This is a genomic window from Streptomyces sp. NPDC090022, from assembly GCF_044748145.1.
In the GTDB taxonomy this organism is placed as follows: Bacteria; Actinomycetota; Actinomycetes; order Streptomycetales; family Streptomycetaceae; genus Streptomyces.
In genome coordinates this window covers 100,574-158,244 of sequence record NZ_JBIVFN010000005.1, presented here as the reverse complement: position 1 = coordinate 158,244, position 57,671 = coordinate 100,574, and the positions used below count along the sequence as shown (strand labels likewise).

45 protein-coding genes, 2 tRNA genes and 1 pseudogene (1 of these 48 cut by a window edge) are annotated in these 57,671 nt (G+C 72.2%); 7 read left to right on the top strand and 41 right to left on the bottom strand.

The window, feature by feature from the left end; genetic code table 11:
* On the bottom strand, positions 1 to 343 hold the start of the coding sequence (gene hrcA / locus ACIPXB_RS13685) for a heat-inducible transcriptional repressor HrcA (protein WP_401448590.1). Its footprint begins 674 nt before the window's first position; the window shows 343 of its 1,017 coding nt (coding positions 1-343); it begins with the start codon at positions 341 to 343; its stop codon lies beyond the left edge, outside the window.
* 153 nt (positions 344 to 496) lie between these two features.
* On the opposite strand from hrcA, the gene ACIPXB_RS13680 reads away from it, so the two are divergent.
* The gene (locus ACIPXB_RS13680; RefSeq protein WP_401448588.1) at positions 497 to 1,222 is read left to right on the top strand and encodes an MBL fold metallo-hydrolase; all 726 of its coding nucleotides are present in this window, start codon (positions 497 to 499) and stop codon (positions 1,220 to 1,222) included.
* Positions 1,223 to 1,250: 28 nt separating this feature from the next.
* Positions 1,251 to 2,048 carry a DUF3097 domain-containing protein gene (locus ACIPXB_RS13675; protein ID WP_401448586.1) on the top strand — a complete coding sequence of 266 codons (798 nt, stop codon included), beginning with the start codon at positions 1,251 to 1,253 and terminating at the stop codon, positions 2,046 to 2,048.
* A 155-nt stretch (positions 2,049 to 2,203) separates the two neighbouring features.
* On the opposite strand, the gene hemW is transcribed toward ACIPXB_RS13675, so the two are convergent.
* From hemW to lepA, 3 genes are all read right to left on the bottom strand, one after another.
* Positions 2,204 to 3,436 carry a radical SAM family heme chaperone HemW gene (gene hemW / locus ACIPXB_RS13670; protein WP_401448584.1) on the bottom strand — a complete coding sequence of 411 codons (1,233 nt, stop codon included), beginning with the start codon at positions 3,434 to 3,436 and terminating at the stop codon, positions 2,204 to 2,206.
* A gap of 46 nt (positions 3,437 to 3,482) precedes the next feature.
* The gene (locus tag ACIPXB_RS13665; protein WP_401448581.1) at positions 3,483 to 5,372 is read right to left on the bottom strand and encodes an AMP-dependent synthetase/ligase; all 1,890 of its coding nucleotides are present in this window, start codon (positions 5,370 to 5,372) and stop codon (positions 3,483 to 3,485) included.
* 291 nt (positions 5,373 to 5,663) lie between these two features.
* Positions 5,664 to 7,529, bottom strand: a complete 1,866-nt coding sequence (gene lepA, locus ACIPXB_RS13660; RefSeq protein WP_401448579.1) for a translation elongation factor 4 — start codon at positions 7,527 to 7,529, stop codon at positions 5,664 to 5,666.
* Between the two features lie 190 nt (positions 7,530 to 7,719).
* Between lepA and rpsT the strand changes: the two genes are divergently transcribed.
* Positions 7,720 to 7,986 (top strand): 30S ribosomal protein S20, encoded by a 267-nt coding sequence (gene rpsT, locus ACIPXB_RS13655; RefSeq protein WP_365131673.1) that lies wholly within the window; start codon positions 7,720 to 7,722, stop codon positions 7,984 to 7,986.
* 186 nt (positions 7,987 to 8,172) lie between these two features.
* Here rpsT and holA read toward each other — a convergent pair whose 3' ends face one another.
* The gene (gene holA, locus ACIPXB_RS13650; protein WP_401448576.1) at positions 8,173 to 9,171 is read right to left on the bottom strand and encodes a DNA polymerase III subunit delta; all 999 of its coding nucleotides are present in this window, start codon (positions 9,169 to 9,171) and stop codon (positions 8,173 to 8,175) included.
* A 61-nt stretch (positions 9,172 to 9,232) separates the two neighbouring features.
* Between holA and ACIPXB_RS13645 the strand changes: the two genes are divergently transcribed.
* Entirely contained in the window at positions 9,233 to 9,475 is a 243-nt protein-coding gene (locus ACIPXB_RS13645) for a hypothetical protein (protein ID WP_401448573.1), read from the top strand.
* 11 nt (positions 9,476 to 9,486) lie between these two features.
* Here the strand turns inward: ACIPXB_RS13645 and ACIPXB_RS13640 are convergent, their stop codons facing one another.
* The 14 genes and pseudogenes from ACIPXB_RS13640 to ACIPXB_RS13575 all read right to left on the bottom strand — a co-directional run bounded on the left by ACIPXB_RS13640 (position 9,487) and on the right by ACIPXB_RS13575 (position 24,317).
* A complete protein-coding gene (locus tag ACIPXB_RS13640; protein WP_401448571.1) occupies positions 9,487 to 10,365 on the bottom strand; it encodes a YceI family protein in 879 nt (292 codons plus the stop codon).
* 160 nt (positions 10,366 to 10,525) lie between these two features.
* A pseudogene (locus tag ACIPXB_RS13635) lies at positions 10,526 to 12,928 on the bottom strand (ComEC/Rec2 family competence protein); the annotation flags it as partial.
* A complete protein-coding gene (locus tag ACIPXB_RS13630) occupies positions 12,925 to 13,716 on the bottom strand; it encodes a helix-hairpin-helix domain-containing protein (protein WP_401448569.1) in 792 nt (263 codons plus the stop codon). The gene ACIPXB_RS13630 and the pseudogene ACIPXB_RS13635, both read right to left, overlap by 4 nt.
* 424 nt (positions 13,717 to 14,140) lie before the next feature.
* The gene (locus tag ACIPXB_RS13625; protein WP_401448567.1) at positions 14,141 to 14,986 is read right to left on the bottom strand and encodes a DegV family protein; all 846 of its coding nucleotides are present in this window, start codon (positions 14,984 to 14,986) and stop codon (positions 14,141 to 14,143) included.
* Between the two features lie 848 nt (positions 14,987 to 15,834).
* Positions 15,835 to 16,503 carry a hypothetical protein gene (locus ACIPXB_RS13620; RefSeq protein WP_401448565.1) on the bottom strand — a complete coding sequence of 223 codons (669 nt, stop codon included), beginning with the start codon at positions 16,501 to 16,503 and terminating at the stop codon, positions 15,835 to 15,837.
* Between the two features lie 153 nt (positions 16,504 to 16,656).
* The gene (leuS, locus tag ACIPXB_RS13615; protein ID WP_401448563.1) at positions 16,657 to 19,539 is read right to left on the bottom strand and encodes a leucine--tRNA ligase; all 2,883 of its coding nucleotides are present in this window, start codon (positions 19,537 to 19,539) and stop codon (positions 16,657 to 16,659) included.
* A 248-nt stretch (positions 19,540 to 19,787) separates the two neighbouring features.
* A tRNA-Ala gene (locus ACIPXB_RS13610) sits at positions 19,788 to 19,860 on the bottom strand.
* Between the two features lie 132 nt (positions 19,861 to 19,992).
* A complete protein-coding gene (locus ACIPXB_RS13605) occupies positions 19,993 to 20,226 on the bottom strand; it encodes a hypothetical protein (RefSeq protein WP_030229679.1) in 234 nt (77 codons plus the stop codon).
* A gap of 139 nt (positions 20,227 to 20,365) precedes the next feature.
* A tRNA-Ala gene (locus ACIPXB_RS13600) sits at positions 20,366 to 20,438 on the bottom strand.
* Positions 20,439 to 20,586: 148 nt separating this feature from the next.
* Positions 20,587 to 21,249 carry a histidine phosphatase family protein gene (locus tag ACIPXB_RS13595; RefSeq protein WP_401448913.1) on the bottom strand — a complete coding sequence of 221 codons (663 nt, stop codon included), beginning with the start codon at positions 21,247 to 21,249 and terminating at the stop codon, positions 20,587 to 20,589.
* Positions 21,246 to 21,692: a ribosome silencing factor gene (gene rsfS, locus ACIPXB_RS13590; protein ID WP_401448560.1), complete on the bottom strand. Its 447-nt coding sequence runs from the start codon at positions 21,690 to 21,692 to the stop codon at positions 21,246 to 21,248. Before rsfS ends, ACIPXB_RS13595 begins: the two co-directional genes overlap by 4 nt.
* Positions 21,693 to 21,801: 109 nt before the next feature.
* Complete coding sequence (locus ACIPXB_RS13585) at positions 21,802 to 23,430, bottom strand: LCP family protein (RefSeq protein WP_401448557.1); 1,629 nt, start codon at positions 23,428 to 23,430, stop codon at positions 21,802 to 21,804.
* Positions 23,431 to 23,457: 27 nt separating this feature from the next.
* Positions 23,458 to 24,075: a nicotinate-nucleotide adenylyltransferase gene (gene nadD, locus ACIPXB_RS13580; RefSeq protein ID WP_401448555.1), complete on the bottom strand. Its 618-nt coding sequence runs from the start codon at positions 24,073 to 24,075 to the stop codon at positions 23,458 to 23,460.
* 74 nt (positions 24,076 to 24,149) lie between these two features.
* Positions 24,150 to 24,317, bottom strand: a complete 168-nt coding sequence (locus ACIPXB_RS13575) for a hypothetical protein (RefSeq protein WP_401448553.1) — start codon at positions 24,315 to 24,317, stop codon at positions 24,150 to 24,152.
* Between the two features lie 143 nt (positions 24,318 to 24,460).
* Here ACIPXB_RS13575 and ACIPXB_RS13570 point away from each other — a divergent pair, with 143 nt between their 5' ends.
* On the top strand, positions 24,461 to 25,513 hold the full coding sequence (locus tag ACIPXB_RS13570; protein WP_401448551.1) for a M48 family metallopeptidase: 1,053 nt from the start codon (positions 24,461 to 24,463) through the stop codon (positions 25,511 to 25,513).
* A gap of 31 nt (positions 25,514 to 25,544) precedes the next feature.
* Here the strand turns inward: ACIPXB_RS13570 and ACIPXB_RS13565 are convergent, their stop codons facing one another.
* The 7 genes from ACIPXB_RS13565 to ACIPXB_RS13535 all read right to left on the bottom strand — a co-directional run bounded on the left by ACIPXB_RS13565 (position 25,545) and on the right by ACIPXB_RS13535 (position 32,117).
* Complete coding sequence (locus ACIPXB_RS13565; RefSeq protein ID WP_401448549.1) at positions 25,545 to 26,651, bottom strand: hypothetical protein; 1,107 nt, start codon at positions 26,649 to 26,651, stop codon at positions 25,545 to 25,547.
* 39 nt (positions 26,652 to 26,690) lie between these two features.
* On the bottom strand, positions 26,691 to 27,242 hold the full coding sequence (locus ACIPXB_RS13560; protein WP_401448547.1) for a hypothetical protein: 552 nt from the start codon (positions 27,240 to 27,242) through the stop codon (positions 26,691 to 26,693).
* Positions 27,243 to 27,319: 77 nt separating this feature from the next.
* Entirely contained in the window at positions 27,320 to 28,684 is a 1,365-nt protein-coding gene (locus ACIPXB_RS13555; protein WP_401448545.1) for a glutamate-5-semialdehyde dehydrogenase, read from the bottom strand.
* A 314-nt stretch (positions 28,685 to 28,998) separates the two neighbouring features.
* Entirely contained in the window at positions 28,999 to 29,397 is a 399-nt protein-coding gene (locus tag ACIPXB_RS13550; RefSeq protein ID WP_401448543.1) for a hypothetical protein, read from the bottom strand.
* A gap of 85 nt (positions 29,398 to 29,482) precedes the next feature.
* On the bottom strand, positions 29,483 to 30,610 hold the full coding sequence (gene proB, locus ACIPXB_RS13545) for a glutamate 5-kinase (protein WP_401448541.1): 1,128 nt from the start codon (positions 30,608 to 30,610) through the stop codon (positions 29,483 to 29,485).
* 92 nt (positions 30,611 to 30,702) lie between these two features.
* Entirely contained in the window at positions 30,703 to 31,143 is a 441-nt protein-coding gene (locus ACIPXB_RS13540) for a GtrA family protein (RefSeq protein ID WP_401448539.1), read from the bottom strand.
* Positions 31,140 to 32,117 carry a glycosyltransferase family 2 protein gene (locus tag ACIPXB_RS13535; RefSeq protein ID WP_401448537.1) on the bottom strand — a complete coding sequence of 326 codons (978 nt, stop codon included), beginning with the start codon at positions 32,115 to 32,117 and terminating at the stop codon, positions 31,140 to 31,142. Before ACIPXB_RS13535 ends, ACIPXB_RS13540 begins: the two co-directional genes overlap by 4 nt.
* A 157-nt stretch (positions 32,118 to 32,274) precedes the next feature.
* On the opposite strand from ACIPXB_RS13535, the gene ACIPXB_RS13530 reads away from it, so the two are divergent.
* Positions 32,275 to 35,148, top strand: a complete 2,874-nt coding sequence (locus ACIPXB_RS13530) for a CDP-glycerol glycerophosphotransferase family protein (protein WP_401448535.1) — start codon at positions 32,275 to 32,277, stop codon at positions 35,146 to 35,148.
* Complete coding sequence (locus ACIPXB_RS13525) at positions 35,145 to 36,299, top strand: glycosyltransferase (RefSeq protein WP_401448532.1); 1,155 nt, start codon at positions 35,145 to 35,147, stop codon at positions 36,297 to 36,299. The genes ACIPXB_RS13530 and ACIPXB_RS13525 overlap by 4 nt, the downstream gene beginning before the upstream one ends.
* A gap of 96 nt (positions 36,300 to 36,395) precedes the next feature.
* Here the strand turns inward: ACIPXB_RS13525 and galE are convergent, their stop codons facing one another.
* From galE to ACIPXB_RS13450, 15 genes are all read right to left on the bottom strand, one after another.
* Positions 36,396 to 37,391, bottom strand: a complete 996-nt coding sequence (gene galE / locus ACIPXB_RS13520; protein WP_401448531.1) for a UDP-glucose 4-epimerase GalE — start codon at positions 37,389 to 37,391, stop codon at positions 36,396 to 36,398.
* 24 nt (positions 37,392 to 37,415) lie between these two features.
* Entirely contained in the window at positions 37,416 to 39,026 is a 1,611-nt protein-coding gene (locus ACIPXB_RS13515) for a glycosyltransferase family 2 protein (protein WP_401448530.1), read from the bottom strand.
* 66 nt (positions 39,027 to 39,092) lie between these two features.
* Positions 39,093 to 40,538: a GTPase ObgE gene (gene obgE, locus ACIPXB_RS13510; protein WP_401448529.1), complete on the bottom strand. Its 1,446-nt coding sequence runs from the start codon at positions 40,536 to 40,538 to the stop codon at positions 39,093 to 39,095.
* 131 nt (positions 40,539 to 40,669) lie between these two features.
* Entirely contained in the window at positions 40,670 to 40,924 is a 255-nt protein-coding gene (gene rpmA, locus ACIPXB_RS13505) for a 50S ribosomal protein L27 (RefSeq protein WP_007264038.1), read from the bottom strand.
* A gap of 13 nt (positions 40,925 to 40,937) precedes the next feature.
* Positions 40,938 to 41,258: a 50S ribosomal protein L21 gene (gene rplU, locus ACIPXB_RS13500; protein ID WP_045947825.1), complete on the bottom strand. Its 321-nt coding sequence runs from the start codon at positions 41,256 to 41,258 to the stop codon at positions 40,938 to 40,940.
* A gap of 306 nt (positions 41,259 to 41,564) precedes the next feature.
* Positions 41,565 to 45,563: a ribonuclease E/G gene (locus ACIPXB_RS13495; protein WP_401448527.1), complete on the bottom strand. Its 3,999-nt coding sequence runs from the start codon at positions 45,561 to 45,563 to the stop codon at positions 41,565 to 41,567.
* A gap of 236 nt (positions 45,564 to 45,799) precedes the next feature.
* Positions 45,800 to 46,576 (bottom strand): TIGR03936 family radical SAM-associated protein, encoded by a 777-nt coding sequence (locus tag ACIPXB_RS13490; RefSeq protein WP_401448525.1) that lies wholly within the window; start codon positions 46,574 to 46,576, stop codon positions 45,800 to 45,802.
* A gap of 73 nt (positions 46,577 to 46,649) precedes the next feature.
* A complete protein-coding gene (locus ACIPXB_RS13485) occupies positions 46,650 to 47,678 on the bottom strand; it encodes a hypothetical protein (protein WP_401448523.1) in 1,029 nt (342 codons plus the stop codon).
* 59 nt (positions 47,679 to 47,737) lie between these two features.
* Positions 47,738 to 49,663 carry a TIGR03960 family B12-binding radical SAM protein gene (locus ACIPXB_RS13480; protein WP_401448521.1) on the bottom strand — a complete coding sequence of 642 codons (1,926 nt, stop codon included), beginning with the start codon at positions 49,661 to 49,663 and terminating at the stop codon, positions 47,738 to 47,740.
* A gap of 70 nt (positions 49,664 to 49,733) precedes the next feature.
* Entirely contained in the window at positions 49,734 to 51,257 is a 1,524-nt protein-coding gene (locus tag ACIPXB_RS13475) for a CHAD domain-containing protein (RefSeq protein WP_401448519.1), read from the bottom strand.
* A 73-nt stretch (positions 51,258 to 51,330) separates the two neighbouring features.
* Positions 51,331 to 52,530 (bottom strand): rod shape-determining protein RodA, encoded by a 1,200-nt coding sequence (gene rodA, locus ACIPXB_RS13470; protein WP_401448517.1) that lies wholly within the window; start codon positions 52,528 to 52,530, stop codon positions 51,331 to 51,333.
* A 7-nt stretch (positions 52,531 to 52,537) separates the two neighbouring features.
* Complete coding sequence (gene mrdA / locus ACIPXB_RS13465; RefSeq protein ID WP_401448515.1) at positions 52,538 to 54,715, bottom strand: penicillin-binding protein 2; 2,178 nt, start codon at positions 54,713 to 54,715, stop codon at positions 52,538 to 52,540.
* Between the two features lie 13 nt (positions 54,716 to 54,728).
* Positions 54,729 to 55,424 (bottom strand): rod shape-determining protein MreD, encoded by a 696-nt coding sequence (gene mreD, locus ACIPXB_RS13460; RefSeq protein ID WP_401448512.1) that lies wholly within the window; start codon positions 55,422 to 55,424, stop codon positions 54,729 to 54,731.
* Positions 55,425 to 55,427: 3 nt separating this feature from the next.
* A complete protein-coding gene (gene mreC, locus ACIPXB_RS13455) occupies positions 55,428 to 56,378 on the bottom strand; it encodes a rod shape-determining protein MreC (RefSeq protein ID WP_401448510.1) in 951 nt (316 codons plus the stop codon).
* Positions 56,379 to 56,516: 138 nt separating this feature from the next.
* Entirely contained in the window at positions 56,517 to 57,536 is a 1,020-nt protein-coding gene (locus ACIPXB_RS13450) for a rod shape-determining protein (protein WP_125647420.1), read from the bottom strand.
* Positions 57,537 to 57,671: the final 135 nt, after the last annotated feature.

Sequence of the window (57,671 nt, the reverse complement as noted above, 5' to 3'; positions counted from 1 at the left end):
GCGCCAGCAGCCGTACGGTGCGGCCGACGACGTCGTCGAGGTCGACCGCCCCGTCCAGGAAGTTGTGGATGGCCCGGCGCTCGGGCGTCGACAGCGGCTTGACGCCCGCCAGCCGGTCGACGAAGAGCCGGTAGCCCTTGTCCGTGGGGATCCGGCCGGCGCTGGTGTGCGGCTGGGCGATGTAGCCCTCGTCCTCCAGCACGGCCATGTCGTTGCGCACGGTGGCGGGCGAGACGCCGAGCTTGTGCCGCTCGGTGAGCGCCTTGGAGCCGACGGGCTCCTCCGTCCCGACGTAGTCCTGGACGATGGCGCGCAGCACTTCGAGTCTGCGTTCGCTGAGCATCGCGCGCACCTCCAGCTCGTTCGGTTCGGTTTCGGCCTGCGTCTGGCACTCGGTGCAGGTGAGTGCCAGAGATCCCCCGGTCAGTGTACGGCGGGCAGGCATACACCTAGCAAGGGCCGCCGCCCATCGCGCCGGTCACGGTAGCGTCGCGGTATGGACGTCGCTTGGGAAGAGGCCGGCTGGGAGCGGATCACCGCGCGGACCGGCCGGCGCCGCCTTCCGGTGTGGGATTGCACGGTGGGACTGGTGGTCGGGGACGAATCGGTCCTGCTGATCGACCCGGGTTCGTCGGTGCGCGAGGGGGCCGTGCTGCGGGCCCAGGCGGAACGGATCACCGGTCGGCGCGTGACCCATATCGCATTTACGCACGGCCATTTCGACCATGTGCTGGGCGGGGCGGCGTTCTCGGGGGCGGAGGTCTTCGGGGCGGTGGGGCTGGACACGCTGCTGCGGCGGGAGCGGGAGGCGCTGCGCGCGGACGCGGTCCGGCACGGCCTGCCGGAGGAGGACGCCACGGAGTCGGCCGACCTGCTGGTCCTGCCCCGCCACTCGGTGTCGGGCGAGTGGACGCTCGACCTGGGCGGCGTACAGGCGCTGCTGGCCAATGTCGGCCCCGGGCACACGCGCCACGACCTGGCGGTGTTCGTGCCCGACACGTCGGAAGTGGTCTTCTGCGGGGACCTGGTGGAGGAGTCGGGCGAACCGATGGCGGGCCCGGACGCGGTGCCGGCGCAGTGGCCGGCGGCCCTGGACCGGCTGCTGGCCCTGGGCGGCGAGGACGCGTTGTACGTGCCCGGTCACGGAGCGGTGGTCTCCGCGGACTTCGTGCGTGCGCAACGCGACACACTGGCCGCGCGTTTCGGCGTGTCACCTTCCTAGGGCGGCGGTTGTCCCTACTGTCGGGCGGATGCGCGAGTACTCACCGGACCTGACCCCGTCGTGGAAGCGTCCCCGGGCGGTGCCCGAGGTGCCGGCCGACCCCGATGTCGTGGTGGAGGAGGCCGGTACGGGCTTCTGCGGGGCGGTGGTGGCCTGCGAGGCCGGCACGGTGACCCTGGAGGACCGCTTCGGCAAGCGCCGGGTCTTCCCGCTGGAGCCGCGGGGCTTCCTGCTGGACGGCGCGGTGGTGACGCTGGTCCGCCCCGCTCCCAGGCCGGCGGGCCCGGCCCGGACGGCCTCCGGCTCGGTGGCGGTGCCCGGGGCGCGGGCGCGCGTGGCCCGGGCGGGCCGGATCTACGTGGAGGGCCGCCACGACGCGGAGCTGGTGGAGAAGGTCTGGGGCGACGACCTGCGCATCGAGGGCGTGGTGGTGGAGTACCTGTCCGGGGTGGACGACCTCCCGGCGATCGTCGCGGACTTCCGCCCGGGCCCGGACGCCCGCCTGGGCATCCTGGTCGACCACCTGGTCCCGGGTTCGAAGGAGTCCCGCCTGGCGGCGTCGGTCGCGGGCCCGGACGTCCTGGTGGTGGGCCACCCGTACGTGGACATCTGGCAGGCGGTGAAACCGTCGTCCCTGGGCCTGGGGTCCTGGCCGGTGATCCCCCCGGGCCAGGACTGGAAGACGGGCATCTGCCGGGCCCTGGGCTGGCCGGAGAACACGGGGGCCGCGTGGCAGCGGATCCTGTCCCACGTGACGTCCTACAAGGACCTGGAACCCACCCTCCTGGGCCCGGTGGAACACCTGATCGACCACGTGACGGCGTGATGAGAAGCCCGCGCGGCGTTTGACCGCACCTACGGGGGTCCGGGGGCTTGCCCCCGGTTACGGAAGGGGCGGGGTCGGGAAAGGCCCCGCGGCCCCGCGGCCCGGTGACCCCGCCGGCCCCAGCGGCCCCGCGGCCCAGCGACCCCGCGCCCCCGTCAGTCGACCAGGTCCCGCACGACCGCGTCCGCCAGCAACCGCCCCCGCAGGGTCAGCACGGCCCGCCCCTCGGCGTACGGCGCCGCCTCCAGCAGCCCGTCCGCCAGCGCCCGCCGGGACGCCGCGAGCCCCGCAGGCGCGAGCAGCGCCAGCGGCACCCCCTCCACCAGCCGCAGCTCCAGCAGGATCCGCTCCACCCGCCGGTCCTCGTCCGAGAGCCGCTCCCGCCCCGCCCCCGGCGAGCGCCCGCCGGCCAGCGCCGCGGCGTACGCACCGGGGTGCTTCACGTTCCACCACCGCACGCCGCCGACATGGCTGTGCGCGCCCGGTCCCGCCCCCCACCAGTCGGCGCCGCGCCAGTACAGCTCGTTGTGCAGGCAGCGGCCCGCCCCGGACGTCGCCCAGTTCGACACCTCGTACCACTGGTACCCGGCGTCCGCCAGCACGGAGTCCGCGATCAGGTAGCGGTCGGCGTGCACGTCGTCGTCCGTCATGGGGACCTCGCCCCGGCGGATCCGCCGTGCCAGCTGCGTGCCCTCCTCCACGATCAGCGCGTACGCCGACACGTGGTCGGGGCCCGCGCCGATCGCCGCGTCGAGCGAGGCGCGCCAGTCGTCGTCGGACTCTCCCGGCGTGCCGTAGATCAGGTCGAGGTTGACGTGCTCGAAGCCCGCCGCCCGCGCCTCCCCCACGCACGCCTCCGGGCGGCCGGGGGTGTGGGTGCGGTCGAGCACCTTCAGCACGTGCTGCCGGGCGCTCTGCATGCCGAACGAGATCCGGTTGAAGCCGCCGGCCCGCAGCTCCTCCAGGTACGCCGGACCGACCGACTCCGGATTCGCCTCGGTGGTGATCTCCGCGTCCTCGGCCAGCCCGAATTCCGCGCGCAGCGCGGCGAGCATCCGCACCAGGTCGGCGGCGGGCAGCAGGGTGGGCGTGCCGCCGCCGACGAAGACGGTGCGTACCGGCCGGGGGTCGTCGCCCAGGACCTTGCGGGCGAGGCGGATCTCGTCGATCAGGGTGTCGGCGTAGTTCTCGCGGGAGGCGAGCACGCCACCGGTGCCCCGCAGCTCGGTGGCCGTGTAGGTGTTGAAGTCGCAGTACCCGCAGCGCGTCGCGCAGTAGGGAACGTGCAGGTAGAAGCCGAGCGGACGGCTCCCCGCGCCCACGAGGGCGGACGACGGCAGAAAGCCGTCCTCGGGCATGGGTTCACCGTCGGGCAGTGCGGAAGGCATGCGCCCATTGTCCCGCACCGCCCGACCGTGGTGGACGCGTCGAACGTCACGCCTCGCGGGTGCCCTCGTACATCTCCTCGATCAGGGCCTTGAACTCGCGCTCGACGACGGGCCGCTTCAGCTTCAGGCTGGGGGTGAGGTCACCGTGCTCGACGTCGAGGTCGCGCGGGAGCAGTCGGAACTTCTTGATCGTCTGCCAGCGCTGGAGTCCCTCGTTGAGGGTCTGGACGTAGGTCTCGATCAGGCGGGTGGTCTCGGGGGCGGCCACGACCTGGGCGTACGTCCTGCCCTCCAGGCCGTGCTCGGCGGCCCAGCCCAGGATCGCGGGGCCGTCGAGGGCGATCAGCGCGGAGCAGAAGTTCCGGTCGGCGCCGTGCACGACGATGTTGGAGACGTACGGGCAGATCGCCTTGAACTGGCCCTCGATCTCGGCCGGGGCGACGTACTTGCCGCCGGACGTCTTGATCAGGTCCTTCTTGCGGTCGGTGATGCGCAGGTAGCCGTCGGGCGAGAGCTCGCCGATGTCGCCGGTGTGCAGCCAGCCGTCGGCCTCCAGGACCTCGGCGGTCTTCTCGGGGAGGTTGTGGTAGCCCTGCATGATGCCGGGGCCGCGCAGCAGGATCTCGCCGTCGTCGGCGATGCGGACCTCGGTGCCGGGGAGCGGCTTGCCGACGGTGCCGGTGCGGTAGGCCTCGCCGGGGTTGACGAAGGAGGCGGCGCTGGACTCCGTCAGGCCGTAGCCCTCCAGGATGTGGATGCCGGCGCCGGCGAAGAAGTAGCCGATCTCGGGGGCCAGCGCGGCGGAGCCGGAGACGGCGGCGCGCAGCCGGCCGCCGAAGGCCTCGCGGAGCTTGGAGTAGACGAGCGCGTCGGCGATCTTGTGCTTGGTGGACAGGCCGAAGGGCGCGGTGGCGTTGCCGGTGCGGCGGAAGTTGTCCTGGGTGACCTTGGCGTACTCGCGGGCCACGCCGACAGCCCACTGGAAGATCTTGTACTTGGCGCCGCCGCCGGCACGGGCCTTGGCCGCGACCCCGTTGTAGACCTTCTCGAAGATGCGCGGGACGGCCGCCATGTACGTCGGCTGCACGACCGGCAGGTTCTCGATGATCTTGTCGATGCGGCCGTCGACGGCGGTGACGTGACCGACCTCGATCTGGCCGGACGTGAGCACCTTGCCGAAGACGTGGGCCAGCGGCAGCCACAGGTACTGGACGTCGTCCTTGGTGATCAGACCGGTGGCGACGGTGGCCTTGGCCATGTACGACCAGTTGTCGTGCGGCAGGCGGACACCCTTGGGGCGGCCGGTGGTGCCGGAGGTGTAGATCAGGGTGGCGAGCTGGTCGGCGGTGATGGCCGCGACGCGGTCCTTGACCGCGGCGGGGTGCTTGGCGAGGTGTTCCTTGCCCAGCGCCTCCAGGTCGGCGAGGGAGAGCACCCAGCCCTCCGGGTCACCGTCCTGCGCGACCGCGTCCGCGGCGTCGATGACCACGACGTGGCGCAGCTCGGGCAGCGCGCCGCGGTGCTCGCGTGCCTTGGCGAGCTGGGCGGCGTCCTCGGCGATCAGGACGCGCGCCTCGGAGTCGGACAGGATGTACGCCGACTCCTCGGCGTTGGTGCTCGGGTAGATGGTGGTGACCGCGGCGCCCGCGCACATCACGCCCAGGTCGCAGAGGATCCACTCGACCCGGGTCCCGGAGGAGAGCGCGACGCGATCCTCGGACTGGAGACCGAGCTCGGCCAGGCCCGCGGCGATGGCGAACACCCGCTCGGCCGCCTGGCCCCAGCTCAGCGACCGCCACTCGTCCGGCCCCTGACCGGCGGCAGCCGGCACGGGGTACCGGTAGGCCTCGGCGTCCGGGGTGGCCGTGACGCGCTCAAGGAAGACGGTCGCCACGGTGGGCGGGCGATTCTCGACAAGGGACTGTGTGTCGCTCACGACATCCTCCGGACCGGTCCACGCGGCAGGGCGTGGGCGTGGGGACTGGCAGGTGTGCAGACCGGGCTGATCTGCACCGGGCTGATCTGCGGCAGGCGGGCTTGAACCAGGTGGGCTTGAACCAGGCGGGGCTGGAAACTGGCGAGTAACCATCGAGCAGTGATCAGACTAGAGGCCCTCCTGCCGGTGCGTAAGGGTCGGCGAGCGGCCGGTTCATAACGAAACGGGCCCCCGCGCGGGTGCGCGGGGGCCCGTTTCGTACCGCTTCCGGTTGCTCCTGTGCTCCTGCGGCTACTTCTTCTTGCCGCTGGACTCGTCGCTGGAGAGCACCGCGATGAACGCCTCCTGGGGAACCTCCACGGAGCCGACCATCTTCATGCGCTTCTTGCCCTCCTTCTGCTTCTCCAGCAGCTTCCGCTTACGGGAGATGTCACCGCCGTAGCACTTGGCGAGGACGTCCTTGCGGATGGCGCGGATGGTCTCGCGGGCGATGACGCGGGAGCCGATGGCCGCCTGGACCGGCACCTCGAAGGCCTGCCGCGGGATGAGCTCGCGCAGCTTGGCGACCAGGCGCACGCCGTAGGCGTAGGCGGCGTCCTTGTGGCAGACGGCGGAGAAGGCGTCCACCTTGTCGCCGTGCAGCAGGATGTCGACCTTGACCAGGCTGGAGGCCTGCTCGCCGGTGGGCTCGTAGTCGAGGGAGGCGTAGCCGCGGGTCTTGGACTTCAGCTGGTCGAAGAAGTCGAAGACGATCTCCGCGAGCGGGAGGGTGTAGCGGATCTCGACGCGGTCCTCGGACAGGTAGTCCATACCGAGGAGGGTGCCGCGGCGGGTCTGGCACAGCTCCATGATCGAGCCGATGAACTCGGTGGGCGCGAGGATCGTGGCGCGCACGACCGGCTCGAACACGTCCGAGATCTTGCCCTCGGGGAACTCGCTCGGGTTGGTGACCGTGATCTCCTTGCCGTCCTCCATGACCACGCGGTAGACCACGTTGGGGGCGGTGGCGATCAGGTCGAGACCGAACTCGCGCTCCAGGCGCTCGCGGATCACGTCCAGGTGGAGCAGACCGAGGAAGCCGACGCGGAAGCCGAAGCCGAGCGCGGCGGAGGTCTCGGGCTCGTAGACGAGCGCGGCGTCGTTGAGCTGGAGCTTGTCCAGGGCCTCGCGCAGGTCCGGGTAGTCCGAGCCGTCCAGCGGGTACAGGCCCGAGAACACCATCGGCTTGGGGTCCTTGTAGCCGCCCAGGGCCTCGGTGGCGCCGCCCGCCAGGCTGGTGATGGTGTCACCGACCTTGGACTGGCGGACGTCCTTCACGCCGGTGATGAGGTAACCCACCTCGCCGACGCCGATGCCGTCGGCCGGGGTCATCTCCGGGGACGAGACACCGATCTCCAGCAGCTCGTGGGTCGCGCCGGTGGACATCATCCGGATGCGCTCGCGCTTGTTGAGCTGGCCGTCGACCACGCGGACGTAGGTGACCACGCCGCGGTACGAGTCGTAGACCGAGTCGAAGATCATCGCGCGGGCCGGGGCGTCCTTGACGCCGACCGGCGCCGGGACCTTCTCCACGACGCGGTCCAGCAGCGCGTCCACGCCGAGGCCGGTCTTGGCGGAGACCCGCAGGACGTCGTCGGGCTCGCAGCCGACCAGGTTCGCCAGCTCCTCGGCGAACTTCTCCGGCTGGGCGGCCGGCAGGTCGATCTTGTTCAGGACGGGGACGATCGCGAGGTCGTTCTCCATCGCCAGGTACAGGTTGGCGAGGGTCTGCGCCTCGATGCCCTGGGCGGCGTCCACCAGCAGGATCGTGCCCTCGCAGGCCGCCAGGGAGCGGGAGACCTCGTAGGTGAAGTCCACGTGGCCCGGGGTGTCGATCATGTTCAGGATGTGCGTGCTGCCCTGGCCCGGGCCGGCCGTGGGCGCCCACGGCAGACGGACCGCCTGCGACTTGATCGTGATGCCACGCTCACGCTCGATGTCCATGCGGTCGAGGTACTGGGCGCGCATCTGCCGCTGGTCGACGACACCGGTGAGCTGGAGCATCCGGTCGGCGAGCGTCGACTTGCCGTGGTCGATGTGCGCGATGATGCAGAAATTGCGGATCAGCGCCGGGTCGGTACGGCTCGGCTCGGGCACGTGGCTAGGGGTCGCGGGCACGCAGTGTCCTGATTCTCGGGTCGCAGTCGGAACGTTACGCAGACATCCATGGTCCCATGACTGGGCGAGTGCGCTCGGTTTGGGCTGCCCAATGGACGCCTGGTAGCCTGGGCAGCTGTGTCTCGTATGCCCTCTCAGCTGTCGGGACGCAATCCGAAGATCAATCTCTGAACCTGAAAAGGCTCTTTTCGTGGCGAACATCAAGTCCCAGATCAAGCGGAACAAGACCAACGAGAAGGCGCGCCTGCGCAACAAGGCCGTCAAGTCGTCGCTCAAGACCGCGATCCGCAAGGCCCGCGAGGCCGTCGTCGCCGGTGACGTCGAGAAGGCCACCGTGGCTTCCCGCGCCGCCGCCCGTGCGCTCGACAAGGCCGTCTCGAAGGGTGTCATCCACAAGAACGCCGCCGCCAACAAGAAGTCGGCGCTGGCTGCCAAGGTTGCCACCCTCCAGGGCTGAGCTCTCGATGTGAATCGCCGGTGAGGAACCGGCGGGCCCTCTCTCCCGCCCCTGACCGGCCCCCGTGCCGCGCACGAAGCGTTCGCCACGCGGGCGCGGCACAACCAGAAGTAACCGAAGGCCCCGGCCTCCGCCCTTCCCCAGGACGGCGCCCGGGGCCTTCGCGTACCCGGACGGGCCGGAGCGTCAGTGGGCCGGGCGGCGGGGGCGGGCGGCGCGGGCCACCGCGACCACGGCCTTCTCCAGCGCGTACTCGGGGTCGTCGCCGCCGCCCTTGACACCCGCGTCGGCGTCCGCGACCGCGCGCAGGGCGTCCGCGACGCCGTCCGCCGACCAGCCGCGCATCTGCTGGCGGACCCGGTCGATCTTCCACGGCGGCATGCCGAGGTCGCGTGCCAGGTCACCGGGGCGGGCCCCGCGCGGGGCGGAGGCCAGCTTGCCGATGGCCCGGACGGCCTGGGCGAGGGCGCTGGTGATCAGCACCGGGGCCACACCCGTGCCCAGCGCCCAGCGCAGCGCTTCGAGGGCCTCGGCCGCGCGGCCCTCGACCGCCCGGTCGGCCACCTCGAAGCTGGAGGCCTCGGCCCGGCCCGTGTAGTAGCGGCCGACCACGCCCGCGTCGATGGTGCCCTCGACGTCCGCGCACAGCTGCGCCACCGCGCTCGCCAGCTCGCGCAGATCGCTGCCGATCGCGTCCACCAGCAGCTGCGAGGCCTCCGGCGTGGCCGAACGGCCCAGCGTGCGGAACTCGCCGCGTACGAACGCCAGCCGGTCGCCGGCCTTCGTCATCTTCGGGCAGGCCACCTCCCGCGCACCGGCCTTGCGGGCCGCGTCCAGCAGACCCTTGCCCTTGGCGCCGCCCGCGTGGAGGAGGACGAGGGTGATCTCCTCGACCGGCGCGCCGAGGTACGCCTTGACGTCCTTGATCGTGTCCGCGGACAGGTCCTGCGCGTTGCGCACGACCACGACCTTGCGCTCGGCGAAGAGCGAGGGACTGGTCAGCTGGGCGAGCGTGCCCGGCTGGAGCTGTTCGGGGCTCAGATCGCGCACGTCCGTGTCGGCGTCGGCGGCACGGGCGGCCGCCACCACCTCCCGCACGGCGCGGTCGAGCAGCAGGTCCTCCTGCCCCACCGCGAGGGTGAGCGGGGCGAGCGGATCGTCGGTGGAGTTCTTCCTGGTGGCCATCGCGTCCAGCATCCCACGCCGCACCGACACTCCCCCGCGCCCCGTACCCGACAATGGTCGCGTGAACGTGCGACATGTACTGGTCCTGCCCGACCGCGACGCCGCCGAGGAGGTCGCCGACGAGGCCGTGGACCGCTTCGGCCTGGCCGAGGAACCCCAGCTGGTCCGCGACGCCCTGGCCGGCGAGGACGACGCCGAGGACGCCCAGTGGCTGGTGGTCGTCGAGGACCCGGCGGCCCGGCTCGACCCCACGGCCCTGGACGGCCTCGCCGCCGAGTACGAGGGCTGGCTCGAAGCCCCGTAGGCCGCGGCCCGTCAGGCCTTGTGCACGATCTGCACGTCCAGCTCGACCTGAACGCTCGACCCGATCGCCGCGATGCCCTGGGCCAGCGTGGACTGCCAGTTCAGGGTGAAGTCCTCGCGGTTCAGGCGGGCCGTGGCCCGGCAGGCCGCGCGGGGTTCGCCCTCCAGGCCCGTGCCGGTGCCCAGGTACTCGGTGTCCAGGGTGACCGAGCGGCTGACCCCGTGCAGGGTCAGGGCGCCCGCGACGGCCCAGCGGCTGCCACTGCGGTGGATGAAGCGCTCGCTGTAGAACTCCACCGTCGGATGGCGGGAGACGTCCAGGAAGTCGGCGGAGCGCAGATGGTCGTCGCGCATCCGCAGCCCGGTGTCGATGCTCGCCGCGTTGATGACCACGTGCATCGAGGAGTCCTCCATGCGGCTCGCTATCCGGACCGCGCCCGCGAATGTGGTGAACCGGCCGTTGATCCGCGCCAGGCCGATGTGCCGGGCCGAGAACGCGATCGAGGAGTGGCCGGGGTCGAGCTCCCAGTGGCCGGGCTGCGGCAGCAGCGGCGGCTCGACCGGGTCGAGCACGATCTCCGCCGTACCCGGCTGGGCCTCGTCGCCGACCAGCGTCGCCCCATGGAACGGCGCGTACCCCTCGGCCGTGACCAGCAGCCGGTACTCCCCCTCCGGCACGGCGGCGGTGAACCCTCCGTACGGATCCGTCTCGCCACGGACGATCCGCCGGCCGATCGGGTCGGTCACCTCGAACTGCGCCTGCCGGACCGGCTGGTGGACGGTGTCGAGGACCCGGCAGCTGAGCAGCTTCGCCATGGGCGGCAGCGTCAGCGTCGCGGACGTCTGCGGACTGGTTCCGGCCGTCTCCAACCCCCGTCGGCGACCGAACATGATGGATGCACCCCCGTGCTGTGTTGATTCGGGCTTTATCTTGGGCCCTTCTGGCGAAAACGCATTCGATCACGCTGTCGAGTTGTGGGCAAAACAGATGGGCAGATCCGGCGTGGCGCGACTCCCGCCGCCGGGCCGCACGACGGCCCATGGCCGGAAATGCCTTGAGTCGCGCCCCTGTTGCCGTCACCGCCACCGAACCGTCCCTGTCGGTCCGCAGCACGGTCGCCCCGCCCGCCCGCAGCCGGGCGAGCGTACTCGCGGCCGGGTGGCCGTAGCGGTTCCCTGCGCCCACGGGCACGAGCGCGAGCCGGGGCCGGACCCGTTCCTGAAGGCCGGGGTCCTGGTGCGCGGAGCCGTGGTGGGCGACCTTCAGGACGTCCACCGGTCCCAGCTCCGGATGCGCCGTCAACAGGTCCCGCTGGGAGGCTGGTTCGAGATCGCCCAGGAGCAGGAGGGTGAGCCCGGCCGTCCGGACGAGCAGGGCGACGCTGGCGTCGTTCGGCCCGACTCCCGACAGGCCCGCCGGTGGCCACAGCACCTCCCACGCCAGCTGCCCGGCCCGGCGCCGCTCCCCCGGTCGCGCCGCGACCACGGCAACCCCGGCGGCGGCCGCCGCCCGGTACACCGACCGGGCCTGCCCGGGCGGCTCCCGCAACCCGGTGGTCTGGATCACCCCGACCGACCGCCCCCGCAACACCCCCGACAGGCCGCCCACATGGTCGGCGTGAAAGTGCGTCAGGAGCAGCAGCGGCACGGTACGCACGCCCAGGCTGCGCAGGCACGCGTCCACCGGGCCGGGGTCGGGCCCGGCGTCGACCACCACGGCCGAACCGGGGCCCACGGCGAGCACTCCGGCGTCGCCCTGGCCGACCGCGCACTGCACGTAGCTCCAGTCGGGCGGCGGCCAGCCCGTGAGCGCCCGGGTGAGGTACGGGGGCCGCAGCACCGCGACGAGCAGCAGCAGGGCCGCCGCCGCGCACGGCCAGCGGTGGCGCCGTATCCGGGCGGCGAGGCCGATGACGACCACGGTGACCACCGCCAGCAGCACACCGCCGGTCAGCCCGCCCGGCCAGGCGAGCTCGGCCCCGGGGAAGCGGGCCCCGGTCCGGGCCACCCCCGCGATCCACCCTGCCGGCACCCCCGCGCACCGGGCCAGCAGCTCGGCGGCCGGCGCGTACACCGGAGCCACGGTGAGCGCCGCGAACCCGAACACGGTCGCCGGGCCCGCCGCCAGCTCGGCCAGCAGATTGCACGGGACGGCGACCAGGCTCACCCGGGCCGAGAGCACCGCCACCACGGGTGCGCACACCGCCTGCGCGGCCGCGGCCGCCGCCAGCCCCTCGGCGAGCCGGGGCGGCACCCCGCGCCGCCGCAGGCCCGCGCTCCACCGGGGCGCCACGGTCAACAGGGACCCGGTGGCCAGGACGGAGAGCAGGAAGCCGTAACTGCGCGCCAGCCAGGGTTCGTAGAGCACCAGCAGCAGCACGGCCGCGGCCAGCGCCGGAAGCAGGGATCTGCGCCGGCCGCTGCCGATCGCCAACAGGGTGACCGCTCCACAGGCCGCGGCCCGCAGCACGCTCGGATCCGGCCGGCACACCACCACGAACGCCAGCGTCAGTGCCGCTCCGCCCAGCGCCGTGGCCCGCAGCGAGAGCCCGAGCCGGGGTGCCAGGCCCCGCCGCTCGGCGTACTGGGCGCTGCCCGGCGGTCCGATGAGCAGGAACAGCACGACGGTGAGGTTGGAGCCGGACACCGCCAGCAGGTGCAGCAGGTCGGTGGCACGGAAGGCGTCGTGCAGGTCCTGCGGGACCCGGGAGGTGTCCCCGACCACCAGGCCGGGCAGCAGGGCCCGCGCGTCGGGGGCGAGCCCCTCGGTGGCCTGCCGCAGCCCCGCCCGTAACGAACCCGCGACCCGCTGCGCCGCGGACGGGCCGCCGGTGACCTCCGGCGGAGTGCCCGAGGAGGGCCGGAGCAGCGCCACCGCCCGCTCGCCCTCGCGCGCCGGAGCCAGCCGGGCGGCGGTCACGGTCACCCGGGTCGAGGGCAGCAGCCCCGCCCATCCCGGGTCGCCGGCCATCACCAGGACGGGCGTCGCCACCCGGGTCCGGGTCCCGTCCGGCCCGGTCACCCGGGTCAGCTCGGCGTCCAGCAGCAGGAGGGGCGGACCGTTCCCACCGCCAGCGCCACCGCCGCCACTGCCGCCCGCGCGCCGGGCGTCGGAGCCGATCGTCAGCTCGGCCGAGACCCGGGCGTGCGTGGCCGCGAGCTCCGCCACGGGGCCGGCCCGCGCCTGCGCCCGCTGGAACCCGGCCACCCCCGCCGCGGCCGCCGCGCACAGCAGAGCGGCGGCCACCGCCGTGCCCACCGTCCACCTCGGTCCCGCCCGGCGCCATCCCAGCAGGACGAGCAGGCCCGCGCCCGCGACACACAGCCCGACGGCCGCCGCCGTCCACGCGCCCGGGGCGTCCAGGGCGAGCGCGGCAGCCGCCCAGGCGGCCACCGCAGGCCCGGCCAGGCGCAGGTCCACCGGTCCCTCGGGCCGGGGCCCGGGGCGGTTCACGGCCGCACCAGCGCGCGCAGGTCGGCGAAGCGGCGCTCGCCGATGCCGTCGACCTGACGGAGCTCCTCCACGGAGCGGAAGCCGCCGCGGGCCGTGCGGAAGTCCACGATGTGCTGGGCGAGGACCGGGCCCACCCCGGGCAGGCCGTCGAGCTGCTCGACCGTGGCCGTGCCCAGGCTCAGCGGGCCGCTGCCGGTGCCGGTGCCGTTGCCCGGCCGACCGGGGCCGGGCGCGCCCCCGGCGGCGGGCGGACCGGCGGCGCCGGGCGGCACGGGGACGCCCACCAGCACCTGTTCTCCGTCCACGAGGATCCGGGCCCGGTTCAGCCCGGTGGTGTCCGCACCGGGCTGGACTCCCCCGGCGGCCGCGAGCGCGTCCTCGACCCGCGAGCCGGCGGGCAGCTGGCGGACGCCCGGCGCGCGGACCTTGCCGCTCACGTCGACGACGATCCGCGTGCCGGTGGCGGCGGCCGCCCCCGTCCCCACAGCCGCGCCGCCGGGCGGAGTGGCGGACGGCAGGGGGTCCGCGACGGCGGCCGGGGCGACGATGGCGGGCGCGGTCACCGGCTGGGGCCTGGCCGCCCAGTACTGCTGTCCGGCGAAGCCGACACCGGCCAGCAGCACCACCGCGACGGCGGCGAGGGATCGGCGCTCCAGCCCGCATCTGGTCTGCAGCCAGACGGGCAACCGCTCACGCAGCGCCAGCCGCCCGGCCACGGCCGGGGCCAGCAGCGGGGCCGGAGCGGACGGCTCATCCGCCGGCCCGTGTCCGGGCCCGGGCCCGGACACGGGCGCGAGGCCGGGCGACGGCGTCGGCCGGTACCCGGGCCACGCGTCGGACGGCGTGAGGCCGTGCACGGGCAGGGCGTGAGACGGCGCGAGGCCGGGCACGGGCAGGGCGTCGGGTGGGGTCTCCGGCGGAGGTGTGGGGGCGGAGCGGGGTGGAGGTGGGGGTGGTGCGCTGCTACCGGCCAGGAGCGCCTCGGCGCGGCGGCGGAGCGTCGCCGGTGTGGTGCGGCGGTGGCGCAAACGGCCGTCGGAGCCACGGGGGCGGCCCGGGCCGCTGGTCCCGATGGGGTGCTGTGAGCTGCGCGTACGCGTTCGAAGGTTCATGTCGATGACGGTAGGCGCGGACGCCGGTCACCGTTCGGAAGCCTGAATTCCGGTGGATGAGACAGGAGTTGTGGATAACTCCGGCACCCGTGTGGGTGAATCAGCGCGGTGACACGACCGCCGCGAGCAGGCCCGGTCCGGTGTGGGCGCCGATCACCGCACCGACCTCGCTGACGTGCAGCTCGACCAGGCCGGGGATGCGCTCACGGAGCCGTTCCGCGAGCTTCTCCGCGCGTTCGGGGGCCGCCAGATGGTGCACGGCGACATCGACGGCGGCCGTGCCCGCGCGCTCGACGGCCAGCTCTTCGAGTCGGGCGATGGCCTTGGAAGCCGTACGCACCTTCTCCAGCATCTCGATGCGGCCGCCGTCCAGGGTCAGCAACGGCTTGACGGCGAGCGCGGAACCGAGGAGGGCCTGGGCGGCACCGATACGGCCGCCGCGGCGCAGGTAGTCGAGGGTGTCGACGTAGAAGTACGCCGACATCTCGGCGGCACGCTTCTCGGCGGCGGCGACCGCCTCGTCGGGGTTGCCGCCCGCCTCGGCGGTCTCGGCGGCGGCGAGGGCGCAGAAGCCGAGGGCCATCGCGACCATGCCGGTGTCGACGACGCGGACCGGGACCGGGGCAGTGCGGGCGGCGAGGACAGCGGCGTCGTAGGTGCCGGAGAACTCGGCGGAGAGGTGAAGGCTGACGATGCCGGTCGCGCCGGCGTCCGCGGCCGCCTGGTAGGCGTGGACGAAGTCCGCCGGGGCCGGGCGGGAGGTGGTGACCGGTCGGCGCTTCTGGAGGGCCAGGGCGAGGCTGCGGGCGGAAATCTCGGTGCCCTCTTCGAGGGCCTCGTCGCCGAGGACCACGGTGAGGGGGACGGAGGTGATCCCGTGCCGCGCCATTGCCTGTTGGGGCAGGTAGGCCGTGGAATCGGTGACGATCGCGACATGGCGGGACATGAGGCGGAGAGTACCGGGAGTGGGGGTGGTCCGGCAGCCCGGGCCCTCCGGGGGGCGTGGGCGTGGGCGGTCCGCCGCCTCCGCCGTCGGCGCGTCCGGCGGCTCCCGGGGGCCCGGGACCCGGCCTCCAAGGGCTTGGGGGCCGGCCTCCAAAGGGCCCGGGGGCCCGACCTCCCAAGGGCTGGGGGCCCGACCTCCCAAGGGCCGGGGGCCCGACCTCCCAAGGGCTGGGGGCCTGGCCTCCCAAGGGCCGGGGCCGGGGCCGGGGCCCGGGACATCCGGCGCCCGGGAGCGTGCTGGCTCCTGGTCCGCTGCGCGGAGCCTTTCCCCCACCCCGCCCCTTCCCGAAACCGGGGCTCCGCCCCGGACCCCCACGCCTCAAACGCCGGCGGGGCTGGATGGGGCCTCCTGCCCTGGCCTCAAACGCCGGCGGGGCTGGGGCACAACCCCGCCCCGGACCCCGGCCTCGAACGCCGACGGGGCTGCGGTCGAGCCCCGGCCCGGACCCCCGGCCTGAAGCGCCAGCGGGGCTGGGGCGGGGCCCCACCCCGGGCCCCTGGCCTCAAGAGCCAGCGGACTGCGGTCGGGCCCCCGCGCCGGACCCTCCCGCACACCTCAAGCGCCAGCGGGGCCGCGGTCAGGCCCCCACCCCGACCCTCCGGCCTCAAACGCCGGTGGGGCTGCGGTGGGGCCTCCGCCCCGGAACCGTCCCCCAGACTCCCTCCGGGGGCTCTGGGAGGCCGGCCGGGGGCTCCGCCCGGGGGTCTATCGGGGGTCGTCCGGAGGGCCTCACGCCTCATATGCCGACGGGGCCTGACTCAAGGTGGCGGCGGGGGGCGGGGTGGTGGTCAGGTCGTGGTTTCTGGGCGGGGGGACTTTTCCCAGGGGTACGGGCGGGGCGGAGGGGGCGGGTTCAGGGCCTCGCGCTCCCGGGGCGGGGGCGTCGGGGAGGGGTCCGCCTCCGTGGGGGTGGGGCTGGACCAGTCGCGCAGGGCGTCCGATTCGAGGTCGATCTGCGCCGACAGGACCGAGAGGTCGTCCTGGGCCAGGCGGCGGGCCCGGTCGTGGGCGGCCCAGCGCAGCGAGTCCGCGGACTTCGTGATGCGCTCCGTGCGCTCCCGCAGCTCCGGCAGGCGCTGGCCCAGCCGCTCGCGGTCCGGCTCCTGCTCCAGCCGCTTGAGCTCGGCGTCCAGCTCGTGCCCGTGCGTGCTCAGCTGCTCGAAGAGGGTGATCGACTCCTGCAGCGAGGCGTCCGTCCGCACCCCCTGATACAGCGCCTGCTGCGTCGCCCGCATCGAGGTCCGCAGGTCCAGCCGCAGCTGCGCCAGCTGCCCCGCGGCGCCGACCTGGCCGATGCTCTTGGCCCGCAGCGCCGTGTCCTCGACCGTCCGGCGGGCCTGTGACACCGTCCGCTCCACGCCCCGCTTCGCCGCGCCGACCGCCTTGACCGTGGCGTACGCCCCTAGGGCCACCAAGGCCAACAGCATCAACGCGAAGATGATCAACGCGGCCTCCATGGCGGTCCCTTTCCCCGGCTGCGGATCCGACTGCGGATCTCCCCCTCCAAGGTAAACGCCACGGGCAGGCCAGGGGTTCCATTCGAACCCCCAACCTGCCCGTACGGGGAATCCCCTATGCCGGACGACCGTCCGACGACCGTCAGACAACCGTCAGACGACGATGTTCACCAGCTTCGGCGCGCGCACGATCACCTTGCGGATCTCGGCCCCGCCCAGCGCCGCCACGACCGCCTCGTCGGCCAGCGCCAGCTGCTCCAGGTCGCCCTCGGAGATCGTCGGCGGCACCTCCAGGCGGGCCTTGACCTTGCCCTTGATCTGGACGACGCAGGTCACGGCCTCGTCGACCACGTACGCCGGGTCCGCGACCGGGAAGTCCTGGTGGACGACCGAGTCGGTGTGGCCCAGGCGGCGCCACAGCTCCTCCGCGATGTGCGGCGCCAGCGGGGCCACCAGCAGCACCAGCCGCTCCGCGACCGAGCGCTCCAGCGGGCGGCCCGCCTTCGTCAGGGCGTTGTTCAGCTCCGTGATCTTGGCGATGGCGGTGTTGAACCGCAGCCCCGCCATGTCCGAGCCGGCCCCGTCGATCGCCTTGTGCAGCGCGCGCAGGGTCGCCTCGTCCGGCTCACCGTCCACGACGGTGACCGCGCCGGTCTCCTCGTCGACGATGTTGCGCCACAGGCGCTGCAGCAGCCGGTACTGACCCACCACGGCCCGGGTGTCCCACGGACGCGACACGTCCAGCGGGCCCATCGCCATCTCGTACAGGCGCAGCGTGTCGGCGCCGTACTCCTCGCAGATCTCGTCCGGCGTGACGGCGTTCTTCAGGGACTTGCCCATCTTGCCCAGCTCGCGCTTGACCGGCTCGCCCTCGAAGAAGAACTTCCCGTCCCGCTCCTCGACCTCGGTGGCCGGGACCGGGAAGCCGCGCTCGTCGCGGTAGACGTACGCCTGGATCATGCCCTGGTTGAACAGCTTGTGGAACGGCTCCGCCGACGAGACGTGGCCCAGGTCGAACAGGACCTTCGACCAGAAGCGCGCGTACAGCAGGTGCAGCACCGCGTGCTCGGCGCCGCCCACGTACAGGTCCACGCCGCCGTGCGGGGCGCTGTCCCGCGGGCCCATCCAGTACCGCTCGATCTCCGGGTCCACCAGCGCGGAGGAGTTGGTCGGGTCCAGGTAGCGCAGCTCGTACCAGCAGGAGCCGGCCCAGTTCGGCATGGTGTTGGTCTCGCGGCGGTACGACCGCACGCCGCGCCCGTCGCCCAGGTCCAGCTCCACGTTGACCCAGTCCGCCTTGCGCGAGAGCGGGGTCTCCGGCTGCGAGTGCGCGTCGTCCGGCTCGAAGGTGCGCGGCGAGTAGTCCTCGACCTCGGGCAGCTCCAGCGGCAGCATCGACTCGGGCAGCGCGTGCGCGACGCCGTCCTCGTCGTAGACGATCGGGAAGGGCTCGCCCCAGTAGCGCTGCCGGCTGAACAGCCAGTCGCGCAGGCGGAAGTTGACCGTCCCCTCGCCGATGCCGCGCTCGGCCAGCCACGCGGTGATCGCGGCCTTGGCCTCGACCACGCCCAGGCCGTCCAGGGAGACGCCCTGACCCGTGGAGTTGACCAGCTTGGCGTCGTAGGAGACGAACGCCTCGTCCCACGCGGCCGGGTCGGTGCCGCGGCCGTCGGTCGGCTCGACGACGCAGCGCATCGGCAGCTCGAAGGCGCGCGCGAACTCGAAGTCGCGGCTGTCGTGCGCCGGAACCGCCATGATCGCGCCGGTGCCGTAGCCCATCAGCACGTAGTCGGCGATGAAGACCGGGACCTTGTCGCCGCTGACCGGGTTGATCGCGTACTCGCCGGTGAAGACACCGGTCTTGTCCTTGGCCTCGGCCTGCCGCTCGACGTCGGACTTCGAGGCGGCCTGCTTGCGGTACGCCGCGACGGCCTCCGCCGGGGTGGCGTGCCCGCCGGTCCACACGTCGTGCGTGCCCTCGGGCCAGGCGGCCGGGATGAACTTCTCGACCAGCGGGTGCTCGGGCGCCAGCACCATGTAGGTGGCGCCGAACAGGGTGTCGGGGCGGGTGGTGAAGACGGTGATCGCCTCGTCGCCCAGCGCGAAGTCGACGCGCGCGCCCTCGCTGCGGCCGATCCAGTTGCGCTGCTGGAGCTTGATGGCCTCGGGCCAGTCCAGCGCGTCCAGGTCGTCCAGCAGGCGGTCCGCGTAGGCGGTGATCCGCATGTTCCACTGGCTCAGCTTGGCCTTGAAGACCGGGAAGTTGCCGCGCTCGGAACGGCCGTCCGCGGTGACCTCCTCGTTGGCCAGCACGGTGCCCAGGCCGGGGCACCAGTTCACGGGCGCGTCGGAGGAGTACGCCAGGCGGTACTCGTTCAGTACGTCGGCCCGCTCGCCGGCGGTCAGCTCCGCCCAGCCGCGGCCGTCCGCGACGCCGGCCGGAACCTCGCGGGAGCCGCCCTCGAAGGCCGCGATCAGCTCGGCGATCGGGCGGGCCTTCTTCGCGTCGGCGTCGTACCAGGAGTTGTAGATCTGCAGGAAGATCCACTGGGTCCACTTGTAGTAGTCCGGGTCGATCGTCGCGAACGAGCGGCGCTTGTCGTGGCCCAGGCCCAGCCGGCGCAGCTGGAGCTTCATGTTCTCGATGTTCGCCTCGGTCGACACCCGCGGGTGGGTGCCGGTCTGCACGGCGTACTGCTCGGCCGGCAGGCCGAAGGCGTCGAAGCCCAGGGTGTGCAGGACGTTGTGCCCGGTCATCCGCTGGTGGCGGGCGAAGACGTCGGTGGCGATGTACCCCAGGGGGTGGCCGACGTGCAGGCCGGCGCCCGACGGGTACGGGAACATGTCCATGATGAACTTCTTGGGACGCGCGACGACCGCCGGGTCCCCGGCCAGGTCACCGGTCGGGTTCGGGGCCTCGTACGTCCCCTCCGCGTCCCATACGTCCTGCCAGCGTGCCTCGATGTCGGCGGCCATGGCAGCCGTGTAACGGTGCGCCTCGGCCGCCTCGGGGGCCGGGGTGTTCGTCTCGCTCATGATTTCTGAAGCTCCATCGATCGTCTCTGCCGTCTCTGCCTGCCCAAACGAAAAAACCCCTCGCACAGGAGGGGACGCCGCGCCGATACCGACCATCTCGAAGGGTCGGCACTGATCAGCGCGGCTCGGTAAGCAGAAGGCGTACGGCACGCATGGCGTCAGGGTACCGCAGGGGCCCAGAGCGTCGCGCGGCCGTTCCGCACAACGAGAAACGGGCCACCCGATCCGGGTGGCCCGCTTCTCTCCTGTGGAGCTAAGGAGAATTGAACTCCTGACCTCCTGCATGCCATGCAGGCGCTCTACCAACTGAGCTATAGCCCCTTGCTTCTCTGCCGCCGGGCCCCTGCTCGGTCTCCCTTGCCGGTTCCCCCTGGCGACATCGAGAACATTACACGGTCATGGCCCAGGTCCAAAAATCGGTTTCCGCACGCGCCGTTTTGTCCGGTTCATCCGTCAGGCGCGGGCGAACTGGTAGAAGCGTTTGAGCGTGCAGTGCTCGTCGAGCAGGCGGCCGTAGATCGGCTCCCCCTCCAGCTCCCGGTACGTCTCGATGGGGTCGCCTTTTATGATCAGCGCCCGCGCGCATTCCTCGCACCAGTACTGGTAGTCGGGGTTGACCGGGTCCATGTCCCGCACGATCGGCGTGCCGTTGTCGCACCAGTCGCACCGCCGCCGGTGTGCACCCATCCGTCAGCGACTCCCTCCCGCTTCGGGCCGTCGTCTCCCCCTCCGGCCGTCCGATTCTGCCACGTCAGCAGGAGAACGGGCAGCGGGGACAAAAAGCAAGGATCCCGCCCCCTGTTGGGGACGGGATCCTACGTACTTGTGGAGCTAAGGAGAATTGAACTCCTGACCTCCTGCATGCCATGCAGGCGCTCTACCAACTGAGCTATAGCCCCGCTCTCCGCCGCACTTCCCGCCGTTTCCTGCGGTCTTCGCTGCGAACAAGAAGAACTTTAGCCTGTGACCAGCCGGAAAGTGAAATCCGGGCCCGCGGGGCGCCCACAGCGCACCCACGGCCCGCCCGCACCGCTCCCACCAGGGCGTTCAGTCGTCGTCGCCGAGCACCGGCTCCGGCAGCGTGCCCGCGTTGTGCTCCAGCAGACGCCAGCCGCGCGCGCCCTCGCCGAGCACGGACCAGCAGCAGTTGGAGAGCCCGCCCAGGCTCTCCCAGGAGCCCGCCTCCAGGCCCAGCAGCCGGCCGATGGTGGTACGGATGGTGCCGCCGTGGCTGACCACGACCAGGGTGCCGTTCGCGCCGAGACGCTCCGCGTGCCGCAGCACGACGGGGGCCGCCCGGTCGGCGACCTCGGTCTCCAGCTCACCGCCGCCGCGGCGCACGGGCTCGCCGCGCTTCCACGCCGCGTACTGCTCGCCGTACTTCGCCAGGATCTCGTCGTGCGTGAGGCCCTGCCACTCGCCCGCGTACGTCTCGCGCAGCGCCTCGTCGTGCTCGACGGACAGGCCCGTGACGGAGGCCAGCTCCGCGGCGGTCGCCGCGGCCCGGCTGAGGTCGGAGGACACGATGGCGTCCGGCCGCAGCGAGGCGAGCAGGCGGGCGGCGCGGCGGGCCTGCGCCACGCCGGTCCCCGTCAGCCCGATGTCCGTGGAGCCCTGGAAGCGGCGCTCGAGGTTCCAGGACGTCTGGCCGTGCCGCCACAGGACGATCTTGCGGCCGCTCCGGGAACCGCTGGTGCTGGTCGTGCTCAGAACAGATCACCGTCCAGGTCGTCGTCGCCGGCCGCCTCACGCAGCTTGGCGTGCTCCTCCGCCTTGCCGCGCGTCAGCTTGGCGTCCTCGGGCAGCTCGATCTCGGGGCAGTCCTTCCACAGGCGCTCCAGCGCGTAGAAGACCCGCTCCTCGCTGTGCTGCACGTGCACGACGATGTCGACGTAGTCGAGCAGGATCCAGCGGGCGTCGCGGTCGCCCTCGCGGCGCACCGGCTTGGCGCCGAGCTCCTTGAGCAGGCGCTCCTCGATCTCGTCGACGATGGACTTGACCTGGCGGTCGTTGGGCGCCGACGCGAGCAGGAAGGCGTCGGTGATCGACAGCACGTCGCTGACGTCGTACGCGATGATGTCGTGCGCGAGCCGGTCGGCCGCAGCCTGGGCGGCGGCGGTGATGAGCTCGATGGAGCGGTCCGTGGCGGTCACTGGCCATGCTTTCGGGTCGGCGGGCAGATCCTTACAAGGGTCTCATGGGCCGCAGACCCCGCCCACGTCAATACGTGCGCGGCAGGTCAGAGGGAGGACGGGGAACGGATCAGGACGGCTTGTAGTCCTTGCCCAGGGTCACCACGACGTCGGCGTTGACCGCGTTCTCGGCCTTCTTGACCACCGTCTCGGGCAGCCCGAGCGTCTTGGCGACCTCGACCGCCTTCTCGCGCTGCGCGTCGTCCTGGTACGTGATCAGGGAGGCGCTCTGGGTCTGGCCCGCCCGGCCGCCGTCGACGTAGGTGTAGCCGCCGTTCATCAGCGCCGCCCTGGCCGCGGTCCGGGTCTTCTCGTCGCCTGTGGCGTCCCTGAGGCCGACGCGCGGGGCGGTGCCGGGCTGCGGGGCGGTGAGGGTGCCGCCGAGGAGTTCCTTGACGACCTTCTTGTTCGCGTCGTCGGTCAGGGTGCCGTCGGCTTTCACCGGCACGACCTCCGTGCGGTACTCCCCCAGCTTGGCGTGCTCGGCGAGCTTGGCCAGCGCGGTGCCGAGCGTCTGCTCGTTCAGCGAGGGGTCCAGGATCTGGGCCAGGGTCTCCACGGCGACGATCGCGGACTTCGCATCGCTGGGGACCTTGCGCAGCACGGCCAGGAGCACCTTGCCGAACCGCTCCAGCTGCTTGGCCTCGGGCTCGTTCGGGGCGCGGTGGGTGGCGTACGCGACGGCCATCGCGCCCTTCAGGCTCTGCTTGGGGCCCTGGGCGACGGCCGGCGTCCCGGCCTTGTCGTCGGCGGCGACGGCGGTGTCGGTGTCCACCTCGATGCCGCCGACCTGGTCGACCAGGTTCTCCAGGTACGGGGTGTCGAGCCGCCAGGTGCCGCCGATGTGCGTGCCGAGCATCGCGTCGAGGGCCTCGCGGGTGCCGCCGAGGCCGTCCTGCTCGACGGAGGCGCCCAGGCCCACGGCGGTGCCGTCGTCCTTGGGGACGGAAAGGCTGTTGGGCAGCAGGACGGTGGCGCCGCGCTTGGTGGTGACGTTGTCGACCAGGAGGGCGGTGGTGGTGCCGCCCTTCTTGGTGTGGTGCAGGTGCACGACGATCATGTCGCGCTGCTGCGGTCCGGCGGCGGCGGTGGCGGGCTTCTTCGCCTCCGGCCCGGACAGGCCGGGGAGCTTGCCCGTGTACCAGAGGTAGCCGGCGCCGCCGACGACGAACAGGGCGAGGACGACGGTCAGCGCCACCACGCGGTTGCGGCCGCGGCGGCGCGCCTCCTCGCGGCGCTCGGTACGGCTCTCGGTGAACTTCAGCCAGTCGATGACGTCGTCGGAGTCCTCGTCCGGCTGGTCGAGGAAGGCGAACTGCTCGGTGCGGTAGTCGGCGGCCGGGGCGGCGGAGCCGGGGGCGGGGGCGGCCGGGCCGCTCCGGTCGGGCTCCGGGCGGCGCGGCTCGGGCACCTGGGCGGGGGGCTGCTGCTGGACCCACTGCTGGGGCTGCGGGTGCTGCGGCGCCTGCTGGGGCGGGTGCTGCGGCTGGGTCTCGTACCCGTAGTACTGCTGCTGGTGCTGCTGGTCGGGGTACGCCTGCGGTTGCCCCTGCGCCTGCGGGTACGTGGCGTAGCCGTACTGCTGCTGGTCGTACCCGGGGTACTGCTGGTACTGGTCGTACTGCTGCTGAGGGGGCACGGCGGCATACACCGGCCGCCCGTAGGCGTCGTATCCGACGAGCTGCTGCTCCTCGTTCACCGCGTGCCCCTCTCCGACGGGAAAGCCTCAGGCTCCCCGGTACAGCTCTCGCTTGTCGATGTAGCGCACCACACCGTCCGGCACCAGGTACCACACAGGATCGCCCTGGGCCACCCGGGCCCGGCAGTCCGTGGACGAGATCGCCAGGGCCGGAACCTCCACGAGGGAGACGCCGCCCTCGGGCAGACCGTCGTCGGTGAGGATGTGGCCGGGGCGGGTCACCCCGATGAAGTGGGCGAGGGAGAAGAGTTCCTCCGCGTTGCGCCAGGTCAGGATCTGCGCGAGGGCATCGGCACCGGTGATGAAGAACAGGTCCGCGTCGTCGTTGAGCGCGCGCAGGTCCCTGAGGGTGTCGATCGTGTACGTCGGCCCGCCGCGGTCGATGTCGATGCGACTGACCGAGAACTGCGGATTCGAGGCCGTGGCGATGACCGTCATGAGGTAACGGTCCTCGGCCGGCGAGACCGCGCCGTGCGACTTCTGCCACGGCTGACCGGTCGGTACGAAGATCACCTCATCGAGGTGGAACAGTGCGGCCACCTCACTGGCGGCCACCAGGTGTCCGTGGTGGATCGGGTCGAATGTCCCGCCCATCACACCGAGCCGGCGCTTGACCGGGCCGGTAGGCGTTTCCTGCTCTCCCATGAGCGCAGACCCTACCGGCCCGATGGCCGGAACCGGACCCGGCTTCGAGTGCTTGTCCGACGGCTGTGGTCGATTCAGCGGTCGCGGTTGAGGCGGGTGGTCACCCAGAGCATCAGCATCAGGATGAGGAAGGCGCCGCCACCGGTGAGGTAGGGGTTGAGGCTGTCGTGGTTGCCGCCGTGCTGCTCGGCCCCCTCCGAGGCGAGGAGAACCAGGCTCTGTGCGGTGGAGGTGATGCTCATCAGGCAGGTACCAATCGGGGTCGGGGGTGCGGGCGGAGACTTCGCTCACATCGTATGTGGGCGCCTGGGGCACGCTCGCGCCGACTCAGGCGTTAGGGAGGATAGACGCACGGCACGGCAGGCCGATCAAGGGGGAGGGCCCGATGACAGACGGCACGTTCGACAAGGCGGTACCGGCCCGGGACCGCAGGAGGTTCCCGGGCATTTCCTCGCGGGCGTACGAACATCCGGCGGACCGCTCGGCGCTGGTGGCGCTGCGCAAGCTCTCCGGGTTCGACACCGTGTTCAAGGCGCTCAGCGCGCTGCTGCCGGAGCGCAGCCTGCGGCTGCTGTTCCTCTCGGAGTCGGTGCGGGTGGGCGAGACCCAGTTCCCGCACCTGTACGCGATGCTGCGCGACGCCTGTTACATCCTGGACCTGGAGAAGGTCCCCCAGATGTACGTCCAGCAGGACCCGAAGCCCAACGCGATGTGCATCGGCCTGGACGAGCCGATCATCGTGGTGACCACGGGGCTCGTCGAGCTGCTCGACGAGGAGGAGATGCGCGCGGTCGTGGGCCACGAGGTGGGCCACGCGCTGTCGGGGCACGCCGTGTACCGCACGATCCTGCTGTTCCTGACGAACCTGGCGCTGAAGGTCGCGTGGATCCCGCTGGGCAACATGGCGATCATGACGATCGTGACGGCGCTGCGGGAGTGGTTCCGCAAGTCGGAGCTGTCGGCGGACCGTGCCGGTCTGCTCGTCGGGCAGGATCCGCAGGCCTCGATGCGCGGCCTGATGAAGATCGCGGGCGGGAACCACCTGCACGAGATGAACGTGGACGCCTTTCTCGCGCAGGCCGAGGAGTACGAGTCCAGCGGTGACCTGCGCGACTCCGTGCTGAAGATCCTCAACGTGCTGCCGCGCACGCACCCCTTCACCACGGTGCGGGCCGCCGAGCTGAAGAAGTGGTCGGAGAGCCGGGACTACCAGCGGATCATGGACGGCCACTACCCGCGCCGCGAGGACGACAAGGACACGTCCGTGACGGACTCCTTCCGGGAATCGGCCTCGCACTACGCCGACGCGGTGCGCAACAGCAAGGACCCGCTGTTCAAGCTGGTCGGCGACATAGCGGGCGGCGCGGCGGACGTCGGCGGCAAGCTGCGCGACAAGTTCACGGGCAGCGGCACCGCGGGCGGCGGGGACAAGGGGTAGGGGGCAAGGGCCAGGGGTCGAGGCCAGGGGGTCAGCCGGTGCCCGCTCCGGAGGGGCTGGGCTGGGCCTCCGGGGCGAGGACGCCGCACAGGCCGGCCGCGCGCCGCGGATGGCCCGCCGCGTAGGGGTCGGTGGCCGCGGGGCCCACGGTGCTGGCGGCAGCCCCGGCGAGGGCCGGGCGGAAGCCGTCCGCGGTCTCGGCGGAGCAGTCGTGCGGCCCCGCCACCACGTACGCCGTCAGCAGCTCCGCCCGGCGGGCCAGCAGGTCCTCGCGGTCGAAGCGCAGTCGCAGCTCGCGCCGGACGGTGAAGAGCGAGGCGCCGTCGTGCGCGGCCGGCGCTCCGGCGGTGGCGGGGCGGACGGCGTACACGAAGGTGTGGTCGGTGAAGACCTCCAGGACGTCCGGGGCGACCTCCTCGAAGGTGAGCGTGCCGTTCACCCGGACGCGGGAGTCGGCGACCACGGCGGTGGCCGGGTCGAAGCGGACCAGCCAGCCGGTGGCCGCGTGCCGCCCGTCGCCGGACGGTGAGGTCATGCTGCGGTCGAACTGGGCCAGCTGGTCGGGGTCGAGCAGGACCCGTACCGGCCGGGAGGCGGTGCCTGCGAGGACGTCGGGCTCCAGCGAGGACTGCACCAGGTAGTCCTTGGCGACGGTCAGGGCGGCGACCACCTGGGCGTCGGTGAAGTGCGGGGTGCGGCGCACGGCGGGCATCGTGATGCCGGCCGCGCCGACCCGGTAGTCGGCGGCCGGGCTGCCGGCGTACAGGTCGGAGGCGCGCCCGCCCGCGACCGTACGGGAGGGTGCGAGCGGGACGACCGTGCTGCTGAAGGGCTCGGTGCGGGTGTCGGGCAGCGGGACGTACGGGTTGCGCAGGCCCATGTAGACGGCCGAGGCGAAGGCCACGGCGATCAGGAGCACCAGCAGCAGGCCCTGCCGGGAGCGGCGGCCGGGGGTGCCGTCACCGCCGCCGTGGCCGGACCACAGCGAGCGGCTGCGCACGGCGCGGGCGTGCTCGCCCATGCGTTCCTGCGCCGAGAACTCCTGGAGGCGGGCAGCCCGGACGAAGTCCTCGTCGAACACCACCGACCGGTATTCGTCCTCGGGGGTGCCGTCAGGTGGCTCTCCTGGTACGGCCATGGGGTCTCCCCGCTGTTCGCGCGTGAGAGGGTCGTACTGTCAGGGTTGTCGCCCGGCGGGATACATAAACGCGCCAGTTCCGGTGACTTCGGTCAGCGGGGTGCTGGCCGGCGCCGGGGCCTGGGGTTCGGGGTCGTCGGAGACGGCCCGGTAGACCGCGGAGAAGGCCAGGGCGACCATGCCGACGCCCATCACGACGGCGAGCACCCAGGCCACGGGCCGCAGCCAGCGGGAGCGGCCGCGGTAGGGCCGCAGGGCGCCGCCGTAGGCCCCGTACGGGCCATAGCCGTACCCGTGGGCGGCGCCGTCGGGATCGTAGGGCTGGAAGTCGGCGTCGGGCCCGTAGCCGTGGCCGGGGCCGTCGTAGAGCTCGAAGCCCTCGTACCCGTCGTAGCCCTCGTGGCCGCCGGCGACCGCGCGGGCGGCCTCGGCGGCCCGCTGGCGCTCGGCGGCGCTCGGTTCATGAATCGCGGCGTTCCGGACGAAGTCCTCGTCGAACACCACGGAGGCGAAGTCCTGGTCCGCGCCTCCGCGGTCGTCGTCGGGCTCCCCGTCGTCCGGGAACGGCTTGCCCCCCACGTCGTCCGGCACGGGACCAGCGTAGACCTGGGGGGCGGCTTTGGGCAGGCCATGTGCCGAAATCCGGCCACACGGAGTGGAGGCGGTGGTTACCTGACGTGACCGTCGCCGGTGACGATGTACTTGGTGGAGGTCAGCTCCGGCAGCCCCATCGGGCCCCTGGCGTGCAGCTTCTGGGTGGAGATGCCGATCTCGGCGCCGAATCCGAACTGGCCACCGTCGGTGAACCGGGTGGACGCATTCACGGCCACCGTGGTCGAGTCGACCAGCTGGGTGAAGCGGCGGGCGGCGGCCTGCGAGGTGGTGACGATGGCCTCGGTGTGGCCGGAGGTCCAGCGGCGGATGTGGCTGACGGCGTCGTCGAGGGAGTCCACGACGCCGGCGGCGATGTCGTACGAGAGGTACTCGGCGGCCCAGTCCTCGTCGGTGGCGGGGAGGGCGGTGACCTTGCCGCCCTCGGCGGCCTTGAGGACGCGGTCGTCGCCGTGGACGGTCACGCCGGCGTCGGCGAGGGCGTCGAGGGCGCGCGGCAGGAAGGCGTCGGCGATGTCGCGGTGGACCAGGAGGGTCTCGGCGGAGTTGCAGACCGAGGGGCGCTGGGCCTTGGAGTTGATGAGGATCTCGACGGCCATGTCGAGGTCGGCCTGGGCGTCGACGTAGACGTGGCAGTTGCCGGTGCCGGTCTCGATGACGGGGACCGTGGACTCCTCGACGACGGTCTTGATGAGGGACGCGCCGCCGCGCGGGATGAGGACGTCGACCAGGCCGCGGGCGCGCATGAGTTCGCGTACGGAGTCGCGGCTCTCGCCGGGGACGAGCTGGATCGCGTCGGCCGGCAGGCCGGTGCTCTCGACGGCGTCGCGGAGGATGGCCACCAGGGCGGTGTTGGAGGCGTAGGCGGAGGAGCTGCCGCGCAGCAGGACGGCGTTGCCGGACTTCAGGCAGAGGGCGGCGGCGTCGACGGTGACGTTGGGGCGGGCCTCGTAGATGATGCCGACGACGCCGAGGGGGACGCGGATCTGGCGGAGGTCGATGCCGTTGGGGAGGGTGGAGCCGCGGACGACCTCGCCGACGGGGTCGGGGAGGGCGGCGACGTCGCGGACGTCGGAGGCGATGGCGCGGACGCGGTCGGGGGTGAGGGTGAGGCGGTCGACAACGGTCTCGCTGGTGCCGGCGGCGCGGGCCTTGGCGACGTCGGTGGCGTTGGCCTCGACGATCTCGTCGGTACGGGCCTCCAGGGCGTCGGCGATCGCGAGCAGCGCGGTGTCCTTGGCGGACCGCGGCAGGGGGGCGAGGGCCGCGGCGGCGATGCGGGCGGCGGTGGCCGTTGCGGTGACGGGTGTGGAGGCGGTGTTCGACGAGGTCATGCGGCCCAGGGTAGTCCTGTGGCCCGGGGCCGCGGGGTGGGGTTTCACCCCACGAGACGGGTCGGCCGTGTGGTCCGCGGTACGCATCTGGCGGGACCGGTGGGTGCACGGGTGCGGTCGGTGCGGGGCCGCTGCGCGGAGCCTTTCCCCACCCCGCCCCTTCCCGAACCGGGGCTCCGCCCCGGGCCCCGCGCCTCAAACGCCGGCGAGGCTGGAAAAGCGGCCGGCGCGGCCGGAAGGGGGTCCAGGCTCCGCCCCGGCCCCACGCGGACGCCAACGAGGCCCGGAGGGGCTGCGGAGCTCCGCCCCCGGCACCGCGCCTCACACGCCGGCGGGGCTGGAAAAGCGGCTGGCGGGGCCGGGCTCCGCCCCCGGGCCCGTGCCTCAAGCGCCGGTGGGGGTCAGTAGGGGTGGACGCCTACTCGGGTGGCTGGGGGGAGGCCGTAGCCTTCGGCCACGCGTTGGTGGTAGGTCGCGCGGTCGATGACCTCCAGGCCGACGATCTCCCAGGGCGGGAGCTGCGCCGAGGAGCGGTGCTCGCCCCACAGGCGCAGGGCTACGGCCGCCGCGTCGTGGAGGTCGCGGGCCTCTTCCCAGTAGCGGATCTCCGCGTGGTCCGCCGCGTACCGGCTCGTCAGCAGGAACGGGTGGTCATGGGCCAGTTGCTCCAGGGACCGCCGGACCTCGCCCAGCGGCACCGGCTTGCCGGAGACGCTGAGGGTGACGTGCCACAGGCGGGACTCGGGCCGGTCGTCCTCGCCGCCGCCCCCGCCGCCGACGCTGGTCAGCGCTCGTCCCACCAGCCGCCTCCTCTGCCCGTCCGCATGCTCCCACCCCTGACAGTTGACCAGTCCCGGGGCTGTCTTGCGTCGGTTTTGCCGAACCTCAGCCCTCCAGAAGGACCAGATCGTCGCGGTGGACGACCTCACGTTCGTACGCGGCCCCCAGTTCCCGGGCCAGCTCCCGCGTGGAGCGGCCCAGCAGCTGCGGGAGCTCCTTGGCGTCGAAATTGACCAGGCCGCGGGCGACCGCGCGGCCGTCCTGGGCGCGCAGTTCCACCGGGTCCCCGGCGACGAAGTCGCCCTCGACCGCCGCGATGCCGGCCGGCAGGAGCGAGCTGCCGCGCTCGGTGACCGCGGCGACCGCGCCGTCGTCCAGGACGAGGTGGCCCTGCGGGGTGGAGGCGTGCTGGAGCCAGAGGAGGCGGTCCGCGGAGCGGCGGCCCGTTGCGTGGAAGAGGGTGCCGGTGGCGCGGCCTGCGAGGGCGTCCGCGGCCTGGCTGGCGGAGGTGAGGACGACCGGGATGCCGGCCGCCGCGGCGATCCGCGCGGCCTCCACCTTGGTGACCATGCCGCCCGTGCCGACGCCGGCCTTGCCCACGCTGCCGATGGAGACGTGCTCGATGTCGGAGGGGCCGTGGACCTCGTCGATGCGGGTCGTGCCCGGCAGGGCGGGGTCGCCGTCGTAGAGGCCGTCCACGTCGGAGAGCAGGACCAGCAGGTCGGCGCGGACCAGGTGGGCGACCAGGGCGGCCAGCCGGTCGTTGTCGCCGAAGCGGATCTCGTCCGTGGCGACGGTGTCGTTCTCGTTGACGACCGGGAGGGCGCCCATGGTCAGGAGCTGGTCCAGGGTGCGGAACGCGTTGCGGTAGTGGGCCCGGCGGCTGGTGTCGTCGGTGGTGAGCAGCACCTGGCCGACGCGGACGCCGTAGCGCGCGAAGGAGGCGGTGTAGCGGGCGACGAGCAGGCCCTGGCCGACGCTGGCAGCCGCCTGCTGCCGGGCCAGGTCCTTGGGCCTGCGGCGCAGGCCGAGCGGGGCGAGACCGGCGGCGATGGCGCCACTGGAGACCAGCACGATCTCCTTCTCGCCGCCGCTGCGCGCCTTGGCCAGGACGTCGACCAGCGCGTCCACGCGGTCCGCGTCGAGCCCGCCGGCGGCGGTGGTGAGGGAGGAGGAGCCGACCTTGACCACGATCCTGCGGGCGTCCACGACGCCCTGCCTTGCCCCTGACACGTCCATCCCCTTGCCCTGTCCACCGGTCGTCCGGTCGTCCGGTTGTGCGGTGTTCAATCTACGGGGTGGGCGGCGCGCCCCGCCCGCCGGTTTCAGAGCGTGGACGAACTCCCGGCGGGCTCCGGCTCGGGCTCGGTGGCCTTGGCCCGGCCGCCCGGAACCAGGATCTTGCGGGAGATCAGGAAGGTGAAGGGGATGGCCACCACGGCGGCGACCAGTGACGCGTACCGGCTGTCCATGCCCGCCCAGGTGACGAGGGCGTACAGCCCGGCGCCCTGCACGACGAAGTTGGTGACGTTCGTCAGCGGGAAGAGGAGGAACTTCTTCCAGGTGGGCCGGGTGCGGTAGGTGAAGTAGGTGTTCATGAAGAACGACCCGACCATCGCCAGCAGGAAGGCGATCGTGTACGCGGCGAAGTACGGCAGCCACAGGTGCAGCAGCAGGTACAGCGCGAAGTAGGTGCCGGTGTTGACGGCGCCCACCAGGCCGAAGCGGATGATCTGGCCGAGCTGGGTCTTCGTGGTCGCGTTCATCGGGTGCCGCGCTCCGCCGTCAGCGCCTCGGGGGAGGTAGGGGACTTCGGAGTGGCGTGCGACTCCTTGACCAGGAAGTGCGGGCGGCGCTTGGTCTCGTAGTAGATGCGTCCGATGTACTCGCCGATCAGGCCCAGCATGATCATCTGGACTCCGCCGAGGCCCACCATGATCGCGACGATGGTGACGTAACCGGGTGAGTCGATCCCGTGGGTGAGCGCGTTGACGGTGATCCACAGCGTGTACAGGGTGGCCATGGCCACCAGCGACACGCCGAACCAGATGGCGATGCGCAGCGGCCGGTTGTTGAAGGAGATCAGACCGTCCATGCCGTAGTTCAGCAGGGAGCCGAACTTCCACTTGGTCTCGCCGGCCTCGCGCTGGGCGTTGCGGTAGTCGAAATGGACGGTGTCGAAACCGATCCAGGAGAACAGCCCCTTGGAGAAGCGGTTGTACTCGGGCAGCGACAGCAGCGCGTCCACGGCCGGCCGGGACAGCAGGCGGAAGTCCCCGACCCCGTCGGTCAGCTCCACGTCCACCCAGCGGTTGACCCCGCGGTAGTAGAGGCGGCTGAGCGCCGTACGGAGCTTCCTGTCGCCGTCGCGGGTGCGGCGGGCGATGATCTGGTCGTGACCCTGCCGGTAGTAGTCGAGCATGGTGGCGATCAGCTCCGGCGGGTGCTGGAGGTCCGCGTCCATGATCACGACGGCGTCGCCGGTGGCCTCGCGCAGGCCCGCGAGCATGCCGGCCTCCTTGCCGAAGTTGCGGCTGAAGGAGACGTACCGGGTGCGCCCCCCGTGCTCGGCGGCGATCTTGCGAAGCTTCTCCAGGGTGCCGTCGCGGCTGCCGTCGTCGACGTAGCAGACCTCGTACGCGACCGGGAGGGAGTCCAGGACCTTGCGGATCTCCGCATCGAAGCGTTCGACCACCGCTTCTTCGTTGTAGCAGGGAACGACTACGGACAGCTTCGTCATGAATACATCCTGCGGGGTCCGAACGGGTGATTGTCAGCGACCGGACCCGACATCACCTCTTCCTTAGAAGTATGCACGGAGGATGTCGGCCTGCCCGGGTGGAGCGCGGCACAGGGTAGCTTTGACGGGTTAAGCGGAATGGAACGAAGGGATCGAGGTGCACGTGCCTGACGTCTCCGTGGTCGTCATCGTCTACAACGACGCAGAGCGTCTGCCGACCGCCGTCCGGTCGGTGCTGCAGCAGACCCTGAGCGGGGTCGAAGTCGTGATCGTCGACGACTGCAGCACGGACGGGTCCTTCGCGGTGGCCCAGGAACTCGAAGCGGCCCACCCGGGACGCGTGCGCGCCTTCCGGCTGCCCGAGAACAGCGGCGGCTGCGGCGCGCCGCGCAACCACGGCGTCCAGCAGGCCACCGGCACGTACGTCATGTTCCTCGACAGCGACGACGAGCTGGAGCAGAACGCCTGCCGCAACATGCTCGCGGCCGCCGAGAGCACCGGCTCCGACCTGGTCTCGGGCATGTGCGTACGGGTCTACGTAGACAACCGTTTCGGCAAGACCTCCGAGTGGTACCCGTGGATCTACTCCCGGACCCGCACCCTGGAGTCGATCACCGAGTTCCCCGATCTGCTGGTCTACGACACCCTCTCCACGAACAAGTGCTACCGGCGCGCGTTCCTGCTGGAGCAGGACCTGCGGTTCCCGGTCGGGATCCACTACGAGGATCTGCTGTTCTCGGCGCAGGCGTACGTCGCCGCCCGGCGCATCACGCTGATCCCCAACCGGGTCTACCACTGGAACGTGGTCGAGAAGGCCTCCGCCAAGTCGATCAGCAACCGCCGTCACGAGATCGCCAACTTCGTCCACCGGATGGAGATCCACCGGCGCGTCGACGAGATACTGGCCGCCAAGGGCCACGCGGCCATCAAGTCGGCCAAGGACGCCAAGTTCCTCAAGCACGACCTGGTCCTGCACCTGCGCGACCTGCGGCTGCTCGACGACGAGTACCGCCAGGAGTTCGCCCGGCTGGCCAACGGCTACCTGGCCGGCATCGACCCGGACGCCTACGGGCACGTCACCCACCTCCAGGCGATCTGCGCCTACCTGCTGGGCAAGGAGGACTGGGACAACCTGCTCCCGGCCGCCGACGCCATGGTCAACAAGGGCCGGCTGTCCTCCCCGCTCGCGATGCGCGACGGCCGCGTCTACTGGTGCGGCGGCGCCCACCTCGACGACGCCGAGGGCCGCCGGATACTGGACGTCACCGACCAGGGCTTCCACACCACCGCGCTGCCCGCCCTCCAGCTGGGCAACCGGCTGACCTCGTACGAGGACGACGGGCAGGGCACGGTCACGATGGCGGGCTCCCTGGTCAACCCGCTGGGCCGGATCGGCGCGGACACCGAGCTGAGCGCGGAGCTGGAGTTCCGCGCCCGCCGTCAGATCGGGGTGCGCTCGTTCACGTTCCCGGTGGCGAGCGTGCGGCACGCCGGTGACACGATCGAGTGGTCCGCCACCGCCGACGTCGGCGGCACCGTGCGCCCGCTCGGCGTCATCGACGCCGTCTGGGACGTCCGCCTGAAGCTGACGGCCGGCGGCGAGCGGATCACCAGCCGGGTCTCGGTCGGCGGCGTCGACCTGGACCGGGCGGCCGCCCTGCGGGTGCGGCCCCGGCTGACGCGGCTGGTCTCGGACCGCTTCGAGCCGGAGATGACCAAGAAGGGCAACCTCTCCTACGTCCTGATCGCCGAGGGCCCCGCCGCCGTCCGCACCTCGACCCTGATCAACAACGCCATACAGGGCAAGGCCGCGAACGTCGTCAAACGCGGACTGCGCAAGGCCCTGCGGGCCCGCCGCAACCTCGGCTCGGGCGAGCAGAAGGTGAAGATCTACCACGAGGTCTTCTCGAAGCTGCCGGTCAGGAAGGGCACGGTCGTCTTCGAGAGCCACCTGGGCAAGCAGTACAGCGACAGCCCCCGGGCGATCTACGAGGAGATGGTCCGCCAGGGTGTCGCGTTCGAGGCGGTCTGGTCGTACGCCGGCGCGAAGCCGACCGGCTTCCCCAAGGACGCCACCCTGGTCAAGCGGTGGAGCTGGCCGTACCTGCGGGCGCTGGCCCAGGCCGAGTTCTGGATCGACAACCAGGGCTTCCCGCTGGCGCTGACCAAGCGGCCCGGGACCACGTACATCCAGACCTGGCACGGCACCGCGCTGAAGCGGATGGGCTTCCACGAGCCGCGCACCAAGGCGCAGGGCCGGGCCGGGCAGGCGAAGTTCCAGGCGGCCGTCGACCGCTTCGACCACTTCCTGATCCGCACCGAGCACGACCGGCGCACCCTGGCCAAGGGCTTCCGGCTGCGCGACGAGGTGCTGCTGCCCACCGGCTACCCCCGCAACGACGCCCTCGTGGCGGCGTACCGCGAGGAGGCCGACAGCGGCGAGCGGGTGCGCGGGCCGCTGGCGGCGGAGCTGGGCATCGACCCGGAGTCGAAGGTGCTGCTGTACGCGCCGACGTTCCGGGCGAACGCCGACGGCGCCGTCGAGGGCTTCACCTTCCCCTTCGACGTGGAGGAGTTCGCCGAGCGGCTGGGCGACCGCTTCACGCTGCTGGTGCGCACCCACTACCTCAACAGCGTCTCGCTGCCACCGTCCGTCGCGGGCCGGGTGATCGACGTCTCCCGGCACCACGACATCACCCCGCTGCTGGCGCTGGCCGACGGGCTGATCACGGACTACTCGTCGGTGATGTTCGACTACGCGGTCCTGGACCGGCCGATGCTGTTCTTCGCGTACGACTACGAGACGTACGCGAACGACATCCGCGGCACCTACTTCGACCTGAAGGAGAAGGCCCCGGGCCCGGTGGTCGCCACCGCGGACGAACTGCTCCAGGCGATCGCCGCGTTCGACGAGGCGGACGCCAAGTACGCCGAGGCGCGCCAGCGTTTCCTCGCCGAGTTCGGCGAGTACGACCGCGGGGACGCCGCCCGCCAGATCGTCGAGAAGTTCTTCACCGGGAGCGGCAAGTGAGCCAGGGCCGTGACATCTTCATCGTCTCCAACAGCGTCGACGAGCTCGGCGGTGTGACCACCTGGTCGCACCAGATGGCCCGGCTGTTCACCGACCGCGGGCACCGGGTGCACCTCGTCGGCATCGCCCCGGTGGCCGAGGAGCTGCGCCAGAAGCTGCCGGCGGACCTGCCGTACCCGCTGACGACGCTGTACGACGCCCACCCGCCCAGCGCCCGCAGGCTCAGCGGGATCAAGGGCCGGCTCAACGCGCCCGAGCGGCGCCGGCAGGCGGCCCGGCGGGCGAAGATGCGCCAGCAGGCGGAGAAGCTCAGCGCCCTCTTCCGCGCGGCCCGGCCGGGCTCCGTCGTGATCGTCACCCAGGTGTGGGCGATGGAGTGGGTGGCGCTGGCGGACACCAAGGGGCTCAGTGTCATCGGCATGAGCCACGAGTCGTACGACGCCAGCCAGAAGTCGACCCGCGGCAACCGGGTCCGCCGCTGGTACCCGGAGGTGGACCGGCTCCTCGTGCTCACCCCCGAGGACGCGGACCTGTGGATCCGGGCGGGCATGGAGAACGTCGGCAGCATGCCGAACCCGCTGCCGTTCCTGCCGGACTCCCCCGCGCCCCGGGAGGCGAAGGTGGTGGCCTCCGTGGGCCGGCTCGCCTTCGAGAAGGGCGTGGACCTGCTGCTGGACGCCTGGGCGGACGCCGCCCCGCAGCACCCCGACTGGACCCTGCGGATCTTCGGCGCGGGGGTGGAGGAGGCGGCGCTGCGGGCGCACTGCACGTCGCTGGGGCTGGACGACTCGGTGGAGTGGATGGGCAGCACCGACGACGTCCTGGGCGCGCTGCGCGGGGCGTCGGTGTTCGCGCAGGCCTCGCGGGCCGAAGGGTTCCCGATCACGCTGCTGGAGGCGATGGCGGCGGGCGTGGCGCCGGTCGCGTTCGACTGCGCGCCGGGCGTGCGGGAGATCGTCGACCACGGCACGGACGGGCTGCTGGCGCGGCTGGGCAACACCATGGAGCTGGCCGGGCACCTCAGCGCCCTGATGGCGGACCGCGACCTGCGCGACCGGCTCGGGGACGCGGCCTTCCACAACGTCCGGCGCTACTCCGCCGCCGAGATCACCGACCGGTGGGAGGACCTGTTCGCGTTCCTCGAACGGTGACCACGCGTTGACGTGAACGAAGCCGCCCGCCCCGGATCCCTCCGGGGCGGGCGGCTTCGTTCATGCGCAAGTGCTGGGGTGAGGCGGCCGCGCCGGTCAGCGCTCGTGCGGCGTGGCCGCGCGGTTGGCCTGCCAGCCCGCCCACGCCGAGGTGATCATCTCGCGGACGTCGTGGCGGGCCTTCCAGCCCAGCTCGGCGTGGATCCGGTCGGCGGAGGCGACCACCTTCGCCGGGTCACCGGGGCGGCGCGGGGTGACCACCGGCTCGTGGCTGTGCCCGCTGATCTCGTTCATCAGATCGGTCATCTCCCGCACGGAGACGCCCTCGCCGCGGCCGATGTTGACGGTGAGGTCCCGGTACTCGCCGGCCGCCGCCCACTGCGCGAGCTTGCGCGCGGCGACCACGTGGGCCTCGGCCAGGTCCTCGACGTGGATGTAGTCACGGATGCACGTGCCGTCCGGGGTCGGGTAGTCGTCGCCGAAGATCCGCGCGCCCTCGCCCTTGTCGTAGCGCTCGAAGACCATCGGGACCAGGTTGAAGACACCGGTGTCGGCGAGCTCGGGGGTCGCGGCGCCCGCCACGTTGAAGTAGCGCAGGCAGGCGGTGGCGATGCCGTGCGCCTTGCCCGCCGCGCGGATCAGCCACTCGCCGGCCAGCTTGGTCTCGCCGTACGGGCTGAGCGGCGCGGCCGGGGTGTCCTCGGTGACCAGGTCCACGTCCGGCATGCCGTACACGGACGCCGAGGAGGAGAACAGGACGTTGCGGATGCCGGCCCGGGCCACCGCGCCCAGCAGGACCTGAAGGCCCTCCACGTTCTCGTGGTAGTAGAACAGCGGCTTCTCGACGGACTCGCCGACCTGCTTCTTGCCGGCCAGGTGCACCACACCGGTGATCTTGTGGTGCCGGATGGTCTCGTCCAGGATCAGCCGGTCCAGGACCGAGCCGACCACCAGTGGGACGCCCTCCGGGACGCGGTCCTCGTTGCCCGTGGACAGGTCGTCCAGGACGACGACCTTCTCCCCAGCGAGCAGCATCGCGCGGACGACATGCGCGCCGATGTAACCGGCGCCACCGGTGATCAGAAAGGTCATGTGCATCTCCCTTGGTGCTTGTGGCTAGCGGGACCGGCGGCCCATACGGGCACGGCCGAGACGGTTGCGTACGAGGTTGGCGGCGCCCTGCGCGCCGGGCGCGAGCCGCAGCGCCAGCGATCCGGCGGCCGTCCGGTACGGCTGTGCCAGCAGCACACCGTACCGGCTGCTGGGCAGCGCCCGGCGCCGCAGCAGGGAGCCCAGGGGGCGCAGGGAGGTGAACAGGGAGCTCCCGTCGGAGAACTCCACGCCCACCCGGACGTCCCAGGCCTGCATGCCGCGCAGGCCGCGGCGGCGGCCGGTGGCTGCGAGGCCCGGGAGGCGGAAGGGCAGCTCGGCGACCCAGGTGGCGGTGTCCTCGCTCCCGGGGCGCAGGGGCACGGGCGCGGTGGCGACGGGCTCGCCGCCGGTACGGGGCAGGAAGGTCAGCGTGACGGTGCGGGGGCCGGCGGCGGCCAGGCGCCCGTACAGCTCGTGCACGCGGACCAGGATCCGGTGGCTGCCGGCCGGTTCGGCGTCGACGGTGACGGGCAGGTCGGCGACCGGGAGCTCCGCCAGCCCGTCGAGCTCGACGGGCAGCTGCTCGCTCCACACCGGCACGCCGTCGGCGTCGGCGTACGGGGGCAGCAGGCGCGGCGGCTGCGCGGCGAACCGGGTCAGGCGGGCGACGTCGGCGGGCGGCGCGGCACTGGCGCGCAGCACCCGCACGATCCAGCGGGCCCCGGCCCCGGCGGCCTCGACGGCCGCGTCGTCGAAGGTGGCGAGGTAGTCGCGGGTGAGGGTCCACCAGGCGGCCCGGTAGTCGGGGTCGTCGCCGAGTTCGCGCAGGTACATGCGCAGGTCGTAGTCGAGGAACTTGACCTGGCAGGCGTGGCCGAGGTCGGCCGAGGAGGCGCCGAGGATCTCGGCGGCGCGGCGGTGGGCCTCGATGCGGGCGCGCCAGTTGCCGACGTCCTTGCGGTCCAGCGAGATCGAGACCTGGGCGGCGCTGCGGCGTACGTGCCAGACGTAGACGAGGTCGTCGACGGCGGCGATGCGCGGAGCGGCCGCCAGCACCCGCGCGGTGAAGACGAAGTCCTCGTAGACGAACCGGCCGTCGGGGAAGCGGATGCCGTGCTCGTCGAGGAAGGCCCGCTCGTACAGCTTGTTGACGCACAGGGTGTCGCGGACGAGCTCCGGCCGGTCGGCCGGGCGCTCGATCACGTCGCCCCCGGTGTGCAGGCCCGGCATCCACGGCACGTCGTTGCCCTGCGGCAGCTCGCGGCGTACGCACGCGCCGACGGTGACCGGGGCCTTCGCCCGCACGGCGGCGGCCAGCAGGGCCTCGGCCGCGCCGGCGGGCAGGACGTCGTCACTGTCGAGGAAGAGGACGTACGGAGCGGTCGCCGCCGCGATGCCGTCGTTGCGGGGCGTGCCGCAGCCACCGCTGTTCTCCGAGCGGTGGATCACCTTCAGGCGCGGGTGGGCGGCGGCCAGGGCGTCGAGCACCTCGGCGGTGCCGTCGGTGGACCGGTCGTTCACCGCGATGACCTCGCTGACGACCGGGCCCTGGGCGAGGGCCGACGAGACGGCCTCGCCCACGAGCCCGGCGTCGTTGTACGCGATCACGACGACGCTGACACGTGGGTTGTTCACCAAACGGATCCTACGGGAGCCGGATGGACGCCCGTCCCGGGGTCGCGCCGGTCGCGGCGGGCGGGGTCAGAACGGGCGGAACTCGTCGTACTCGCGCTGGGCGGCGTCGCCGCGCTGGGCTTCCTTCTCCTTGCGGCGCTGGGTGGCCGGGCGCGGGGCGTCCAGGCGGTGGTCCTCACCGCGGCGGCCCAGCATCTCGGCGCCGGCCATCATGGTCGGCTCCCAGTCGAAGACGACCGCGTTCTCGTCGGAACCGATGGCCACGCCGTCGCCCGCGCGGGCACCGGCCTTCATCAGCGCGTCCTCGACACCGAGGCGGTTGAGGCGGTCGGCGAGGTAGCCCACGGCCTCGTCGTTGTTGAAGTCCGTCTGGCGCACCCAGCGCTCCGGCTTCTCGCCGCGCACGCGGTACACATCCTCGGCCTCGTCGTAGGTGACGGTGAAACCGGCGTCGTCCACGGCCTTGGGGCGGATGACGATGCGGGTCGCCTCCTCCTTCGGCTTGCGGGCGCGGGCCTTGGCGACGATCTCGGCGAGCGCGAAGGACAGCTCCTTCAGGCCGGTACGGGCGACCGCGGAGACCTCGTAGACCTTGTAGCCGCGCTCCTCGAGCTCCGGCCGGATCATCTCGGCGAGGTCCTTGCCGTCGGGGATGTCGACCTTGTTCAGGACGACCAGGCGCGGGCGCTTCTCCAGGCCGCCGCCGTACTGCCGCAGCTCCTCCTCGATGACGTCGAGGTCGGAGACGGGGTCGCGGTCGGACTCCAGGGTGGCGGTGTCCAGGACGTGCACGAGGACCGAGCAGCGCTCGACGTGGCGCAGGAACTCCAGACCCAGGCCGCGCCCCTGGCTGGCGCCGGGGATCAGGCCGGGGACGTCGGCGATGGTGTAGACGGTCGAACCGGCCGTGACCACGCCGAGGTTGGGGACCAGGGTGGTGAAGGGGTAGTCGGCGATCTTCGGCTTGGCGGCGGAGAGCACCGAGATGAGCGAGGACTTGCCGGCGCTCGGGTAGCCGACCAGCGCCACGTCGGCGACGGTCTTGAGCTCCAGGACGATGTCGCCCATGTCGCCGGGCTCGCCCAGCAGGGCGAAGCCGGGCGCCTTGCGGCGGGCCGAGGCCAGCGCGGCGTTGCCCAGGCCCCCGCGGCCGCCCTGCGCGGCGACGTACGTGGTGCCCTCGCCGACGAGGTCGGCGAGCACGTTGCCCTGCTTGTCGAGGACGACGGTGCCGTCGGGGACGGTGAGGACCAGGTCCTGGCCGTCCTTGCCGGAGCGGTTGCCGCCCTCGCCGGGCTTGCCGTTGGTGGCCTTGCGGTGCGGGCTGTGGTGGTACTCCAGCAGGGTGGTGATCGACTGGTCGACGACCAGGATCACATCGCCGCCACGGCCGCCGTTGCCGCCGTCGGGGCCGCCGAGCGGCTTGAACTTCTCCCGGTGCACGGAGGCGCAGCCGTGGCCTCCGTTACCCGCGGCGACGTGCAGCTCGACGCGGTCCACGAAGGTGGTCATGGTTGTTCCTCCAGATATGTATGGAAAAGTTCTGTGCGCTACAGCCTGTGTAACGCGCCGAGGGCGGACCCGCTTCCCGGCATGCGCCGGGAAGACAGAGATCCGCCCTCAGAAAGTTACGGACGCCTTGTTCAGGCGGCCGGAACGATGTTCACGACCTTGCGGCCACGGTGGGTGCCGAACTGCACCGCACCGGGAAGCAGGGCGAACAGGGTGTCGTCGCCACCACGGCCGACGCCGGCGCCCGGGTGGAAGTGGGTGCCGCGCTGGCGGACGAGGATCTCACCAGCGGAAACGACCTGACCGCCGAAGCGCTTCACGCCGAGCCGCTGGGCATTGGAGTCGCGACCGTTCCGGGTGGACGATGCGCCCTTCTTGTGTGCCATTGCTCAGTCCCTCTTACTTCGCAGCCGTCGGAATGCCGGTGACCTTGATCGCCGTGTACTGCTGGCGGTGACCCTGGCGACGGCGGTAGCCGGTCTTGTTCTTGTAGCGCAGGATGTCGATCTTGGCGCCCTTGTGGTGGTCCACGACCTCGGCCTGGACCTTGATGCCCGCCAGGACCCACGGGTCGCTGGTCACAGCGTCGCCGTCGACAACGAGCAGGGTCGAGAGCTCGACCGTGTCGCCAACCTTGGCAGTGGAAATCTTGTCAACCTCAACGATGTCGCCGACAGCAACCTTGTGCTGGCGACCACCGCTGCGCACGATGGCGTACACGCGGATCTCTCTCTCGCTCGAAAATCGGGAACCCCTGAAGCCAGCCGGCCCCGCCGGAACGCGGGCGGCCTCCCCCGCGCCGTAAAGCCCGGGAGGTGAGGTGCTCAGGAGCTGGCGTGCACGTAGACACGCCGACGGTCTAGGTTACGGGGTGCCCTTGACAGGGTCAAACCGGCCCCCTCCGCCGGCCAGGGCGGTCCCGTCCGGCCAGCTCGTCGGGCTGTCCTGCCCGGCTGTCCCGTCACGCGCGACGGCCCTGCCCGGCACCGAGGCGGTGCCTGGCAGGGCCGTACGTGGCGACCTGGGTCAGGAGGCGTCGGCAGGGGCCGAGACGGACGGAGCGCTCTGCTCCGCCGCCGCGGTCTTCTTCGTCGCCTTCTTGGCCGTGGTCTTCTTCGCCGTCGTCTTCTTGGCGACGGCCTTCTTCGCGGTCGTCGTCTTCTTGGCGGCGGCCTTCTTCGCCGGGGCCTTCTTGGCGGCCGTCTTACGGACCGCCTTCTTGGCCGGAGCGGCCTCCTCGGCGGCCTCCGCCTCGGCCGCGGGCTCCGCCGGGGCCTCGGACGCCGTGGCCGGCTCCGGGGACTCGACGACCACGACGGCGGCCTCGGCGCCGGCCGGGGAACCGGCGGGCGCGGTGGCCTTGCGGGTCGCCCGACGGCGCGGGCGCGCCGGGGCGGCTTCCGCGACCGGCTCGGGCTCGGCGACGGCGGCCGGTGCTTCGGCCTCGGCCTCGGGCTCGGCCTTCGGCTCGGTCGCGACCGGGGCCGGGGCCTCGGTCACGATCTCCACCGGGGCCTCGTCGGCCTGCTTGGGCGAGCCCGCCGGAGCCGTGGCCTTACGGGTGGCCCGGCGACGGGTACGGCCCGTGGGTGCGGCCTCCTCGACCGTCTCCACGGCCTCGGCGACGGCCTCGGCGGCGATCTCCGCGACGGCCTCGGGAGCCGGGGCCAGCACGGTGTCCGCGGGCTCGGTGACCGGCTCGGCCTCGACGGCCTCGACCACCTCGGCGGCCGGGGCGGCCGGGGCGGCCGCCGGAGCCTGCGTCGGCACCTGGGCGGCGGCACGCGGGGCACCCGCCGCAGCGGTCGCCTTGCGCGTGGCGCGACGCCGGCTGCGGCGCGGGCTCAGCCCCGCCGCGGCCTCGGCCTCGGCGGCGCTGCTGTACAGCTCCTCGTCCGCGACGAACGACGGCTCCGGCAGCGCGACCGGCGCGGCGATCTCCGCCTCGACCTCGGCGGCCGTCTCCACCGCCACCGTCTCGACGGCCTCGGTCTCGTGGTCGTGCTCGTGGCCACGGCCGCCGCGCTTCTTGGCGCGCTTGCCGTTGCCCCCGCCACCGGCGGCCGCCGGCTGCTCCATGTGCACGATCACACCGCGCCCGTTGCAGTGGACGCAGTTCTCGGAGAAGGACTCCAGCAGACCCTGGCCCACCCGCTTGCGGGTCATCTGGACCAGGCCCAGCGAGGTGACCTCGGCCACCTGGTGCTTCGTACGGTCGCGGCCCAGGCACTCCAGCATGCGCCGCAGCACGAGGTCGCGGTTGGACTCCAGGACCATGTCGATGAAGTCGATGACGACGATGCCGCCGAGGTCGCGCAGCCGCAGCTGGCGCACGATCTCCTCGGCCGCCTCCAGGTTGTTCCGGGTGACGGTCTCCTCGAGGTTGCCGCCCTGACCGGTGAACTTGCCGGTGTTGACGTCGATGACGACCATCGCCTCGGTCTTGTCGATCACGAGGGAGCCGCCGGAGGGCAGCCACACCTTGCGGTCGAGCGCCTTGGCGAGCTGCTCGTCGATCCGGTACGTCGCGAAGACGTCGACCTCGGACGTCCAGCGCGACAGCCGGTCCGCGAGGTCCGGCGCGACGTGCGAGACGTAGCCGTGGATGGTCTCCCACGCCTCGTCACCGCTGACGATGACCTTGGAGAAGTCCTCGTTGAAGATGTCGCGGACGACCCGGACGGTCATGTCCGGCTCGCCGTACAGCAGGCTCGGCGACGAGGTCGAGATCTGCTTGGACTTCTTCTGGATGTCCTCCCACTGCGCCTGCAGACGCTCGACGTCGCGGCGCAGCTCGTCCTCGCTCGCACCCTCGGCGGCGGTGCGCACGATGACGCCCGCGTCCTCGGGGACGATCTTCTTGAGGATGGTCTTCAGACGCGCGCGCTCGGTGTCGGGCAGCTTGCGGCTGATGCCGGTCATCGAGCCCTCGGGCACGTAGACCAGGTAGCGGCCGGGCAGCGAGACCTGGCTGGTCAGGCGGGCACCCTTGTGGCCGATCGGGTCCTTGGTGACCTGCACCAGGACCGACTGGCCGGACTTCAGGGCGGACTCGATGCGGCGCGGCCCGTTGGCCATGCCGAGCGCCTCGAAGTTGACCTCACCGGCGTACAGGACGGCGTTGCGGCCCTTGCCGATGTCGATGAAGGCGGCCTCCATCGACGGCAGCACGTTCTGGACCTTGCCCAGGTAGACGTTGCCGACGTACGAGGTGGCCTGCTCCTTGTTGACGTAGTGCTCGACGAGCACGTTGTCCTCGAGGACGCCGATCTGGGTGCGCTCGCCGTTCTGGCGGACGACCATGACGCGCTCGACGGCCTCGCGGCGGGCCAGGAACTCGGCCTCGGTGATGATCGGGACGCGGCGGCGGCCCTGCTCGCGGCCTTCGCGGCGGCGCTGCTTCTTGGCCTCCAGGCGGGTGGAGCCCTTGATGGACTGCACCTCGTCGGACGGCTCGGCCTTCTCCCGGGCCGGGCGCGGCTCGCGCACCTTGACGACCGTGCGGACGCCGTCCTCGTCACCGGCGGCGGCCTCGGTGTCGGCGGCGTCACCGGAACGCCGACGACGGCGACGGCGACGACGGCTGGAGCTGGAACCGAGGGCGGCGCCCTCGTCGGACTCCTCCTCGTCCTCCTCGGCCTCGGCGGCGGCCTGCTCGGCCTCCTCCGCCTCGTCCTCGGCGCTCTCGTCCAGCTCGGCGGCCTCGCCCCGGCGGCGACGGCGGCCACCACGGCGACGGCGGCGCGAGGGACGCTCGCCCGCCTCGTCGGTGTCCTCGTCCTCCAGCTCGGCGGCCTCGACCTCGATCTCGGCCTCGGCGGTCTCGACCTCGGGCTCGTCGGCGACCGGCTCGACCGCCTCGACGGGCACGGCACCGCCACGGCGGCGACGGCGGCGGGCGGCCGGCTGCGGGGCCTCGACCACGGTCTCCTCGACCTCGGTCTCCTCCTCCTCGGCCTCCTCGACCTGGGCGGCGCGCAGACGCGCGGCGGCGGTCTCCGGGGTCTGGAACATCGGCTCGGTGAAGACCGGGGCCTGGAACACGGCGACGGCGGGACGCGCGGCGCGGCGGGCACGGGCGGGCGCCGGGGTCTCCTCGGCGGCCGGGGCCGGCGCCTGCGGGGCGGCGGACGCGGTGGAACGGGTGGCCCGGCGGCGGGCGCGGCCCTTCGGCGCGTCCACGGCGTCGGCGACCGTCACGGCCTTCGCGGCGGCCCGGGGGGCCTCCTTCGGCTCTTCCTTCGGCTCTTCGGCGACCTCGGCCTCGACGGTCTCGGCCTCGACCTCGGCGGCGGGCGCGGCGACGGCGCGGGTGGCACGACGGCGGGTCCGGGCCGGAGCGGCAGCCGGAGCCGCCTCCTCGACCACGGCCGGAGCCTCGGCAACCGGAGCCTCGGCAGCCGGGGCGGTCTCGGCGACCGGAGCGGCCGCGGCACGGGTGGCACGACGGCGGGTACGGGCCGGAGCGGCAGCCGGAGCCGCCTCCTCGACGGCCGGCGCCTCGACGGCCTCGGCAGCCGGGGCGGTCTCGGCGACCGGAGCGGCCGCGGCACGGGTGGCACGACGGCGCGTACGGGCCGGAGCGGCAGCCGGAGCGGCCTCCTCGACGGCCGGAGCCTCGGCGACCGGAGCGGTCTCTACCGCCGGAGCGGTTTCGGCGACCGGAGCGGCCACGGCGCGGGTGGCACGACGGCGGGTCCGGGCCGGAGCGGCAGCCGGAGCCGCCTCCTCGACCACAGCCGGCGCCTCGGCAACCGGAGCCTCGACGGCCTCGGCAGCCGGAGCAGTCTCGGCGACCGGAGCGGCCGTCGCACGGGTGGCACGGCGACGCGTACGGGCCGGAGCGGCAGCCGGAGCCGCCTCCTCGACCACGGCCGGCGCCTCGGCGACCGGAGCGGTCTCTACGGCCTCGGTCACCGGAGCGGTCGCGCCGGGCGGGCCCGCCGGGCGGGACGCCGCGCGGCGGCGGCGCCGCGGCGGCAGGTTGTCGCTGGGGGTGGTGTCAACGTTGTCGTTCGTGGGCATGCGGGTGGTTCTCCCGTCACGCTCCCGGGCGCCGCGGCTGACATCCGGTCCGGCACGGCTCCGCGTCATGAGCGCGGAGCCGGCCTCCGGGGCGCGTGCACCTCACGGGAGCTGTAGTCCAAGGCCGCCGGTTCCGTACGAGCTGTCGTACGGCCTGACGGAAGTCTTCAGGTCAGTGCGCTGCCCGACCCAGGTGGCTCCCGAGGGCCAGGGCGGCGCGTCGACGACTGTCGTCCCTACGCGGAACCGCCCGGCGCCTTCGCGTCGGCCGTCACGGCGGCCGTTTGTGGAGCGGCCGTGTCAGCGTCGCGGTCGGGCGCGAGCGGGTCGGTCACCGTGCCGGACTCCTCGTCGAAGAGCCCCTGCGCCAGCCTGGTCACCGCTGCGGGGACCGGCGGCGCCAGGTCGGCCACAGCTCGGAGACCGGACAGGACGTCGTCGGGTCGCACGGCAGGTGTCACGTGCCGAACAACCAGGCGCAGTATCGCACAGGCTTTGTCCACCGGCCTATCAACCGGGGCCGGAAGTGCTTCGAGGCTGACCACGGCCTCGCGGGTGTCGAACGTGCGGATGCCGTTCTTGGTCTTGCGCCGCACCTCGACGGTCTCCGCGGTCAGGAAGGTCTCCGCCGCGCGGCCGGCCTCGGCGAGCTCCACGCCCTCCAGGCGCAGCTCCCAGACCGAGGCGGTCAGCCGGTCGGCGAGACCGGAAGTGCGGACCTCGACGGCGTCGACGATGTCGAGGCCGTCCGGCAGGGACTCGTCGAGCAGCTGCCGCAGCTTCTCCGGGTCACGGGAAGCGGTGAGGGCGATCTCCAGGTACTCCGCCTCGCTGCCGGTACCGGTCGGGGCGGCGTTCGCGTAGCTGACCTTCGGGTGCGGGGTGAAGCCCGCGGAGTAGGCCATCGGCACCTCGGCGCGGCGCAGGGCCCGCTCGAAGGCACGCTGGAAGTCTCGGTGGCTGGTGAACCGGAGGCGGCCGCGCTTGGTGTAGCGCAGTCGGATGCGCTGCACCGCCGGTGCCGGCGGCGGGCCTTCGGGCTGTCGCTTGCCCAGTGGTTCTTCTCCTTGTGCGGGGCGCGAGCGCTCAGGCTCCGCCCTGTGACGTCTTTCGCAGCGGGGGCGGCTCCGGGGCCGCGCCGACGGCTGTCGTACCACCCAGAGTACGCGCCCGTGACCTCGCCGGTTCCCGGACCGGCGCTCCGAAGAGCGCCCGGCGCACCTCCGCGCGCACCTCGCGGACCGTGGTGCGCACCGTCCGCCACACCGCGCGCACGGCGTGTCCGACGGGAGTGAGCACGTGCCGGTACAGCCGGGTCGCGGGCCACCCGATCAGCACCCAGCCGACCAGCCGCAGGGCCCGCCACAGCGCCCGCAGGATCCGCCCGGCGACGTGCCAGGCCCAGACGAGGAGCTGCCCGACGGGCGTGAGCACGTACCGGTACAGCGGCCGCAGCAGGTAGCGGTGCACGGCGCGGGCGACGGGCGTCACCACGTACCGCCACAGGCCCACCCAGGGCCACACGAACAGGCTCATGACGAGCATCCGGACCACCCACACCAGGGCGGTTCCGACGGGCACGAGCACATACGTGTACGCCGCCGAGGCCAGCCACACCACGGCCCGGCCGACCGGCACGAGGAGGTACCGCAGGACCAGCCCGCCGCACCGGCCGGCGGCGACGGCGAGCGGGCGCAGCAGGTACCGGTGGAGGAAGCGGCCGACCGGCGCGAGCACGTAGGCGTACACCGCCCCGCCCAGCCACCCGACGGCCCGGCCGGCCGGCAGCACCACGAACCGCCACAGCCCCACCCAGGGCCACACGAACACCAGCTTCAGCAGCGTGAGCGCGACCCACGCCAGCGCCCGCGCCACCGGAACGAGCACGTACGCGTACAGCGGCCGCAGCACGTACCGGTGCACCGCCCGCCCCACCGGCGCGAGGACGTACGCGTACAACGGCCCCAGCACGTGCCGGTGCACCGCCCGCGCGGCGGTGACCAGCAGGTCCCACAGCAGCCGCACGGGCAGGACGACGAGCACCGCCACGATCTTCACGGGCACCCGCACGACCCGGACCAGCCAGCCTTCTTCCATACGGGTGGAGACGCACACGGGCCCCCCACCGTTGCAGGTGGGGGGCCCGTGGATGCGGCGGGGGGCGCGGCCGTCGGCTACTTCACGACCGACAGCGGCAGCAGCTTCTTGCCCGTCGGACCGATCTGAATGTCCAGGCCGAGCTGAGGGCAGACGCCGCAGTCGAAGCACGGGGTCCAGCGGCAGTCCTCGACCTCGGTCTCGTCGAGGGCGTCCTGCCAGTCCTCCCAGAGCCAGTCCTTGTCGAGACCGGAGTCCAGGTGGTCCCAGGGCAGGACCTCCTCGTACGTGCGCTCGCGGGTGGTGTACCAGGCCACGTCCACGCCGTACTCGGGGAGCGTCTTCTCGGCGGCGCGCATCCAGCGGTCGTAGCTGAAGTGCTCGCGCCAGCCGTCGAAGCGGCCGCCGTCCTCGTAGACGGCGCGGATGACGTCGCCGATGCGGCGGTCGCCGCGCGAGAGGAGGCCCTCGACGATGCCGGGCTTGCCGTCGTGGTAGCGGAAGCCGATGGAGCGGCCGTACTTCTTGTCACCGCGGATCTTGTCGCGCAGCTTCTCCAGGCGCGCGTCCGTCTCCTCGGCCGACAGCTGCGGGGCCCACTGGAAGGGGGTGTGCGGCTTGGGGACGAAACCGCCGATGGAGACGGTGCAGCGGATGTCGTTCTGGCCGGAGACCTCGCGGCCCTTGGCGATGACGTTGACGGCCATGTCGCCGATCTGGAGGACGTCCTCGTCGGTCTCGGTGGGCAGGCCGCACATGAAGTACAGCTTCACCTGGCGCCAGCCGTTCCCGTAGGCCGTGGCGACCGTACGGATCAGGTCCTCCTCCGAGACCATCTTGTTGATGACCTTGCGCATGCGCTCGGAGCCGCCCTCGGGGGCGAAGGTCAGACCGGAGCGGCGGCCGTTGCGGGTCAGCTCGTTGGCCAGGTCGACGTTGAAGGCGTCCACGCGGGTGGAGGGGAGGGACAGGCCCACCTTGTCCTCCTCGTAGCGGTCCGCCAGGCCCTTGGCGATGTCCGCGATCTCCGTGTGGTCCGCGGACGACAGGGAGAGCAGGCCCACCTCTTCGAAGCCGGTGGCCTTCAGGCCCTTCTCGACCATCTCGCCGATGCCGGTGATGCTTCGCTCCCGCACGGGGCGCGTGATCATGCCGGCCTGGCAGAAACGGCAGCCGCGGGTGCAGCCGCGGAAGATCTCCACCGACATCCGCTCGTGGACGGTCTCGGCGAGCGGCACGAGGGGCTGCTTGGGGTAGGGCCACTCGTCGAGGTCCATGACGGTGTGCTTGCTGACCCGCCACGGGACGCCGGAGCGGTTGGGCACGACGCGGCCGATGCGGCCGTCCGCGAGGTACTCGACGTCGTAGAAGCGCGGGATGTAGACCGCGCCGGTCCTGGCGAGGCGCAGCAGGACCTCGTCGCGGCCGCCGGGCCGGCCCTCGGCCTTCCAGCCGCGGATGATCTCGGTCATGTCGAGGACGGCCTGCTCGCCGTCGCCGATGATCGCCGCGTCGATGAAGTCCGCGATCGGCTCCGGGTTGAACGCGGCGTGGCCGCCGGCCAGGACGATCGGGTGGTCGACGGTGCGGTCCTTGGACTCCAGCGGGATGCCCGCCAGGTCCAGGGCGGTGAGCATGTTCGTGTAGCCCAGCTCCGTGGAGAAGGACAGGCCGAATACGTCGAAGGCGCCGACCGGGCGGTGCGAGTCCACGGTGAACTGGGGGACCTGGTGCTCGCGCATCAGGGCCTCCAGGTCGGGCCACACGCTGTAGGTGCGCTCGGCGAGGACGCCCTCGCGCTCGTTCAGTACCTCGTACAGGATCATGACGCCCTGGTTGGGCAGCCCGACCTCGTACGCGTCCGGGTACATGAGCGCCCAGCGGACGTCCGCGCTCTCCCAGGGCTTGACGGTGGAGTTGAGTTCACCGCCGACGTACTGGATGGGCTTCTGCACATGCGGGAGCAGAGCTTCGAGCTGTGGGAAGACCGACTCGGACATCACGCGACTTTCGTGAAGCGGGCAGGGGCGGACTCTCTAGCGTAACCCGCCCGGAGGCCGCCCCTCATCGCTCTCACGGACTCAGGGCGCTCCTGAGCCCGGGGTCGGAGGCCTCCGCCCACACCTGGGGGAGCTCGCGTTCGCGCTGGTCGGCGAGGGCTTCCTCGCGACCCAGCAGCAGGCCCCAGGTGAAGGAGGGCTCCCCGGCACCGTGCGCCTGACGGGCGAGGCCGAGCAGGGCCTCGCGGGCGACGACGCTGTCCTGGTGGTCGCCGAGCAGGGTCTGGACGGATTTCATGGCCTTGGCCAGCTTCTTGGCGGGCTTGCCGAGGGCCGGTACGGCGGCCTCGACCGCGTAGCGGGCGCGTTTGGCGGCCTTGCGGGCGTCGTGCAGGGCGAGGTCGCGGTCGTGGCCGGGGTCCAGGGCGCGGGCGTGGTCGACCCGGTCGGCGAGGCGGCCGTAGTCGCGCAGGACGGCCTTGGGCAGCACGGTGGTGGCGGGGTCGCCGGCGGCCGGGAGCAGGGGCGGGTCGGCGAGCAGGGCGTCGAGGCGGTCGAGCAGGGCGACGTAGCGCTCGCTGTCCAGGACGGCGAGGGCGCGGCGGCGCGAGCCGGAGCGGCGGGTGGTGTTCCAGGTGCGCAGCCGGCTGCGGGCGGGGCCGATGACGTGCGTGCGCGGGAGCTCGCCGAGGTGGCTCTGGAGGCGTTCGAGCAGGACCTCCTGGTCGCGGTCGACGCCGAGCTCGGCGGCGACCCAGCGCAGCTCCTCGCCGACGGGGTCGGTGACCTCGCGGTCCAGGACCTTGCGGTAGGTCTTGAAGGCGCTGCGCAGGCGCCGGGTGGCGACGCGCATCTGGTGCACGGAGTCGGGCAGGTTCCGCCGGACGGCGGGATCCTGGGCGACGAGGGCGTCGCGCTGTTCGCGCAGGTACGCCAGGACGTGGTCGGCCGCGGAGCCGGCGGGGACGTCGGGGACGGGGCGGGGGGCCGGCGCGGCGCCGGTCTCGGCGAGGGCGCGGGCGAGTTTGGAGGGGGCGTCGGAGACCTTCAGCCCGGCCTTCCTGAACTTCTTCTCGACGGCGTCGAGCAGGTCCTCGTCGATGCCGTCGGCGAGTTCGACCTCGACCTCGGTCCACGAGACGGAGGTGTCCTCGCGCTGGGCGGTGACCTCGTCGGTGCTCAGCTCCGCGAGCAGCGTGCCGTCGGCGTCCACGAGATGGCTGAGCCGGCGCGAGGACAGCAGCCGCACCTGGGGCCGCAGGTCCTGCTCGCGCGTCCGGGAGCGGACCAGGGCTTCCAGGGCGCGGGGCACGGTGTCGCTGAGGGCCGCGTGGACCTCGTCGCGTACGCCGGGCGCGACGGGCAGTTTCAGGTGCCAGCCGGCGTCCTGGCCGCCGGTGCGCCGTCGCAGGGTGAGCCCGTCGGCGGCGAGCCGCTGGTCGGGGGTGTCGTAGTAGACGGCGTCGAGGTCGGCGGTGCCCTGGTCGAGGACGGCCGCGATGCCGGCCGTCCCCGTCAGGTCCGGTACGCCCCGCTTACCGGCCTTGGCGCCTCTGAATTCGAATTTCCGCTCGATTTCACGCTTCGTGTCCGCCATGTACCCGAACCTATCCCTGAACGGATCGGGACGGGAGGGTGAACGGAGGGAACCGCTACGGTTCGGCCGCCGATCAGGCCGACAACGGCCGTTGCACCCTGATCGACTGGAGCAGCCCCACCGCCACCCAGACGGCGAACATCGACGATCCTCCGTAGGAGACGAACGGCAGCGGCAGGCCGGCGACCGGCATGATGCCGAGGTTCATGCCGATGTTCTCGAAGGCCTGGAAGGCGAACCAGGTGATGATCCCGGCGGCGATGATCGTGCCGTACAGCTCGGTGGTCTCCCGGGCGATCACGCAGGCCCGCCACAGCACCACGCCGAGCAGGCCCAGGATGATGATGCCGCCGACGAAGCCGAGCTCCTCGCCGGCCACGGTGAAGACGAAGTCGGTCTGCTGCTCGGGCACGAACTGGCCGGTGGTCTGCGGGCCCTTGAACAGGCCCGAGCCCATGAGGCCGCCGCCGCCGATGGCGATGCGCGCCTGGTTGGTGTTGTAGCCGGCGCCCGAGGGGTCGAGTTCGGGGTTGGCGAAGGCGGCGAAGCGGTTGATCTGGTACTGGTCCAGGACGCCGAGCTGCCAGATCAGGACGGCGCCGACGGTCCCGGAGCCGATCAGCCCGAGCACCCAGCGGTTGGAGGCGCCGGAGGCCAGGAGCACGCCCAGCACGATCACGACCATCACCATGACCGAGCCGAGGTCGGGCATCAGCATCACGATGCCCATGGGGGCGGCGGCCAGGCACAGCGCCTTGACGACGGTCCGGTGCTCGGGGTGGACGAGGTCTCCCGCGTCCACCCGGGCGGCCAGCAGCATCGCCATCACCAGGATGATCGTGACCTTGACGAACTCGGAGGGCTGGAGCGAGAAGCCGCCGCCGATGACGATCCAGGCATGGGCGCCGTTGATGGTGGCGCCGAGCGGGGTCAGCACGGCCGCGACGAGGATCAGCGAGAGCCCGTAGAGGACCGGCACCGCGCCGCGCAGGTTGCGGTGGCCGAGCAGGACGGTGCCGATCATCAGGACGAAACCGATGCCGGTGTTGAGGAGGTGGCGCCACAGGAAGTACTCCGGGTCGCCCTGGTTGAGGGTGTCCCGGTTGCGGGTGGCGGACCACACCAGCAGGGCACCGATCAGCGACAGTCCGAGGGCCGAGAGCAGTATCAGCCAGTCGAGCCGGCGCAGGACGGAGTCACGGGCCGTCAGCCGGGCGAACGGGCCCTTCTGCGGCGCGTACCGGGAGACGGAGAACGTGTTGGCGGTCGGCATCTGCGGCTCAGTCCTGCAAGTGGCGGGGCGGGGCGGGCGGACCGGCGAGTGCCGGCGGTGCCAGTTCCTCGGGGGACGGCGGCACGTAGGGCTTGATCTCGGGTGAGTCGATGGTGCCGTCGGGGTGGACGTGGGGCAGGTCCGCCTGCGGCTTGGGCAGCAGGGCCTTGGCCAGGTCCTGCTTGCCGTCCATGGTGAGGCCGTACATCGCGTTGTAGATGTTGCGTACGGCGGGGCCCGAGGCGCCGGAGCCGGTGCCGCCCTGGGAGATGGTCATGACGATGGTGAAGTCGTCGGTGTACGTCGCCAGCCACGAGGTGGTCTGCTTGCCGTAGACCTGGGCGGTGCCGGTCTTGGCCCGCATGGGGATCTTGTCCTGGGGCCAGCCGCCGAAGCGCCAGGCGGCGGTGCCGCCGGGCTCGACGACGGAGCGCAGGCCCTTGTCGAGGTCGGCGATGGTGCCGGCGTCGACGGGCAGCTTGCCGTGGGCCTTGGGCTCGATCATCTCGACCTTGCCGGTGGGGCTGACCACGGCCTTGCCGACGTGCGGGTTGTAGAGGGTGCCGCCGTTGCTGATGGCGGAGTAGGCGGTGGCCATCTGGATGGGGGTGACGAGGACGTCGCCCTGGCCGATGGCGAAGTTGATGCTGTCGTACGCCTTGAGCTGGTTGCCCTCGAGGCAGCTCTCGTAGGCGATCTGCTCGACGTAGGTGCCGCCCTTCTTGCCCTGCTTGCACCAGGCGTCCTTGTTGGCCTCCCAGAAGCTCTTCTTCCACTGGCGGTCCGGGATGCGGCCGGTGACCTCGTTGGGCAGGTCGATGCCGGTCTCGGAGCCGAGGCCGAAGTCGCGGGCGGTCTTGTAGAACCAGTCGTGGGCGTCCTTCTTGGGCTCCAGGCCGCCGTCGCGCTGCCACTCCTGGTGTCCGAGGGCGTAGAAGACGGTGTTGCAGGAGAACTTGAGGGCCTCGCCGAGGGTGATGGGGCCGTGGCCCTTGGACTCGAAGTTGGCGAAGCTCCGGCCGCCCATGTTGTAGGAGGCGCTGCAGTTGTACTTGTCGTTGAAGTCGTGGCCGGCGCGGACGGCGGCGCTCGCGGAGACCACCTTGAAGATGGAGCCCGCGGGGGCCTGGCCCTGGATGGCCCGGTTGAGCAGCGGGTAGTTGGAGTCCTTGCTGGTGAGGCGGGCGTAGTCGGCGCCGGAGATGCCGCCGACCCAGACGTTGGGGTCGTAGTCGGGCTGGGAGGCCATGGCGACGACGCGGCCGGTCTTGGTCTCCATCACGACGACGGCGCCGGAGTCGGCCTCGTACTTGCGGCCGGTGATGTTGTCGGTCTCGTTGCGGACGACCTTCATCGCCTCGGCGAGCTCGTACTCGGCGACGGCCTGGACGCGGGCGTCGATGCTGGTGATGAGGGTGGAGCCGGCCACGCCCGGGTCGGACTTGGTCTGGTCCATGACGCGGCCCAGGTTGTCGACCTCGTAGGAGGTGACCTGCGCCTTGCCGCGCAGCTCCTTGTCGTAGGTGCGTTCGATCCCGGAGCGGCCGACCTGGTCGGAGCGCAGGTGCGGCGAGTCGGTGTCCTTGGCCTTCTGGATCTCCTCGTCGGTGACCGGCGAGAGGTAGCCGAGCACCTGCGCGGCACGGGCCCCGCCCAGTGCCGGGTAACGGCGTACGGCGGTGGGCTCGGCGGTGATGCCGGGGAAGTCCTCGGGGCGTTCGCGGATCGTGAGGGCCTGCTGGGTGGTGGCTTCCAGGGTGATGGGGATCGGCTGGTAGGGGGAGCCGTTCCAGCAGGGCTTGGGGGTCTTGGAGTCGCAGAGCCGGACCCGGTCCATGACGTCCTGCGGCTGCATGCCGAGGACGCCGGCGAGCCGGGTCAGGACGCCCTTGCCGCGGTCCTTTATCCGCATCAGCTCGGTGCGGGAGGCGGAGACGACCAGGCGGGTCTCGTTGTCGGCCAGCGGTACGCCGCGGGCGTCGAGGACGAGCCCGCGCGCGGCGGGCTGGACCACGCGCTGGACGTGGTTGCTCTTGGCCTCGTCGGCGTACTCGTGGCCGTTGCGGATCTGGAGGTACCACAGGCGGCCGCCGAGCGTGAACAGCAGCGAGAAGACGAGTACCTGGATGATGACGAGCCGGATCTGCACCCGGGGGGTGCGGCCGGTCTCCGGAATGTTGGTCACGCCTGCTCCCCCGTCACAGCTTCTTGACGCTCTTCACGCCTTTGATGCCCTTTATCCGGCCCGCCCGGTTGGCGCGGCCGCGGGCGGTCTTCAGCCGCAGGCCGCCGCGCTGGCTGCCGATGCGCAGGCCGGTTCCGCCGGCCAGCCAGCCGGAGGAGACGTCGGCGCCCTGCGTCGGGCCGCCGCCCGCGTCCACGGCCATCGGATCGTTCTCGGCGCGCCGGGCGAGGGCCATGATGAACGGCACGGTGAAGGGGGCGAGCAGCAGGTCGTAGAGGACGGCGCTGAACAGCAGTCCGCCGAGGCCGACGTGACGTTCGGCGGTGTCGCCGACCAGGGCGCCCACGGCGACGTAGAGCAGGATCGAGCCGACGGCGGCGGCGACGACGGTGAGCATCGGGCCCCAGGCGGAGCGGAAGCGCCCGTTGTCGGGGCGGGCCAGTCCGGCGGCGTAGCCGATGACGCACAGGACCAGGGCGTAGCGGCCGGCGGCGTGGTCGGCGGGCGGGGCGAGGTCGGCGAACAGCCCGGCCCCGAAGCCGATCAGGGCGCCGGAGGTGGGCCCGTAGACCAGGGACAGCGCGACCACGGTGAGCAGCATGAGGTCGGGAACGGCTCCGGGCAGCTGGAGGCGGCCGAGGATGGTGACCTGGACGACGAGGGCGACCAGGACGAGGGTGGCGGAGAGCAGGATCCGGTTGAAGCGCATGGCTCAGCGTTCCTCCTCGTCCACGGGCCGGCCGGAGACGGTCGGGGTGGGCGTGACCGTGACGGTGACCGTCGGCGTGGGCTTCGGGGGCTCGGGCTTGGGGGGCAGGACGGTGTCGCGCGGGTCCTCGCGGGGCGGCATCACGACCACGCCGACGATGTCGAGGCGGGAGAAGCCGACGAACGGGCGGACGTGCACGGTACGGGTGAGGCCGTTGCCGGCGGGGTCGACGCGGACCACTTCGCCGAGCGGTACGCCGGGCACGAACGGCTTGTTGCCGCGCGAGCCGAAGGTGACCAGCCGGTCGCCGGGGGCGACCTTGGCCCGTCCGTTGAGCATCTGGACGGACAGGGCGCGGTCGCCCTGACCGGTGGCGAAGCCGAGTTCGCCGGTGTTCTCCAGGCGGGTTCCGACGGTGAAGTCGGGGTCGTTGGCGAGCAGTACGGTGGCGGTGTCGGGGCCGACGGTGGTGACGCGGCCGACGAGTCCGTCGCCGTTGAGGACGGTCATGTCGCGTTCGATGCCGTCCTTGCTGCCGGCGTCGATGGTGACGGTCCAGGAGAAGCCCTGGGCCGCTCCTATGGCGATGACCTCGGCGCCCTTGATGCCGTACTGGCCGGCACCGGCGCGCTTGAGCATCTCGTCGAGTTCCTTGATGCGGCTGCGGGTCCGGTCGTCGCTGCCGAGCCTGGCCTTCAGCGCCGCGTTCTCGCGTTCCAGCGTCGCGATCCGGTTGTGGCGTTCACCGGAGTCGCGTACCGCCCCTATCGCGTTGGCGACCGGGTCGACCGCGGTCGCGACGCCCTTCTCGACGGGGCCGAAGACCGCGGCGGCGGCCTGCCGGGCACCGTCGACCGGTGACTCCTCGCCGGCCCTGATGTCCACCGTGATCAGTGCGAACGCGATGGCGATCAGCAGTACCAGGAGCAGCCGGCTCTCTCGTGTGTCCCTCACGTGCGGCGGCCGTGCCTTCCTCGTTCGGAATTTTCTATGCCTGTATATCAACGATCCGCCGCACGGGCGCGGTAGCACCCGTACGGCGGATCCTTGTGTTCCGCATGTCCCTTTTCCGGGGGATCGGCCGGTGTCCGGCTACCGCCGGGGCTGGGCGTCCAGGACCTGCTGGAGCGCTTCGAACTCCTCCACGCACTTGCCGGAACCGAGCGCGACGGAGTCGAGCGGGTCCTCGGCGATGTGGATGGGCATGCCCGTCTCGCGGCGCAGCCGCTCGTCGAGACCGCGCAGCAGGGCGCCGCCGCCGGTGAGGACGATGCCGCGGTCCATGATGTCGCCGGAGAGCTCCGGCGGGCACTTGTCGAGGGTGGTCTTGACGGCGTCGACGATGGCGTTGACGGGCTCCTCGATCGCCTTGCGGACCTCGGCGGCCGAGATGACCACGGTCTTGGGCAGGCCCGAGACGAGGTCGCGGCCGCGGATCTCGGTGTGCTCGTCCTTGTCGAGGTCGTACGCCGACCCGATGGTGATCTTGATCTGCTCGGCGGTGCGCTCGCCGAGGAGGAGCGAGTACTCCTTCTTGATGTGCTGGATGATCGCGTTGTCCAGTTCGTCGCCGGCGACCCTGATGGACTGCGCCGTGACGATTCCGCCGAGGGAGATGACGGCGACCTCGGTCGTGCCGCCGCCGATGTCGACGACCATGTTGCCGGTCGCCTCGTGCACGGGCAGGCCGGAGCCGATGGCCGCGGCCATGGGCTCCTCGATGATGTGCACCTGACGGGCGCCGGCCTGGGTGGACGCCTCGATGACGGCGCGGCGCTCGACTCCGGTGATGCCGGAGGGGACGCAGACGACGACGCGGGGGCGGGCCAGGTAGCGGCGCTTGTGGATCTTGAGGATGAAGTAGCGCAGCATGCGCTCGGTGATCTCGAAGTCGGCGATCACGCCGTCCTTGAGGGGGCGTACGGCGACGATGTTGCCGGGTGTCCGGCCGATCATCTTCTTCGCCTCGGAGCCGACCGCGAGGATGCCGCCGGTGTTGGTGTTGATCGCGACGACGGACGGCTCGTTCAGGACGATGCCCCGGCCCCTCACGTACACCAGCGTGTTGGCGGTCCCGAGGTCGACAGCCATGTCACGGCCGATGAACGACATTGAGTTCCCCTTGTTCCCCATGAGGAGCGTCTGGCCTTCCAGTTGATAGCGGCTGCTGTCAGGTCGGCGAGGTGGGTGTGTGGGTGGAAGCCTCATCGTAGTGCCGCGCGTACGGACATCGCGCGACGGGACTCG

What these genes read in the sequence shown, in the direction of transcription:
- ACIPXB_RS13680 (WP_401448588.1), top strand. Translation starts at nt 497, where the DNA reads ATGGACGTCGCTTGGGAAGAGGCCGGCTGGGAGCGGATCACCGCGCGG.
- ACIPXB_RS13675 (WP_401448586.1), top strand. Translation starts at nt 1,251, where the DNA reads ATGCGCGAGTACTCACCGGACCTGACCCCGTCGTGGAAGCGTCCCCGG.
- hemW (WP_401448584.1), bottom strand. Translation starts at nt 3,436, where the DNA reads ATGCCTTCCGCACTGCCCGACGGTGAACCCATGCCCGAGGACGGCTTT.
- holA (WP_401448576.1), bottom strand. Translation starts at nt 9,171, where the DNA reads ATGGCCACCAGGAAGAACTCCACCGACGATCCGCTCGCCCCGCTCACC.
- ACIPXB_RS13640 (WP_401448571.1), bottom strand. Translation starts at nt 10,365, where the DNA reads ATGTTCGGTCGCCGACGGGGGTTGGAGACGGCCGGAACCAGTCCGCAG.
- ACIPXB_RS13625 (WP_401448567.1), bottom strand. Translation starts at nt 14,986, where the DNA reads ATGTCCCGCCATGTCGCGATCGTCACCGATTCCACGGCCTACCTGCCC.
- ACIPXB_RS13620 (WP_401448565.1), bottom strand. Translation starts at nt 16,503, where the DNA reads ATGGAGGCCGCGTTGATCATCTTCGCGTTGATGCTGTTGGCCTTGGTG.
- leuS (WP_401448563.1), bottom strand. Translation starts at nt 19,539, where the DNA reads ATGAGCGAGACGAACACCCCGGCCCCCGAGGCGGCCGAGGCGCACCGT.
- ACIPXB_RS13605 (WP_030229679.1), bottom strand. Translation starts at nt 20,226, where the DNA reads ATGGGTGCACACCGGCGGCGGTGCGACTGGTGCGACAACGGCACGCCG.
- nadD (WP_401448555.1), bottom strand. Translation starts at nt 24,075, where the DNA reads ATGGGAGAGCAGGAAACGCCTACCGGCCCGGTCAAGCGCCGGCTCGGT.
- ACIPXB_RS13575 (WP_401448553.1), bottom strand. Translation starts at nt 24,317, where the DNA reads ATGAGCATCACCTCCACCGCACAGAGCCTGGTTCTCCTCGCCTCGGAG.
- ACIPXB_RS13570 (WP_401448551.1), top strand. Translation starts at nt 24,461, where the DNA reads ATGACAGACGGCACGTTCGACAAGGCGGTACCGGCCCGGGACCGCAGG.
- ACIPXB_RS13565 (WP_401448549.1), bottom strand. Translation starts at nt 26,651, where the DNA reads ATGGCCGTACCAGGAGAGCCACCTGACGGCACCCCCGAGGACGAATAC.
- ACIPXB_RS13555 (WP_401448545.1), bottom strand. Translation starts at nt 28,684, where the DNA reads ATGCGTACCGCGGACCACACGGCCGACCCGTCTCGTGGGGTGAAACCC.
- ACIPXB_RS13540 (WP_401448539.1), bottom strand. Translation starts at nt 31,143, where the DNA reads ATGAACGCGACCACGAAGACCCAGCTCGGCCAGATCATCCGCTTCGGC.
- ACIPXB_RS13535 (WP_401448537.1), bottom strand. Translation starts at nt 32,117, where the DNA reads ATGACGAAGCTGTCCGTAGTCGTTCCCTGCTACAACGAAGAAGCGGTG.
- galE (WP_401448531.1), bottom strand. Translation starts at nt 37,391, where the DNA reads ATGACCTTTCTGATCACCGGTGGCGCCGGTTACATCGGCGCGCATGTC.
- obgE (WP_401448529.1), bottom strand. Translation starts at nt 40,538, where the DNA reads ATGACCACCTTCGTGGACCGCGTCGAGCTGCACGTCGCCGCGGGTAAC.
- rpmA (WP_007264038.1), bottom strand. Translation starts at nt 40,924, where the DNA reads ATGGCACACAAGAAGGGCGCATCGTCCACCCGGAACGGTCGCGACTCC.
- ACIPXB_RS13495 (WP_401448527.1), bottom strand. Translation starts at nt 45,563, where the DNA reads ATGCCCACGAACGACAACGTTGACACCACCCCCAGCGACAACCTGCCG.
- ACIPXB_RS13475 (WP_401448519.1), bottom strand. Translation starts at nt 51,257, where the DNA reads ATGGCGGACACGAAGCGTGAAATCGAGCGGAAATTCGAATTCAGAGGC.
- rodA (WP_401448517.1), bottom strand. Translation starts at nt 52,530, where the DNA reads ATGCCGACCGCCAACACGTTCTCCGTCTCCCGGTACGCGCCGCAGAAG.
- mreD (WP_401448512.1), bottom strand. Translation starts at nt 55,424, where the DNA reads ATGCGCTTCAACCGGATCCTGCTCTCCGCCACCCTCGTCCTGGTCGCC.
- ACIPXB_RS13450 (WP_125647420.1), bottom strand. Translation starts at nt 57,536, where the DNA reads ATGTCGTTCATCGGCCGTGACATGGCTGTCGACCTCGGGACCGCCAAC.